This is a genomic window from Caballeronia sp. dw_19 (genome assembly GCF_018449515.1).
Lineage (GTDB): Bacteria > Pseudomonadota > Gammaproteobacteria > Burkholderiales > Burkholderiaceae > Caballeronia.
This window is the reverse complement of record NZ_JAAVUQ010000016.1, coordinates 57672-115342: the sequence shown is the minus strand read 5'-3', so window position 1 is coordinate 115342 and position 57671 is coordinate 57672. Positions and strand designations below refer to the sequence as shown.

Here is a 57671-nt window from a genome sequence, read left to right as displayed (position 1 = left end):
CCGGAAGAACGCAGTCAGGATTGCGATCAGGTACAGCTCGTGATAGTTGCCGTAGTAACCCACGGCTCCGGAGAGCGCCGCGATCAGCCACGACTCGGCCATGAACGCGAGCAGGTAGTCTTTCAACCAGCGCGAACCCAGCATCACGAACGCAAGCAGGAGGCTGCCGATCGCCAGCAGGCTGAACAGGGATGCGGCAAGCGGACTCAGATGGGCGAGCAGCATGATGTGTCACCTAAGGGGGTCACCTAAGCTGGTTGGCGGCGATCGCAAGCACCGCCAGCATGAACGATGCAGCAAGCGGCTCCTGATAACGGAAGAAGCGCAAGCGGGATTGCGCCGTCTCGACCAGCACCACGACGAGTGCAATCATCAGCATGCGCAGGAAAAGCCCGATCGCGGCACCCAGTACACCTAAGGCCGTACCCCGTTGCGAAAGTCCCCACGGCAACGTCAACACATTGCAAAAGATGGTGTAAAGAATGAACTGCTTCATCATCGACGCCCACTTGAGCAGCGCGAGAAGTGAACCCGAATACTCGAGGATGCGCGCCTCTTCGATCATGTACACCTCGATGTGCGTGCTCGAATGGATCGGCAGACGGTCTGTTTCCACGAGCAGCAAAACAAAGAAGGCGAACACGAGAAAAAGATGTGCCGGACTCCAGTACACGGAAGGTTGTGCCACCAGCAGATGATTCACGACGAACGGCAGCATGGCTTTGGCGAGGAGCGTAATACCGACCAGCACGAGGATGAGCGTCGGCTCCGCGAGGATGCCAAGCATCACCGAGCGGCTCGAGCCAATGCCGCCATAAGCGCTACCTGAATCAAGCCCCGCGAGTACAACAACAAATGACCCGAGCGTCAGGATGAGGCCTCCGCCCAGGATGTCGCCCATATCGGATAGCGGCAGTGGAAAGTCGGTAAGCACCGGGATGAGGATCGGTACCGTGAGCATGCAGGTGAACGCCACGACGGGCGCAGCCCAGTAGATCCACGAGGCGGTTTCGGGTACCACGAGTTGCTTGTGGAAGAGCTTCCACAGATCCCGATACGGTTGGAAGATGCCAGGGCCCCGTGCGCGTTGCACACGCTCTTCCCATTGCAGGATGACGCCCTGCAGCAGCGGGGACACTGCGATGACGGTTACGACCTGGGCCACCTGGAGAGCGATGTCGCGCGTGCTCATGCGCCCTCCGCTGAAACGAAGGGCTCGCTTGCACTGCGATGTGGACGCGTCTCAACGCACGCGCGGATCGCCAGACAATGACGCGACCAGACGCGGTGGCGAAGGCAGGAACGACTGCAACACGGCGACTCGCTGATACATCCCATATTCTTGTGTTCTTGTAGGCAACAATATGCCCGGGATGCTCAAACAAGAAGAGCCGGCGTAAAAATGCCTACCGGCCCCGAAGCGCCCGGGGACCATGTAGGCATCATTAGCCGCTAAGCTGCTAGCGGCGGTTAGGGAGGAATGCCATCTCCGCCAGATTCAAACTTGAGTATAGGTGACGCGCCGATGTGTGCAAGGTCGGCGTCCAACTATCTAGGCGAGCGGCCGTAGAGCGAAAAATGCTTCGACGGCTTAGGCGGTAAATCATCGCCGATGATTCCGAACTCGATGGGAAAGCGCGTATAGAACACGTGCACGTTTTCGGCACGCACGACATTCAGAATGTGCTCGGCCTCGTCCTCCGTCACAGCAAGAATGATCTGCAGCGGCTGATCGGTGAGTTTCAGCATGTGCGCCGCGTGATGCGCACCCGCGTGGCCGATGCCTTCTGCGCAGCTGATGACGGTCGCACCGCGGATCCCAAGTTGGCGAACCTCATGTAACAACCACTCGCATACGGTCTGGTGGCCGTGCTTGCGGTTCTGCTCGGTATAGAACGTCAGTTGATAGCCGTTCATCACCCACCTCCCGTGGCGCAATGGGCGCCTCCCGCCGCGAGAGGTCCGCTGTGCGGTGCTACGACACGCTACCAGACTGACAAGGGCCCCTGCCACTATTCATTCTAGTTCATAGGTCCGGTGACGCACGATTGTGCAGTGCGATATTGGGCGTACAGCGCGAGCAATACCGCGCGAGCAATAACGAGAGGTATCGCAGCTTCGGCGAAATCCGGTGCGTGTCAGCGTCGACACGTATCGGAAATGTGTTGAACAAAAGCAATATTGAAAGCGCTGGCCTCTGGTGATCGGGGTGATCGTTGTGCCATGCTGATTCATCCTGCAACAACTCCATTCCCGGTTTGGGGTTGAGCGGCCACAAGTGAACTTCGGCTCAGGCAAAACGACCGTCTCAACGCTTGGGGGCACCGGACATTGTTATGCCGCTGCCGCTCACGTTAGCTCGCCGATTAGCGCTCCATATTCATATGTACGCTTCATGGCCTTCCACCTTCAACTGCCATTCCTGCATTCACGGACACCCGACATTGCTGCCAGCCGTGTACGGATCGTCTCGAACTCACTGGCTGCCGCTCGCGATAGCCCAATCTGTACGTGGTCGAGTTCAGGGTCGTCTTCAGATTGCTGGACGATGAACTGCTTGACTCGAACGCTTCCCTTACCCAGAGCGTTGTGAACACTGTCGAGTGATACGCTGCCGCGCTCGACCAGGAGGGTTATGTTGCGCTCCTGTTTGACCGCAATGAATCGACGCTCCAGCGGCTTCACTCCGGCAAGAATGATAAAGATGATGACCGTCGCGCCGACGGCTGCGGTGTACATGCCGCCACCGACCGCCAGACCGATTCCTGCGACCGACCAGAGGCTGGCGGCGGTGGTCAACCCGCGCACGATTTCGCCACGCAGCAGGATCGACCCCGCTCCCAGGAACCCAATGCCCGATACCACCTGGGCGGCGACCCGGGAAGGATCGAGCACGACGTTCTTCGCTCCCAGCACATCGGCAAATCCGAACGCAGAAACCAGCATCATCAACGCCGCACCGACACATACAAGCATGTGCGTGCGCAAACCTGCCGCCCAGTTCATTCTTTCGCGCTCAAAGCCGATGACGCTGCCGAGTAGAGCCGCCAGGAGGAGGCGAGATAGAAGCTCGATATTGCCGATCACGAATTACCCCTTGATAGCTTGGCTTTAGACCCGTTGTGAAGCCGTGTCGGCGACATCAACGGTGGTTGGCCCGTTCCGTTTGTCGGTGACCGCTGACAGCGTTTCACCGTGAGTCTCGTGCGTGCAAAAAAGATCGACGATTTCCCGGGTCGGTATGCTGGTGATGAGCGTCGATATTTTTATCGGGCTGAACCATCTACACCTCGAAATTTCGTTACGCGGTTCGGGGGACGCGTCCTGAGGAAGATCGACGAAGAAAACGAGATGTCGTTTGCTGAGACCGCCAAACTGGAACAGGTACGTGAACGCTGTACCAACGAGCGAAGTCTCTTCTTCCAGTTCGCGCCGGGCGGCGTCCAGCGGCGACTCGGAACACTTTATGGTGCCACCGGGCAACGACCACCGTGACCGCGTGCGCGCGACCAAAAGTACCTTGCCGTCCCGACTGCATATGATGGTCGCCCTGGCTTTCATTCTCTCCCCTCCCCTATAGGCCGCGCGGCTGCTGTGTTTTAAAGGCGGATTATGGACCATGCGCGTGCGGCCGATCAGCGGCAGGCAGAGGCCGGCCCATGTCCGGTCGTCGGACCGGTCGTCGGACCGGTTGTCGAACGCGTTCGTTGACAGAGGTACAGCGGGCATTGGGCGGCTTGGCGAGTCGTTCAACTCGCCTTCAGCTTTCGTCATAATAAACAATCCAGAAATGGGAAGAACGGTCCTCGCATCGACCTTCATAATTGCTGTCATTTATTTTATGAAGAAGAACATGCAGCAATTGTCGTTAGCTCCAGGCGATCAATTCTCCACCGTCCAATTCGTACTCACCGACATGGACGAGACATTGACCTATAAGGGACGCCTGGCCGCAACCACATACATGGCTCTCGAACGGTTGCAAGCTCAGGGCATTCGGGTGGTACCTGTTACCGCCGCTCCCGCTGGTTGGTGCGATCAGATGGCGCGGATGTGGCCAGTCGATGGCGTTATTGCAGAGAATGGCGGCCTTTTTCTCAGACGAAGCGGCAACGGACACAGCGTCGAGCGGAAATACTGGCATGCGCATGAGAGTTTTGCAGACATGCGCAAGCAGCTCCAAACCATCTCCGGAATTGTCGAAAAGGCAGTGCCTCAGGCACGACAGGCGGACGACCAGGCCTTTCGGTTGACCAGTCTTGCATACAGGCGTTCCGGGACCGATTTGGATGACCGCATCGTCGAAGCGCTCATTGACGCGGGGGCTAATGCAACCCTGAACAACCTTTGGGTGCTGGGCTGGATTGGTGGCTACGACAAGTTGTCGATGTCGCTACGGGTGCTTGCTGAGACATTTGGGATTGGCGCAGAAGTCGCAACTGAGTTGGTCGCTTACTCCGGCGACTCAACTAATGATGCGCCGATGTTCAGCTTCTTCAAACATACGGTCGGAGTGAGCACCGTAGTTGATTACCTACCGCAACTGCCAACGCCGCCCGCATGGATCACCCGCGGTCCGGGCGGCGCCGGATTCGTCGAGTTCGCGGACGCGATCCTTGGGGCACGCCTGAACGTGCCCAGCGGAACCTCCGCGTGAAGCATTTGTTCGTTTTCGTCACCGTAGCGGACAGATCACGACCGTTTGATGTGGCTGAGTCCTTCATCGGGATCTCGATGATGGCGTTGACCTCATGGGGTACCTACCTCATGGGGTACATTCTCGCCAGTCGGAATAGCATTGAAGCCCATTACGCGCCTCCCTTTGCACCAAGCACTTCGTACTCGATAGGACACCGGGTATAGAAAAGTGGAACACCGCCCTGCTTGAGGCGGTCGAGCAACGCATCGACGTTCGCGTCCTCGGCCGCCACAGTGACCGCCACCGGCTGGTCGACCAGTTCGAAGAAACGCGCTGCATGATATTTGCCATGTGCGTCGATAGCTTCGGTCACTTCGATCACAGAAGCACCATGAATATTGGCCTTCTTCGCTTCGTCCAGGATCCAATCGACCATCGTCATATGATTCTTGCGATGGCTCTGGTTAGCTGCGAACACCGTTAGCTGACTGCCTTTCATGGGTAACTCCGATTGGCTCAAGGGAGAAATAAGAACCAACGCTGCGCGCAGGCACGCCGCAGCGAAATGCGTAGGGACAGCGGTATAGGCGGGACATCTTTCGCGCTGCACACAGAGCGCGCCATGTGCTGGGCCGCAACGGAGGCGAGGCGTGCCCGCGCGCCGCTTGCGGGAAGTGGCCAAGGTCGCGCCGGCTGCATCCCGGACGAACCGGCCGTGCGCGATTGGCGTCGGACAATGCGTTGCAATCCGATACGGCGGACTGTGGACGCGCGAACTTGTGAAACTATAGGGATATGCATATGAACCCGATTCGAGCGATGTCAAATCTGGGCAGCAGGACCGCGCGAACACACGCCTACAGCTTCCTGACCCGGGAACTTGTAGGCATCATCAGCCGGCCTGGCCGGCGGTTCGCGGAGGAATGCCATCTCCGTCAATCGAGTGTAGCACTCGTAATTGACCACTGCGCGTGGGATACGCGTCCTTACGAGTCCGATTCTTCAACTTTCGACAGACTGACGGAGATGGGCTCAGCATGTGCTTCCGATTCGTCTTTCGAGAGGAATATTCGCCTGTACAGATCTTCCCCATAGCTGGTTTGCAAGGGTTCAGCCTCCGTCAACTTGAATGTACGCTCGCCGTCCGCACGCCGCTCCGCTCTCAGGAACATCATGCTCTGCGCCTTCTGCTCATGCAGCCCGTGAGCCAGCGCGTACAGATGCGTCACCAGTACAATTTTTACGCGCTTTCGCAACAACGCCGCGATGATCTGGCGCGCGATCTCGGAACCTTCGCGCTCGTTGGTTGCCGCGAATGACTCGTTGCACAGCAGCAGCGAGTGTTCGCGAATGTGATCGACGATTTCGCTCATCCGCTTGAGTTCCTCATCGAGCTTTCCGCTCTTCATCGACGCGTCTTCCTCGCGCTTGTAATGCGTAAAGATCCCGTCGCATACGTTCGCCGAAAACGATGCCGCCGCTACGAACATTCCGCATTGCATCATGACCTGCGCCTGCCCGACGCCGCGTAAGAACGTCGACTTGCCGCCTTGATTTGCACCGGTGATGACAACGAGGCCGCGGCCATCCCCAGTTACGTCGTTGCCGACAGGGGCATGCGCGGTGCGCAGTGCCAGGCTGGCGTCGTACAGCCCATCAAAGGCGAGCCTCCTGTCAGTGCGTTCGCGTGGCACGGGAACGCACACGGCCAGGCGCAGGCGCGTCAGTTGGTGATGCAGATTGACGCATCCGATGTAGAAAGCCAGTTCAGTGCGCAGCATCGTGAAAAAGCTGAGTATGTGTTCCGCTGACTGGGCAAGTGCATTCGCGACGAGATTGATGCCGCGTGCCTCCAGGTCCGACACTGCTCTGGCGCCGGCCTCATCCCGGTCCGCGATGTGAAACGTCAACGAGCGCGGCCGTTTTGCGAATAACCGCCTCAGAAGATTGGGATCCTTCTCGTGAGGTTTCCGAAGCACGTAGTGGATTCCCTTGTTGCCCTGGCCCAGCCCCGCACTGATCAGCACGCCGTGGCTGAACCTGAGCTCCTTGAGGCAACGCTGAATTGTCACGAAATACTCGTCCGTTAACTCCCGCTGGATCATTGAAAAAAATTGAGTGAACCCTTCCGATCGAAACTGCGCCGCCTGCGTGTCGGCGAGATCTCGTATCTTCTTCAACACGCCCACGAATTGCTGAATCAGGTCACGTGCGCCGTGCAGCACCGAACCGGGTGACCCCGAAAACACCCCGTAATAGCACTTTCGCTTCGTTTCAATCCCCTCGATCGCGATAGCGTATATCTGCCTCACTACCGCTTCGAAGATGATGCAATCGCTAACGATTGCCTGACGATAAGTAATTTCGTCCAGATTGATGGAACTCGCTGGGACCACTCGTTTGGTCACGTCGCAGACAAACGCATCGCCCTGCGCCATGGCCTGATAGAGCGCGTTCAACTCTAGGTCCTGTACGAGCGCCGCCTCATTCCACACTGCCTCCTGGCACATATCCAGGTCCCGGTCCCGGTATAAAAGATGGGCCTTCATAGTCCGAGCCGCTCCGTCAGATGATCATAGGTCAGGCCATAAAGCGCTGCGACCGACACTGCATACGCCCGGCCATCGGCGGGCCTTCTTCTCACCCGGAAGGTGCGGGAAGCCGGGTCTTCGGGCTTGACTTCGCTCACCATGCTCACTGCCCGTTCGTCGAGATGAGCGAGCTCTTCGATAAAGGTCACGCAAACGCACAAGGCATCGCGTTCCAGTATCTCGCCGATGATTTTCTTGCTCAGGAACAGCGCGTCGGTCAGCGTTGTAGAACTGAATATTTCGTTCATGATGATGACGCTTCGTGACGTGGCATGCGCCAGGATTTGATGGACACGCATCAGGTCGTCCTGGAGCTTGCCGCGCAGATCTTTCGTATTCTCTTCGCGCTCGAAGTGCGTAAACAACTGGTCGCACAGAAAAAGCGCAGCGTTCCGGCCTGGTACCGGACAACCTATCTTCGCCAGGTAGTGCAGTTGGCCGAAGGTGCGGGCAAAGGTCGTTTTTCCACCGTTGTTGGGACCCGATACGACAATCAGGCGTTCTTCGCCATCGAGATGGCAATCGTTACAGACCACGTGTGATTTTTCGATCATGAGCTTGTACGCGAGCGCCAGATCGAACGTCTCGTCGCAATGCATCGCTTTGCTGGTTGACGACATCCGTGGATAGCAAAAGCTCAAACCCGCTGATTTGCAGATGCTGACGTAGTCGCGGTACGCCAGATAAAACTGAACTTCACGATCGAACGTCTGGATCGTGGCGTCGAGATAGTCCGCGTTGTTCGCGCAATACGTAGCGAGTTCGACGAACACCTGAGGGTGCAACTGCGCGACGAAATCCAGTACACGGGCTTCCACATGGTTCATGTCCAGCCAGTCGCGCAGCTCTGCGCTGTGATCCTTAACCGTGCCTTGCTTGAACTTTCCGAAGATACTCAGGACGTCGGCACTCTGATCGATCTCTGCATCATAGTGAAGCACCGTGACCGAGCTCCCCTTGACGCGAATGCAATATCGGATCGCCGCCAGACTCTCCTTGATATGGACCGCATCATGCATGAGCGACCGAAAGCGAGCTGATGCAACATACCCGCTCAGCGTTCGATGGAACTCTCGCAGACCTTTCGATCCGGGCGCCGCCAGCGGCAAATCATGGGCAAAAGTCTCGAGTGTCTTGCAATACACCGCGATCGCTTCGAGGCGCCACCACTCACTTTGCATCGGGTAGTGAAGCTTCTCCGCCTGCGCCAGATGCTGGCGCATCTGGCGCATGCCCGCAGCGAAGGCGTTGATGCTGTCGAGCACGGCTGCATTGTCGAGATCCTGCATGACCTCATGCCGGTAGGTGATCGCCTCCTCGCGCGTCAGCTCGGTGTGGAAGAATGGTTTTAGGTTGTAATCGTCCCGTCCCAGCGTGACTGCCGAGACGATCTGATCGAGATTGAGGTCGCCGAAAAACGGCGGCTCCGGCGTATCGTCGTGCCTTGGGCCGTCTTCCGGCTTTTCGAACAGGATGCTGTGAAAGACCACGCGTATCCCCTTCTTGTTTGAAGACTACATCCCCCCCGCAGATCAACGCGGCCTATACTCCGGGCAACGCGCACCCTTGCGCCCGTATCGAGCGGAATGTCCTAAGAGAGGCCCGTAGGCCGATAGTCGAGAGATAGCCAACCCATCATGCTTCCTTTCGACGAGCAGCCTGCGCAATCAAATCGGATTGCGAAGAGACCGGACGGACGGTGATGGAACTGGGATCGTGCGCCGAGCTAACGACGGAGCATGTTTTAAGGCAAGTGAAGCCGTTGGACGCGCGCCCACAGTGCCATACCCAGGCCTGTAGGCATCATCAGCCCGTTGCGGGCGGTTACGGAGGAATGCCATCTCCGACGTCAATTCAAAGTCTACGCCTCGCAAGATGCAGGGGCAACCCCTTGCCAAGCAGTGGTCGGACACCTGTTTATTCCGTGAGGGGTGTCCCGGGTCGCCGTATCCATTCCATGTGGTTTTTCCGCGCAACCGGCATCTCAGTCAGCGTTTGCGCATCTTCATCGATTGGCTCGCGGAGATGTTCGGCGAACTGGATTTTGCCGGACAGGTTTCGTAGCGAGAGAAACGAGCGCTTGTCACACTGCTCTTACCTCGAGGGTTTGCGATCTCACCACTCGCTCAAGCTCGATGCGTTGTTTGCTGCTCGATTCTATCGGTCTCGCCGTCTTCATGACTCGCTCCATCGTCGGTACAAAGAGCATGACAATGGCAAGACACATTGGCTCCCTTGATTCAGAGGCACTACACCAGGTGCAGTTCGCAGCGTATGCTCTTGAGCCCACCAGTAATGGCATAGAGACCAATGCCGCAACATACTTATGGGAGCGGGCGCCAGATATAAAAAAATGTATTTTTTGCCGTCTTTTATTGAACCGACTAACTTCCATTCGGAAGTTTTATGATTACCGCTACAGCGTCGATTGAGAGAGTCTGATCGCCTTGACTGGCGGAAAGCAGCAGGAGTCGAACCTACCAGAGAACGTCTGACGCCCTCTACTGGGTTTGAAACCCAGCCGCACCACCGGATACGTATGCCTTCCTTCGATAAAACTTCGATAAAACATTAACCACCTACCACTGTCGATCGGTCAGAGCAGATCCAGCCAGCGGCTGTCCGTGCGCATGACATGCAGGTCACGGTGAAAGCGAGTATACCCAACCCGATCGAAGAATTCCAAAACCTGGATCGCGCGTTTGCGGCCTAGCGCCGTGATATCGCGGAAAGGCGCGGCCGCGAGTTGGCCATCGCTCCTGCTCGCTTCAAGCGCCGCCATGGTTGCCAGCTCGCGAATCGCCTCCCGATGATAGAAAAGATCGCGTACGACCTGGAACACTTCGCCCTGACGCGCAAGCTTGCGCATCAACTGGCGCACGCGCTCCTCAGGCAAACCGTGCGCGGCCGCAAGATCGCGGACCCACGGCGGATTGAAGCGGCCGGCCTGCACCGCCGGCAACAACTTGCCGGCAAGCGCCTGCTCTGCATCGTCCAGCGTGACTGCATGGCCCGGCAGATGCAGCCATGGCCCGCTCTTCACAATGTCGCCGCGCGAAGAAGTGTCGTCGATCAACGCGCGCCACAACGCATCGTCTGCCAGCGGTGCGACCATCCTCCGTAAGCGCGATGAATCCGGACCTTGTTCATCGGGCGAACGCGCATGGAATTGCTCCAGCACAGCAACCACGCGAGCCGTCAACGCGCGCCATGCCGCGTCTGCGACCAGCAGGGCGTCGTCGCCGGATAAAGCGACCGCATGCGTCCCGGCGGGAAGTCGCAGTGCCGCTGCCGGCATGCCGGTCAGATGCTCCAGCAACGAGCGCGAAAGACCATGCGGCGCCCGGTCCAGCAATGCGTCGAGCGCGCCCGTGTCGAGCATCGCCTGCATTGCACCGAGCCAGGCCAGCCGCTCAGGCGTTCGACGTTTGCGCGCGGGACCAAACGGATCGAGCACATGGCCCCCGCCTATCGTCCGGTTCGCCTGCGCGTTTCTCACGATAAACCGGTCCCCCGGCACCGAACACATCGGCCGCTCGAACACGAGTTGTACGCGCGCGGTATGCCCCGGAGCCAGCGACTCGCCATCAAGCAACGCCACGTGCGCGACCTGATGCTGCGTTCCCAGATGCACATGCAGCGGCGCCCAATGCTGCAACGTGACAGCGGCGTCGGATAACAGGTTCAGCGTGACATCAATACGCTCCGACGCCCGCGCCAAACGCGGGTCGACGATCCAGTCACCGCGATCGATTGCAGCCTTCTCGATGCCCGCGAGATTCAGCGCGCAGCGCTCGCCCGCGCGCCCCGCGGAAGCCGCGCGATTCTGTGCGTGGATGCTGCGCACGCGCACGGGTTCGCCTTCGGGCGCAAGCAACATGGTGTCGCCGGCATTCACGCGTCCCGAGACCACCGTGCCCGTCACAATCGTGCCTTGCCCGGTCAGCGTGAATACGCGATCGATGGCCAGCCGGAACAGCCCGTCATCGCGACGCAGCCGCCAGACCGCAGCCGCTGCTCGCAAGTGCGCGTTCAATGCGGCCACGCCGGGGTCATCGACGAGCGTCGCGTTGGTGTCGAAGACAGGTGCATCCTGCAGCGTGCTGCCGCTCAGGAATGCCTGTATTTCCTCATGCACCTCAAGCAAGCGCTGCGCTTCAACACGATCGATCTTGGTCAGCGCAATGGCGCCCTGCTTCACGCCGAGCAACTGCAGGATCGCCAGATGCTCGCGTGTTTGCGGCATCACGCCGTCGTCGGCGGCAATCACGAGCAACGCGTAGTCGATACCGCTCGCCCCCGCCGTCATCGTGTGGACAAGTTTCTCGTGTCCCGGTACGTCGATCAGGCCGAGCACATCGCCGTTATCAAGCGGTACATACGCATAACCCAGTTCGATCGAAATGCCACGCGCTTTCTCTTCTTTCAGCCGGTCAGTGTCCACCCCGGAAAGCGCGCGTACGAGCGTGGTCTTGCCATGATCGATATGTCCCGCCGTCCCTACGATCATTGCGCACCGCCCCGACCCGACAACTGCGCGACGAGTTCCGCCTCATCGGCCGCTTCGAGGCAACGCAGATCAAGACACAGGGCATGGTCCGCTATACGCCCGATGACCGGTCGTGACATTCCCCGCAGGACTTTTTCAAGCGCAAGCAACTGCCGGCCACCGCGTTTGCCATCCGCCATCCTGACAACGAGGCCGTAGCTCGGCAGCACGTCGACGGGCAACGCGCCGCTGCCGATCTGGCTGAACATCGGTTCGACGGCGACCTCGTAGCGCTCACCCGTCATTCGCTGCAAGACAGGTTGCAGACGTTCGGCCGCGGCGCGCATGACGTCGGCGGGACGCGTGAGCAAGCGCAAGGTGGTCAAGCGCTCCGCCAGCATTTCCGGCGCGCGATACAACTGCAGGACGGGCTCGAGCGCGGCGAGCGTGAGTTTGCCCACGCGCAGCGCCCGCTTGAGCGGATGTTTCTTGATCTTCGCAATCAGGTCCCGGCGGCCGACGATCAAGCCCGCTTGCGGGCCGCCAAGCAGCTTGTCGCCGCTGAACGTGACGAGATCCGCGCCCGCGAGAATGGTTTCAAGCACGGTGGCTTCACGCGGCAAGCCCCATTGCGTGAGATCGACCAGCGTACCGCTGCCCAGATCGACCGCTACGGGCACGCCGCGCGCCCGGGAGAGCGGCGCCAGCTCCGCGACGCTGACCTCCTTGGTGAAGCCGCTAATGGCGTAGTTGCTCGTATGCACTTTCATCATCAGCGCCGTTCGCGGGCCGATCGCTTCGTCGTAATCCTTCAGATGCGTACGATTCGTGGTACCGACCTCGCGCAGCTTCGCGCCGGCGCGGCTCATGATGTCGGGAATACGGAACGCACCGCCGATTTCCACCAGCTCGCCGCGCGACACGATCACTTCTTTCCTGGGAGCCAACGCAGACAATGTCAGCAGCACCGCCGCCGCGTTGTTGTTGACCACGGTCGCCGCTTCAGCGCCGGTCAGTTCGCAGATGATTTCATCGATCAGGTCGTCGCGGTCGCCGCGCTTGCCGGTGTCGAGATCGAATTCAAGGTTCGACGGCTGCGTGAGCGCCTTGACCACCGCGCTGATGGCCTCGTCAGGCAACAACGCGCGGCCGAGATTGGTATGCAGCACCGTGCCGGTCAGGTTGAACACGCTGCGGAACTTCGCCCGCGCGCGTTCCCGCAGGCCTTGGCCGACAGAGAGCGCAAGTTGCGGCACCTCGAGTGAAGCAACCAGCGCCTGACCCGCCTGCGCCGCCACGCGCCAGTTGTCCAAAGCGCCGCGCAATCCCGCCAGCACCTGCGAGCGGCCGAACGCTTCAGTCAGCGCCAGGAAATCCGCCGACGTCATGACCTGCTCCACCGAAGGCACACGTGCCATCAGCGCCCGTAATTCGACGCTCGTTACATCGCTCACAAGCCGATCCTTTTTAATTGGACTTGTTGGGTTGGTCCGTTTTTTCGTCGACTTGTTCCGGCCAGAGCCACGGATGTGGCGAAGCACGCCGATACCCCTCCTCGCCCATCAGCAAGTCCAGCGTCAGGCTGGCCAGGTCGTCGGCGAAAGGTTCGAAATCGTAGTCCTTGTCCTGATAGCCGATCTTGCGATACGTATGGCATTCGTCGCACGATTCAGCCTTCAACGGAGCCTTCTTCGATTCGGCTTCCTTCGTCGGCGTATCAGCGTCCGGGCTTCCCAGCGCGTGATAGGCGATGCCTTTCGTCGAATCGCAATTCGAGCATTTCGAGCGGACCATATGCCACTCGGTCGCGCACAAACCGCATTGCAAAAAGCGGTAATTGTCATACGCGCCACCCACTCGCACGGTGCTCGCCACGGGATGCGACCCGCAGACCGGGCATAGTCCAAGCGTTTCCAGATACGGCACATCGCGCTTGTCGATGTCGGCGGCTAGATCGGTCCAGACCACTTGCAGCGCGGCCGATATGAACGGCGCACTTGCCGGATCGACTTCGGCGAAGCGTTGCGCGAAGATCGCATCGGCTTGCGCTTCGAGCGCTGCCGCGTCGAGCGATCTCAGTTTTTTAATCAATTGCTCAAGCGCGGGCGTAAGCGGGCCGGCAGCTTGCAGTTTATCGAGCAGGCTAAGTAAAACGTCTTGCCAGGCGGGATCACGCACGCCCGAGAGCGCGGGAATCAAGGGCATGGAATGCGCTTGCGCGCTTGCAATCAACTCGGCGCTCGGAGGCTTCGCCTTGAAGCTCGCGATAGTCTCCTGCTGCGCGTCCGCCAGCGCGGCCATCAGGCGCAGATAACCTGCTATGGGATTGCTGCGTTCGGCGAGTTGCCTTAGCCGCGCCGCGCGTGCGAGAAACACGCTCGCACGCTCAGGCGTGCGGATGCGTGGAATAGCCGACTGATCGAGCGACTCTATTTCGCCCGCTTCCAGGATGCGTTGGACCACGATTTTCGACCTCTTGAAACTGAAGGGCCGCCGCGTTTTTCTCGGGCGAAGAACGCCGGCGGCCCGCATACGTCGGACTCACTTTCCGATCGTTTCCTTGAACCATCGCGGATGATGCTTTTTCGCCCAGCCGTACGTCACGGTGCCACGCGTCATGGCGCCGATCGACCCTTTGATCCACAGCGCAGCATAAATATGCACCACGATTCCGACGATCAGCACGAACGCGGCAGCGGCATGAACTACGGCCGCGAGGCGAATGATCTCGATCGGAAAATAGATCGAGAAATAGCGTCGCCAGATCACTATGCCGCTTGCAAGCAACGCCAGCAGACAGATGACCATTGTGAAAAACAGCAGCTTCTGTCCTGCATTGTACTTACCAATGGCGGGCAGTTTTTCTTCACGATTGTTAAGCACGTCGTCAATCTGGCGCATCCACTGAAGATCGCTCTTGTCCAGATAGTTGTGATGCCAGAAACGCAGCGCAAGAATCAGGAACGAGAGAAACATCACGCAGCCAATAAACGGATGCAGGATACGCGTCCATTGCCCGCCCCCTAAAAGCGCATACAACCACGACATGGCCGGATGAAACATGGCCAGCCCCGACAACGCCAGCAGGATGAACGTGATGGCGGTAATCCAGTGGTTCGTGCGCTCGTTCGGCGTATAGCGGACGATCAGCCCATTACCCCTTACGTCGCGGGGGATAGCGTCATTATCGTGTTTCATCGGATGGCTCCCGTGAACGGCGTGCTTCCTCGGCCTCATGTTGCGCTTCGGCTTCCTCCGCCTCTGACACCTCGTTCGGACCGACCCGCGTGTAGTGGAAGAATCCCGCCAGCGCCGCGACCACAATCCCGGCAAGCGCCAGCGGTTTCGCCAGCCCCTTCCACAGATAAACCATCGCACTGATCTTCGGATTCTGCGGCAAGCCGTGATAAAGATTGGCTTTATCGGCGTGATGAAGCACGTACATCACGTGCGTGCCGCCCACGCCGGCCGGGTCATACAGCCCGGCATTCTCGAAGCCGCGTTCCTTCAGATCCACAATGCGGTCGGCCGCCTGCTGCTTCATGTCTTCCTTGGTGCCGAACATGATCGCGCCGGTCGGGCAGGTCTTCACGCAAGCCGGTTCCTGTCCAACCGCGACCCGGTCTGAACAGAGCGTGCATTTATACGCGCGATTGTCCTGCTTAGAGATTCGCGGCACGTTGAACGGGCAACCCGTCACGCAGTAGCCGCACCCAATGCAGTTCTCCTCGTGAAAATCCACGATCCCATTCGTATATTGCACGATCGCGCCCGGCGACGGACACGCCTTGAGACACCCCGGGTCCTCGCAATGCATGCAGCCGTCCTTGCGGATCAGCCACTCGAGATCGCCTTCAGTGTTCTCGTATTCCGAGAACCGCATGACCGTCCACGAGTGTTCGCTCAGGTCGCGCGGATTGTCGTAGACGCCGATTGAATCCCCTACTTCATCGCGCAAGTCATTCCATTCCATGCAAGCCGTCTGACATGCCTTGCAGCCGATGCACTTCGATACATCGATCAGCTTCGCGACCGTCCCCGTGACCGGTACGCGAACCTGTGGTTCAGGCAGCGTCGTGGCGGAGAGACGTTTGATATCCAGTGATTGCAGTGCCATCTCTTCTCCTTATGCCTTTTCGACCTTGACGAGGAACGACTTGAATTCCGGTGTCTGCGAATTCCCGTCGCCCACGGAAGGCGTCAGCGTATTGACGAGATAGCCTGGCTTCGTCAGTCCCTTGAAGCCCCAATGCAACGGCAGTCCGACTGTCTGTACCTTTTTCCCCTCGATCATCAAAGGTTTGATCCGCTTCGTCACCACCGCCACCGCCACGATGTATCCGCGATTGGACGACACTTTCACGCGATCCCCCGCGACCACGCCCACCTCCTTCGCCAGATCCTCGCCAATCTCCACGAACTGCTGCGGCTGAATGATCGCGTTGAGGCGCGCGTGCTTGGTCCAGTAATGGAAATGCTCGGTCAGCCGATACGTGGTCGCCGTATGCGGGAAATTCTCGTGCGTGCCGAATGCGGCCCGGTCGTCCGGGAACACACGCGCCGCCGGATTGCTGACAACCGCCTTGTTGTGCGGATGCATCGGGTTGTAGCCCAGCGGATTTTCGAACGGCTCGTAGTGTTCCGGGAAAGGCCCTTCCACCAGACCGTCGCGCGAGAAAAATCGCGCCACGCCTTCCGGATTCATGATGAACGGATTCATGCCGTTCTCTGGCGGTTCGTCCACCTTGAAGTCGGGAATATCCGCACCTGTCCACGCTTTTCCGTTCCAGGCAATCAGCTTGCGGGTGGGATCGAACGGCTTGCCGCTGACGTCGCATGACGCGCGGTTGTACAAGATCCGCCGATTCGCCGGCCACGCCCACGCCCAGTTCAACGTGTTGCCGATACCGGTCGGGTCCGAGTTGTCGCGGCGGCCCATTTGATTGCCCGCTTCCGTCCACGCTCCGCAGAAAATCCAGCATCCGCTGGCCGTGCTGCCGTCGTCGCGAAGTTGCGCGAAGCTCGACAACTGCTCGCCTTGCCTGGCGAGGACCTTGGTTTTGTCGGTGACATCGGTCACGTCCGCCAGCGCCTTGCCGTTGAACTCCATCGCGATTTCTTCGGGCGTCGGGCTCTCCGGGTCGGCGTACGGCCAGCTCATGTTGAGAATAGGATCGGGATATTTTCCGCCCTGCTCCTTATAAGCGGTCCGTATGCGCAGCCACAGCCCGGACATGATCTCAAGATCGCTCTTCGATTCCCCCGGGCCTTCCGCGCCTTGCCAGTGCCACTGCAGCACGCGGCTGGAACTCACCAGCGAGCCGCGTTCTTCCGCAAAACACGTGGTCGGCAAGCGGAATACTTCCGTCTGGATCTTCGATGCATCGACGTCATTGAACTCGCCGAAATTCTTCCAGAACTCCGACGTTTCGGTCGCGAGCGGGTCCATGATGACGAGCCACTTCAGCTTGGCGAGACTCGCGCCAATCTTCGACTTGTTCGGCGCCGCCGCGAGCGGGTTGAAGCCCTGCGCGATGTAGCCGTTCATCTTGCCCTGGTTCATCAGCTCGAACACTTGCAGCATGTCGTAGGACTTGTCGAGCTTGGGCAGATAGTCGTATCCGAAGTTGTTATCGGCGGTTGCGTTGGCGCCCCACCACGACTTCATGAAACTCACATGGAACGCGCGGTAATTGCGCCAGTAGCTCAACTGGTTCGGACGCAGCGGCTGCGTCGCGCGCTCCTTGATGTAGTTCTCGAAGTCCTGCTCACCTTCCATGGGCAGCGTCATGTAGCCCGGCAGAAGATTCGACATCAAGCCAAGATCGGTCAGCCCCTGGATGTTCGAGTGGCCGCGCAACGCATTCATGCCGCCCCCCGCAATGCCGATATTGCCCAGCAGCAATTGCACCATCGCGCCCGTGCGGATGATCTGCGAACCCACCGAGTGATGCGTCCAGCCGAGCGCGTACAGGATCGTGCCGGCGCGTCCCGGTACGGCGGTCGATGCCAGCATCTCGCAGACCTTCAGGAATTTCTCCTTGGGCGTGCCGCAAATCTTCTCCACTTGCTCGGGCGTATAACGCGAGTAGTGCTGCTTCATCAGGTTGTACACGCAGCGCGGATGCTGCAGCGTGGGATCGATCCTGGCGTAACCGTCGTCGCCGCGTTCGTAGTCCCAGGTCGCTTTGTCGTAGCTGTGTTTTTCCGCGTCATAGCCGGAATACAAACCGTCGGTGAACGCGAAATCCTCGCGGACAATAAACGGAAAGTCCGTGTAGTTCCTGACGTACTCGTGCTGGATCTTGTCGTTGGTCAGCAGGTAATTGATCACGCCGCCCAGGAACACAATGTCCGAGCCAGTCCGGATCTGCGCGTAATAATCCGCGACCGAAGCTGTCCGCGTAAAGCGCGGATCGACAACAATCAACCTTGCCTTGCGGTGTGCCTTGGCTTCCGTGACCCACTTGAAACCGCACGGGTGCGCCTCGGCTGCATTGCCGCCCATGACCAGAATCACATCCGCGTTCTTGATGTCGACCCAATGGTTCGTCATCGCTCCACGGCCAAACGTCGGGGCAAGACCTGCCACCGTCGGGCCGTGTCAGACACGTGCTTGATTATCGAATGCGAGCATGCCAAGACTGCGGACAGTCTTGTGCGTCAGGTAACCCACTTCATTGCTACCGGCCGATGCTGCGAGCATGCCGGTGGTCAGCCATCGGTTGACCTTCTTGCCGTCTTCCGTCGTCTCGACAAAATTGGCGTCGCGGTCCTCCTTCATCAGTTTGGCGATGCGATCGAGCGCATCTTCCCACGACATGCGTTTCCATTCATTCGATCCGGCCGCGCGATATTCCGGGTACTTCAGGCGGCTTGAGCTATGAATGAAGTCGATCAGGCTTGCGCCCTTGGGGCAGAGCGTGCCGCGATTAACCGGGTGATCCGGATCGCCCTCAATATGGATAATGCTGGACTTGGCATTTTTGGCGTTGTCGCCCAGACCGTACATCAGGATGCCGCAACCTACCGAGCAGTAAGGGCAGGTATTGCGGGTTTCAGTGGTGCGCGACAGCTTGTATTGACGGACTTCTGCTAACGCTGGCGCCGGTGAGAAACCCATGAGGGCCAAACTCGATCCGGCAAGCGTACTTGCTGAAACCTTCAGGAACTGTCGCCGGGACATTTGTAACATCGTGCGCCTCGGCGTTTTTAGGGACCGACATAATTATAAGGTCGGGCCAGGAATTACGCAGCGCAGAGCGTACGGCCGTTCGCATCGGCTAATTACGCCGGAAATAAGGGCCTAAGACCTTGGCGTGGAGGCAGGGCGGGCATTATTCCTGCGCAGGAGCGTGATCCCTCATCTTTATTACGCGCCATGATTCGATTATTTTTTACCGGCTCCGCTAACAATACCTGCAAAAAATCCGCTAAGCGGCGCTTGCCGCGCTCGGGCGCGTTAGCGTTAGTCTTAGTGGCCGGCACCACGCTAATGGCCATGACGACTTCCGCAATGGCCCAGATTCCGCAGAACAACGGCAGCTCTCAGCAGGAAAACCGGACCTCTTCGATGGGGTCGAGCCCTGACCCCTCCGCCTCCGCCGTTCATGAATCGAACAAGCCGCAATCGAAGGACGCGGCGGCCCAGGTGCGCGGCGCAACCGCCGGCAAAGGACACAAGGCAGAAGGCGCCGGCGGGTTCAATAACGGCTTATATGGAACCGGTGCGGGCAGCAATAAGTAGCTTGAGTAGCTTGGCCGCCCGCACTTGATCACCGGCGTCCGATGTCCTCAAGGAAGCTGGAAACCTTGACCAACCCTTCTTGAAGGACATTGAGCGGGTTGGCGAAACCGACCCGGACATACCCTTCCATATCGAACGCGCTGCCCGGCGTGAACATCACACCCGTTGCTTCGATCAGCGCAGTACAAAATTCGGTTGACGACATGTCGACATCGACCTTGAGCAGGCAAACCGTCGCGGCCTTGGGCTTGATATACGACACCAGCGGCTCCTTGCCGATCCAGTCGTCGAGAACCGCAAGATTAGTGCGTGTAATTGCGTGGTTGCGCGCAAGGATCTTGTTCCTGGCCTCAAGCGCAATGGACGCAAGATAATCGTCAATCATCCCCACGCTGATGGTGTTGTAGTCACGGTGAATACACACCGCGCGAATCAGTTCGACCGGCCCCGCAATCCATCCCAGCCGCAATCCGGCCAGCGACCACGTCTTCGACATGCTGCCGGTACTGATACCCCGTTCGTAAAGATCGGCGACAGACGCGGTGAATCCTGAGCCTTCCTGGTCCGTGCCCCGATAAACCTCGTCGCACAAGAGGTAAGCGCCGCACGATTGGGCGATGGTGACCACCTCCTTGAGAAAGGTTTCATCCATCAACGAGCCCGTCGGGTTGTTCGGGTTGTTGATGGCGATGAGCTTTGTCTTCTGGTTTGCCAGTTTTCGAAGCTCGTCGAGATCAGGCAGGAAACCGTTCTCTTCGCGCAGCTTCATGGTCTGCACGTCGGCACCATAACTTTCGGGAATCGAATAGTGCTGCTGGTACGTCGGCAACACCGCGATCACCCGGTCGCCGGGCTCGATCAGGGTTTCGTACACCAGCGCATTGCCGCCTATGGCGCCGTGCGTCACGACAATATTCTTCGGCGTCTGCCGCTCATACAACGCCGAGATGTTGGCCCGCAACCGGTCCGACCCTTCGATCGCGCCATAGGTCAGCTTCATGGGAAGGAGCTCGTCAAGCAGGCTGTCACGCTTGCCGGTCAGTTCGAGTAATTGCGCCACCGTCAGCGATTCGACGCAGGTCTCAGCCAGGTTATAGCGCGCCTCGTGCTCGTACCGGTCCATCCAGCGTTCGACAAGAAAGTCCTTGATCTTCATTGAAATCTCCGTGAATCGGCTACCCGCAACAATAGCCGACATGATGGGCGAAAAAATACAACCGGGCCAGGTCATCCCTGCTGAACCAGCCAACATCGATGCCGTTCTTTTTTCGTTTGACCGATTATATTTTACAGTCTATCTTAGACTAATAAGTACATTTTGGAAAACGACATGACGCTATCGACTGAACATTCCGAGTTGCCCGCCTTGTCGCCGGGTGCCTCGCATCGCCTGTTGAAACACACCTTCAAGGGCGTTGGGTCGGTTGGGTCAGTTGGGTCGGAACTCAGCGCTTATATCCAGGCGGGTCTGCATGCCGACGAGTTGCCCGGGATGCTGGTGATCCAGCATCTGCTCGACGCACTGGTCAAGCTGGATAACGCGGGCCGCATCCGCGGACGGATCGTCGTGCGGCCGTTCGCCAACCCCATTGGTTTGGGTCAACGCGTTTTCGGCGCGCATACAGGACGCTTCAATCTCGACAACGGCGAAAACTTCAACCGCCGTTTTCCCGATCTCACCAGCCGAGTGGAAACAGCATTGGCTACCCGCGATATCGGCCATAACGACGTCAAGAGCGCGAAGGCTTTGTTCGCCGATGTGGCGGCAGAACTAACGCCGCTCGACCCCGTTGCCGCCATGAAAGCGGCACTGCTGACCGAAGCGTTGCAACACGACATCGTGCTGGACCTGCATTGCGACACGGACGGCATCCTGCATCTGTACAGCAATCGCAGCCAGCACACGCAAGCCGTCGCGCTGGCTCGCTGCATGCAGATCAAGGCGGTTTTTCTGGAAGACCGCGCAGGCGGAACGCCCTTCGATGAAGCCATCACGCAATGCTGGTCGGTGCTTCAACAAGCGGGCGTAGTAGACGAAGAACACACCGCGTTTTGCACGTCGGTCGAACTTCGCGGGCAGGCTGACGTGTCGGATGCTTTTGCGCATGCCGATGCCCAAGGCATTCTGCATTACCTCGCTTTGCGGGGCCTGGTGGAGCTGGATCCAAACAATGACGACGGTTTTCATCCGCTCGCCGAACACGATGTCATGGTGTTCCCGCTCGAAGGCGTGTCGCATGTGCCGGCACCGGCCGGAGGTCTCGTCGCTTATAAGAAGCGTCCCGGCGATACGGTAAAAGCCGGCGAGCTTATCGCCGAGATTATTCCGCTGCTTGGTGCAATCGGCGCGGCGCGTCATCCGGTATTCAGCGATGTCGATGGCCTGCTGATCGTGCAGCAATACATGAAGCTCGTGCGCCCCGGCCAGAGGGTTGCTCTGCTCGCAGGCAAAGAAGCGCTGCCTCATCGCAAGACCGGTCAACTGCTTAACGACTTTTAGTTGCGTCCAGGCGCGGGTTTCAACCAAGTCGCGCCAAACACGTTTTCCCTAGCCTTTTTCATTCTTTAAAACGCGGAAGTGAGGATAGCCATGAGGCAAAATGCGTTAAGTGCCATGCTCGCGGTTGCGCTATGCGCGGCGGTGTCCATGTCGGTAGCGGTGCAGGTTCAGGCGAAGGAGATTTCGACCATCCGCTTCGGTGTGGAAGCGGCTTACCCGCCGTTCGAATCGAAGGCGGCGGACGGCCAGTTGCAAGGCTTCGACATCGACCTCGGCAATGCGCTTTGCGCCCAATTGAAAGCGAAATGCGTGTGGGTGGAGAATGCATTCGACGGGCTGATCCCCGCGTTGCAAGCACGCAAGTTCGACGCGATAGACTCCGCGATGAACATCAACGCGAAACGCAGCGAGCAAATCGACTTTACCCAGCCGCTGTACCGGACGCCCGCTCAACTTGTGGCACGTTCGGGGAGTACCTTGCAGCCCACGGCGGCGTCGCTGGCATCGCATAAGGTGGGCGTACTGCAAGGATCGATTCAGGAGCAATACGCCAAGCAAACGTGGGCCACGAAAGGCGTGGACGTGGTCAGCTATCAAACCCAGGACCTTGTCTATGCCGACCTGGCCGCGGGACGTCTGGATGCCACCTTCGTCGACGCGACCGCCGCGAGTCTTGGCTTCCTGAATCAACCCGTGGGTAAAGGGTTTGCTTTTGCCGGGCCAGCGGTCAAGGATGCAACAGTCATTGGCACAGGGGTAGGTATTGGGGTAGGTATTGGTGTGCGCAAGGGTGACAAGGAACTCGTTGACGCGCTCAACAGCGCGTTTCTGGAACTGAAGCGCAACGGCACTTACCAGAAGTTGTTGAAGAAATACTTTACGGTCGATCTGGCGGTCGACTAAGCCGCACGTGCGGAACATCGCACGACTGTTCCGCACGAATCGACATTGAATCATGACTAAAGCACGTAATTTGAAGATCATCTCCGGAAAAGCCGCTGAGCTCGAGGTGAATCCGTCGTCCAAGCCGCCGTCCAGGCGGGCGGTCAAGCGCAGCGAACCCCGACCGTCAGCCGAGCTGCTGGCGCGCTATAGCGCAATCGCCGACGGCATCGTCTTGCTGTTTCCGCCGTATACGGAAGTCGTCATCCACGATCTCAACACGCAAACCGTGGTGCACGTGGCGAACAATCAGTCCAAACGCGAACTGGGCGACGAATCTTCGCTCGACGACATCGAATTCGATCCGGACGAAAGCGTGATCGGTCCGTATGAAAAACTGGGCTGGGACGGCCGCAAGATCCGCTCGGTGAGTATTGTCGTGCGCAGCGATGCAGGTCACGCGATTGGCGTCATGTGCATCAATTTTCATATTGCGGCGCTGGAGCAAGCCAGGCAGGCGCTTGACCTGCTCCTCTCCACCACTGCTCTGCAACCGCAGCCCGAGAAGCTGTTCCAGGACGACTGGCAGGAGCGCGTCAATATCTTTCTCAACCACTGGCTGCAGGAACGCAAGCTCGCGCTGTCCATGCTCACGCGCGAGCACAAGCGCGCGCTCATAGAAGCTCTACATGAGGAAGGCGCGTTCAAGGGCAAGAGCGCGGCTAACTACGTGGCGAAGGTGCTGTCGATCGGCCGCGCCACGGTGTTCAATTATCTGAAGGAACTGAGGGGCAACGAGTGATGAATGATCTGTTTCAACGCATTGAGGAAGCGCATCGCGCCATTCGACCGCAAGTGAGCGTAACGCCGCTTGCGTTCAGTCCGATGTTGTCGAAGGTGACTGGATGCGACGTCTACCTGAAGTGCGAGCATCTGCAGCATACCGGCTCGTTCAAGTTTCGCGGCGCGACCAACAAGCTGCGCCTGTTGGACGCTGATGCCCGCCGCAACGGCGTGCTCACGGTGTCGAGCGGCAATCATGGTCAGGGCGTGGCGCTCGCCGGCAAGCTTGCGGGCGTGCCCGTCACGGTCTACGCGTCCGCATCTGCAGCGGCGATCAAGCTCGACGCTATTCGTGCGCTGGGCGCCGAGGTGGTGACGCTGAACGACACAACGCTGGCCGTCGAACTTGAAGCCGCCCGGCAGGCAAAGATCCGCGGCATGGCGTTCGTATCGCCTTATAACGATCTCGACGTCATAGCCGGTCAAGGCACGATCGGCATGGAACTGCATGAGCAGTCTACCGATCTGGCCGCGGTGTTCGCCTCAGTCGGTGGCGGTGGCCTAATTTCCGGTATCGGCACAGCGGTCAAAACGCTGCTTCCACAAACCGACGTGATCGGCTGCTGGCCCGCGAATTCGACCGCCTTGTACAGCTCGTTCCAGGCTGGAAAAATAATAGACGTTGAGGAAAGCGAAACAATTTCAGACGGAACCGCGGGCGGTGTGGAACCCGGCTCCGTGACCTTCGATATTGGCCGGGAAGTCATTACCGGCACGGCGCTGGTGACAGAAGAAGAGATCAGGGCTGCCATGAAACTGCTCGCGCAAACCGACCGCTGGATGGTGGAAGGCGCCGCCGGTGTCGCGCTGGCATCCATGCTGAAACTTAGCGCGCAGTATCAGGGCCGGGCGGTGGCCGTGGTGCTTTGCGGACGCAACATCATGCTGAATAAATTCATCGAGGCCGTTAAGTGAAAATCTGGACGAAAGACGAGATCATCGCGCGCTTCAATATGGAACGCGCGGTGCGGATGATAGAGGAAGGTTTCATCGCTTATTCCCGCAAGACCGTCCAGGTGCCGCCGGTCCAGAACTTCCAGTTCGATGCGGCCAATGGCGATTGTTGTGTGAAGTCCGCTTATGTCGATGGTGCAGCGGCTTTCGCGGTCAAGGTGTCTACCGGCTTCTACGATAACCCCAAGCAAGGCTTGCCAAGCAACAACGGCCTGATCGTGCTTTTTTCCGCCACGACAGGCGAACCTGTCGCCCTGTTGCAGGATGAAGGCTGGCTCACCTGCGTGCGTACCGCGCTCGCCGGGCAACTCGCCGCACGATTGCTCGCACCGCGCGAGGTGCAGGGGATTGGCATTATCGGCAGCGGCGAGCAAGCGCGGTTGCAGCTTGAATATTTGCAACCGGTGACCGGTTGCCGGGACGTATTCGTATGGGGGCCGAGCGCGAAAAACCGCAAACAATACGTCGAGGAAATGTCGGCACTGGGCTTCAACGTGCGCGCGATGGACTCCGCGGAAGCCGTCGCGGCGAACGCTAACCTGATAGTGACCACAACACCATCGCGCGAACCGCTGCTGCGCTCAGACTGGATCCGCAACGGTACGCATATCACGGCGGTCGGTGCAGACAGCACGGGCAAGCAGGAACTCGATCCGGTAATCGTTGGGCGGGCCGGGGTGATTGTGGTGGATTCGATCGATCAGTGCAGCAAATACGGTGAAATCTCGCATGCGTTATCCGCCGGGCTGATTCATGCGAAGCAGTTGCTTGAGCTCGGCACGTTGCTGGACGCGGGCAAGCGTGCTCGCGATGATACCGACCCTGCCCAGATCACTGTAGCTGACCTGACCGGCGTTGCGGTGCAAGACGTGCAGATTGCGGCTAGCGTGAGTCAACGTCAACGCATTGACCTATCGCGAATTCAGCACGGCCACGCCTCTTGCCACGATCAACCCACCGCGCTGAAACCCGTTCCGTAATAGGGCTGCGATAAGGTCTTCGCCGACCGTATAAGGTCCTCAAGCATGGCCGCTCGCTTGTTCTGATCAGTGTCGCGGCTGGTCATGAAACACAGTGCGGCAACGGCTTGCCCGTTCTTGTCTCGCACGGGCGCCGCCATGCAATATCGAAACGTGTGGGACAGGCCTTCCGTGCAGAAAAACCCTTGTTGCGCGGCACGCTCGACATCGCCCAGGAATTCCGGCACTTCGATTCGCTTGCCGTTGTCGAGCACGAAGTCTTCTTCTGGAATCAGCGCGAGAATCTCATCCGCGCTCAAGTGACCGAGTAGCAAGCGACCAGAAGCAGTCCACGGAATGGGGACCTTCACGCCTATATCCGAACTGATGTTGAACGGGCGCGAGCTGTTTTCCGACAGCACCACGGTGTACTTGTTGCCCTCCAGCATGCAGAGCTGCGCGGTCTCGTCGTGGCTCCGGACAAGGCCAAGGATAGCCAGGTGCGCCCGGCTGATCAGGTCATTGTGCACCGCATAGTCCGACCCGTAATAGTGCATCTCCCGGCCGAAGAACACGCTGCCGTCCGCACCTGCTTCCAGCCAGCCTGCCTCGGTCAGGATCGTCACGAGTTCGTAGATGCTGGAACGCGGCGCACCGGTTGCTTCAATCAGCTCGCGCATGGTCATGGGACGTCGCACGCTGTGCAATTGCTTGAGGATGGAGACGACCCGGTCTACTCCCCTCGCCCTTGAAGATTCCTGTACAGACATGACTCGAACTCCGTCGGCAATATGATTCGCTCTTTCGATCTTCGACCGACGCGAGCTTAGCGCGTGGACGGCGGCAGATCGGTCGCACTCAATGGTCGAGTACCCGATGCAGGAACTGCTGCGTGCGTTCGTTCTGCGGATTCACGAAGATCTGCTCGGGCGCGCCCTGCTCGGCAATCACGCCCTTGTCCATGAACACCACGCGATCCGCCGTCTTGCGCGCGAAACCCATTTCATGCGTGACGACCACCATGGTCATGCCGTCCCGTGCCAAGCCTCGCATGACCTCGGTGACCTCGCCGACCAGTTCCGGATCGAGCGCAGAGGTGGCTTCATCGAAGAACATGATGCCCGGCTCCACGGCCAGCGCGCGTGCAATGGCTACCCGTTGCTGCTGGCCGCCCGACAACTGGCTCGGATAGTGATCAGCGCGGTCGGCGAGACCTACGCGGTCCAGTGCGTCCATTGCACGCTTGCGGGCGTCCGCCGGATTCATCTTGCGTGCCTTGATCAAGGCCAGCGAGACATTTCCCAATGCATTCTTGTGCGGGAACAAATTGAACTGCTGAAACACCATGCCTACGTGACCACGAATTTCGCGTGCGCGGCGCGCGTCGTGAAGTGGTACTTCGTTGACCCAGACCTCGCCGGCGTCGGCGGTTTCAAGACCGCTCATGATTCGCAGGACGGTGCTCTTGCCCGAACCGGAAGCGCCAATGAGGACAAGCACTTCGCCCTGGCGCACCTCGAGGTTGATTTGCTTGAGCACCTGTGTCGCACCGAACGACTTGGTGACGCCGCTCAGGTTGATGATGGGCTTGACGATAGGTTCAGACGCGTTGGCAGTGTTCACGACAACAGGCTCCTTCTTCGATCATGGCGGCGCACCCACCGCGACAGGGGAAAGCACACAATGAAATACAGCGCGGCAACCAGACCATAGATTTCCACCGGCTTGCCGATCCGGTCGACAATCGCCTGACCCTGATGCATCAACTCCGACATGCCGATCATGCTGACAATCGACGTGTCCTTGATGAGGGACAGATACTGGCCGATCAACGGCGGCAGCACGATCTTTCCGGTCTGCGGCAGGATCACCGAAAAGAACGCCTGCGTCTTGCTCAGTCCGAGGATCTGCGAGACTTCCCATTGTCCCTTCTGGACCGATTCAATGCCCGAGCGAAAAACCTCTGCAATGTAAGCGCCTTGATAGACGCTCAGCCCGATCACGCCGGCTGCGAATACGTCGATGGCATAACCAAAGTACGACACGCCAAAATAGATGAACATCAGCGTGATCAGGACCGGCGTGCCGCGAAACAGCTCGGTGTAGAGCCGGGCAAGCCGTGGCGTACCCCAAGGCCCGAAGGTCCGCAACACGGCCGCCAGCAGCCCGACAAGCGTGCCGCCCACAATGGCCGCGACAGAAAGAATGAGCGTTGTCAGCAGGCCCTGAAGCAGGATGGGTAGACTGGACATCAACAGGTCGATTGTCATGGTCACTCTCCTGTTCCAGCGCTCACACGGCGCCTGAAAAGCAATGGCCGGCGTGCACGTTTTGCCAGCATGAGCGGCGGGTGAAACAGCCGCGCCCCGACCACCCCGGCTACCCACGACAGGAAGTTGCTCAGCACCAGATATGCAATCAGCGTAATCGTGAACGTCTGGATGTACAGCAACGTACGCGCGTTGATCACCGTCGCCATGCCGGTCAGTTCCGGCAATGCGATAGCCGACAGCAGCGAAGTCCCGAGCAGGAGCTGGATCAGGTTGTTGACGATCGCGGGATAAACGGCGCGCGCGGCCTGCGGCATGACCACCTCAATGAAGATCTGCGAACGCTCCAGCCCGAGAATGGATGCGGCCTCCAACTGCCCGCGCGGCACGGACTGAATGCCCGCCCTGAACACTTCGGCAAGGTACGCACCCACGTTCACGCCGAGCGCGATCACACCAGCGGAATACGCATTGAGCGTGATGCCCATTGACGGCAGGCCGAAGAAAACAATGAAGATCTGCAGCAGCACCGGCGTGTTGCGAATCACCTCGATATAACAACTCGATATCGCCCGCAGCACCGCGACGCGCGACGTGCTGGCCAGCGCGGCCAGCAGGCCGAGCAGCATCGCAACGACGAAGGCCAGCAACGTGACCTGAAGCGTCAGCCACGCCGCCCGGACAAAATCGTTCAGATAGCCCGACAGGGTCACCCATTGATAGCTCATTGCTCCTCCATCTTCTGCCTTGCGCGATGCATGCGGCGTTAGCGCTTCAGTACTGCGGCATCAGTACTGCGGATTCAGCGGGAAACGCGGATCGGCGCCGAACCACTTCTTGTAGAGCTGGGCGTTCAGTTTCGACGCGTTGACCTGGAACAGGAACAGGTTCAGGTAATCGAGCCAGACCTGATCGCCCGCCTTCACACCGAATGCGTTGTATTCAAGCGGAACCAGCGCTTCGTCGGTCACGGTCAACTCGGGGTCGAGCGAAGCCTGATACGCAAGGAAGTTGTTGTCTTCGATCATCGCGTCGGCCTGGCCTTGCTTGACCGCGAGAATGGCCGCTTGCGAACTGTCGAATTCCTGGATCTTCACCTGCATGTTCAGCGCCCGTACTTCGTCGCCGTTCGTCGATCCCTTGACGGTGGCGATCGTGCGGTTGGACATGTCATTGATCGACTTGATGCCGCTGCTCTTCTTGACGAGGAGCGCCTCGCTGGCCACAACGTAGGGATTGGTGAAGCCGATCTCCTTGGCCCGCTCCAGATTGCGTGTGAAATTGCAGAAGACCACGTCGACCTTGCTGGTTTGCAGGTTCGGAATACGGTTGGCGCTCGTCGTATTGACCACTTCCAGCTTCACGCCCATTTGCTTGGCCAGCTCTTTCGCGAGGTCAACGTCGTAGCCGTCGGGTGCGCCATCCTTGTTATAAAAACCGAAGGGCGCAAAGCTCAGGCAGTCGCCGACGCGCAGCGTGCCGCGCTGCAAGACCGCCTTCAGCGTGGACTCTGCCGCATCATCCTGAGTTGGGGTGGCAACCTTCGTGCAACCGGCCAGCGTCAATAGACCAGCCACCGCAAATAAACAGGCGATACGTGCGCTTTCTTTGACAAGTCTCATTTGGGTCTCAGCCTTGAAAGTGAAAATGTCAGTTCAGGGACAGACGGCGGCGCCCAGAGAAGATCCTGGATTCAACGCCCTCACCATGCCAGCGCATGGGCCTGCATAAAACGAGGTTGTGTACGGCCCTGCCCCGCGTGAAAGCGCGGCCGGGCCGGATAGAACGGGTTAAACGGAATGTCTGATATATCGGAATCATGTCCGGCACAGCAGATGACCGAAGTCTTTCACAGAAAAAAACACGTGGCAATGGGGAATGCCGCTGATCCGAAGCAGCGGTTTTGAGCATCTGGATTCCGTCTTGCATTTTGCTTACCGGCGCGAGCGGTGCGGATAATTCGCAGCGCGGTATGTGCGCGGAACTTGAGTGGCGCGATCTAGGCGATGCTCGTCGTTTCGGTTGGCCGCAGTTAAAGGCCGCAACACAATAATCACGCGTGTGATCGACGGATGCAGGCGTTACGTCGCCGATGCGATAGCTGGCGGTGTCCTCAAGAAGGTCCGTTTTATCTCGGCGGGTGCCGGTACAGGAAGACTGCATCCCAGCCAATATGCTTGGCACTTCTACCTTTTTGAATTGCGGATCGGCTCGGGCTGATGGCGCGGCTCACGGCCAGGTCGGAATGGGCTGGTCTATCGACATTGGCATCTAACCGGCGTTGTCGATACGCCTGCTACATCGGCGCAGGCAGCGAACCCAGCACCTGCTCGAACGCCACGCCGATTGCAAGCAAACGACGATCGCTACCGGTGGGCCCGTCGAGCTCAATGCCTACGGGCAAACCTTCGTGCGTCATCCCGGCCGGCAGCGACAAGCCCGGAATTCCCGCGACGCTGGCCGGATCAGTATTGCGCAGGAATGCAGCCATTTCATCCATCGGCTCACCGCCGTTGATCGAGACTTGCGAAGATCCGTTCAAAGCGTCGATCGGCACAGCCGGCAGAAGCGTGGTCGGGAACAGCAGCGCATCAAGCGTGTGCGTGGAGAACGTTGTTGCATACAGGTGTTGAAGTTGTGGCCGCAATGTACTCATAGCCACGTCGTATTGCGGGCCGAACGTATCGGCGAGAATAGCTTCATACGCGGCGCGTACGTCGGGGCTGGCAATTCGCGCGGCCACTTCAGCGACGGTCTTGACCGGCGCATTATTGGCCATGAGCCACGCGGGAAGGTCCTCAAGCGGTTCGTGCAATGCCACGGCAAAGCTGATCTGCTCACTCAACACGAACAGATCCGGCATGTCGATATGAACGAGTGTCACGCCCGCCGCTTTCAGCCGGTCGAGGGCACCGCGTGCGATGATTTCCAGCCCGTGATCCAGTCCGGCCCAGCAGCATGCAGGAAGGCCGATGCGCAAGTCTCCCAGCACCACGCCAGGAAGCGGACCGTCGCCGGCCACGACGCCATCCAGCAGCGCGATATCGGCGACGGTGCGTGCCATCGGGCCAACGGTATCGCGTGTGTGGCTGATCGGCACAACCGCGTTTGTATCGTGATAACGGCGCTGATCGCCGCCATTGCCCACCGAAGGACGGAAGCCCGCGATACCGGTCAACGCGGCCGGAATGCGGGTCGAACCGCCCGTATCCGTGCCGAGCCCCGCCGGCACGATACGCGCGGCCACCGCCGCCGCTGTGCCACCGGACGAGCCGCCGGGAATCATCCTGGGGTTATAAGGATTCCGAACGGGTCCTGCGTGGGTGCTCAGATTCGTGCTGGTGATGCCGAGCGCCAGTTCGTGCATATTGGCCTTGCCGAGCAGGATCGCACCGGCGTCGAGCAGTTTTTGCACGGAGGGCGCATGGGTCGACGGGATGAAATTTTCCAGCGCCGGCGTGCCCGCCGACGTCTGCATGCCCGCCGTGTTGATGTTGTCCTTCACCACGACGGGCAGACCAGCGAGAGGAAGCCGGCGTTTCTCATCGGCTGAAAGAGCATCGATACGCTGTGCCGCTACCAGTGCGCCCTCCGTATTGAGCGCGGTCAGCGCATTGAGCGTGGACACTGCCGCCGCGCGAGCCAGCAAGGTGGCGACGTAGTCGGTGGCCTTGAGGCGCCCCGACTGGATCGCGCTGACGGCTTGAGTCGCCGTGAGCGCGAGTTGTTCATCGACCGTCCATGACATGCTTTCAGTCTCCTGGGGTATGGCGTCAAGACGCCTTTACGCGTCCGATAATTTTTCTTGCAGGCCCTGGAACGAGACCGGCATTCGTGACTTTATAGTCAATAAGCCAGCAAGAAACTCCGATCAACGCACGCAGGGCAACATCGACGGCCGCGGTCAGCCGGTCCTCTTCATGCACGAGCTTATGAGCGCGTGGTCAATAACTCAAGCGCCTATTTTTTGCTTTGCGCCGTTCGGTGCGTTGACGCGAAACCGGATGGAACCGCGTGGTTTTGATAACCTCTGCCGGTCCGTGACGCCTGATACTGCTTTCATCACGCGTGGCATTCGCCATCAGCGCTCTTTCAATCACACAAATGAACCTCCGACACTTGCAGGCCTTTGTCGTCCTCGCGGAAGAACTCAACTTCAGCCGCGCGGCGGAGCGGCTGCATGTCGCGCAGCCGGCGCTAAGCCAGCAGATCCGCGCGCTTGAGGCACGTATGGGGACGCAGTTGGTAGACCGTGGCAGCCGGCCGCTGCGGCTCACGGAGGCCGGCAGTTATCTGTGTATCGAGGCGCGCCAGATCCTCGCTTCCTTCGATCAGGCCGCGCTTGGTACCCGCGAGATCGGCCTGGGCATGCGTGGCTGGCTCGGCATCGGCTTCACCCGCTCAGCGATGTACAGCGTGTTGCCGCCCGCACTGAAGTCGTTTCATCGGGATTACCCCAAGGTCGAACTGAAGCTCTTCGAAATGCTCACTGAAGAGCAAGCCGATGCGCTGCATGAGACGCGCATTCACATTGGCATCGGCCGGCAGGTTCCGCCCATAGCGGGATGTACTACGTTGCCGCTGCTGCGCGAACGCCTGATGGCCGTGCTCCCGCCGGACCATCCGCTTGCGGGAGAAAAGAAAGTACGGATCACGCAGCTTGCCAACACGCCCCTCGTGCTTTATCCAAAGCACCCGAATGCGCAGTTCTCGCGCTTTGTCGAATCGCTTTATCGCAATGCCGGCATTACGCCGCACATCGCGCACCAGGCTTACGAGATCCAGACGGCCATTGCACTGGTGGCGGCGGGACTCGGTGTGACATTCGTGGGTGAATCGGTCGCGCGGCATGGACGCTCGGATGTGGTGTACCGGCGCCTGACCGGGCCGCTGGCGTCGCAGACCACGACGCTTGCGGCGAGCTTTCGTAGCGACGACAGCTCACCTCATCTGCAAGCGTTTCTTACCTGTTTGTCGCCGGTGGGGAAAGACTTGCCGCAAGATCTGCCGGAACTATAAGAAAATTATTATAAAAGGATAAAAACACGGTCTTGGACGTGCGGCACGGCGGTTCGTACCATGACTTGTCGAATCGTGGGTTCGCGGGAACACGGTCATCCCGGACGTGCTTGCGCTGATGTCCGCCGTTTGTTGGCAGCCGCTATCGCTATGTAATTCAACCGTAAGTACACGCATCGTGCCAGATCGTCCGGCGTTGGAATAATGGTTTTCGGATAGCGCCGTCTACCACCGATGTCCGGTTCTCTGCCGGGACCTCGCTTTCTCGCTCCTTTACTTTTTACTTATAAGGTCCTGTCGCTCTTTAGTCGACATCGGCCGAGGCCGTTAGCAATGCTCAACGACCGTCGAGTAATGCCGTCGCCGTTCGATCGGCGTTGGGGTGTTGTGCCCGTTGCATAGGCTGCCGCCTGAAAGGGATTCACCGCTGGGCGAACACGTGAGCACCGGCCGCTGATCGGACACTCGGATCAGCGCGGAATCACGGTAGCAAAAGCAAACCACAACGACGCCCGATCCAACGGGCGCTCTACAGCAGGAGACATTGATGACCGATCCGATCGAAAGCGCAACCATGCGGCGAGTCTACGGCCGCCTCATGCCGTTGCTCTTCGCCATGATGTTCTTCAACTATCTTGACCGGATAAACATCGGCTTTGCCGCACTCGACATGAACAAGCAGCTCGGCTTCAGCCCAGCCGTGTTCGGCTTCGCCGGAAGCATTTTCTTCTTCGGCTACATGCTTCTCGAAGTGCCCAGCAACCTGCTGCTCCATCGCGTTGGCGCCCGGCGCTGGATCGCCCGCATCCTGCTGACGTGGGGAGCGGTTGCCGCCGCGACCGCCTTCGTGTCCAACGAGTACAGCTTCTATGTACTGCGTTTCTTGCTGGGCGTCATGGAGGCCGGGTTTCTTCCCGGCGTGGCCGTCTACCTGACGAAGTGGTTCCCGCAGCGTTACCGCGCGCGTGCGGTGGGGGGATACATCATCGCCGGCTCGTTCTCTGCTGTGCTCGGCGGCCCGATTTCGACGGCGCTCATGACCTATGCGAATGGACCGCTCGGTCTGCAGGGGTGGCAATGGATGTTCATCATGGAAGGTGTCCCTGCCATGCTCCTTGGTCTCCTGACGCTGCGCCTGATGACCGAGCGCCCTGCCGATGCCGCGTGGCTGAGCGACGCGCAAAAGCAGTGGCTCGAGTCCACGCTGACGAAAGAACGCGAGGCCCTGGGCGCAGACAAGCATTTTTCGATGTTGCGCGTAGCCAGCGATATCCGCGTGTGGAGCCTCGCGTGTTTGTTCGGCTGCGCCCTCGTGGGTGTTTATGGCCTGTTCCTGTGGTTACCGCAGATCGTCAAGAGCCTCGGCAACCTGAGCAACCTCGAGGTGGGCTTCTTGTCCGCCGCCCCGCCGCTTCTCGGTGTCCTCGGCACGCTGCTGATCAGCCGCAGTTCCGACCGGACCGGCGACCGGAAGAAGCATCTCGCGTTCGTATACGGAATGAGCGCGCTCGCTATTGCGGGCAGTGCCTACGCACCGAATCCGGTGATTGCCTATGCGCTCCTGTGCGTAACCGGGCTATTCATCTACGCCGGCAACCCGCTGTTCTGGAGCCTCGCCTCTTCGTTCAGGACCGGCGCTGCCGGCGCCGCGACGATTGCGCTCATCAACACCGTCGCTCAGTTCGGCGGGCTTGTCGGCCCCTGGAGCATCGGGCTCGTCCGCAGTGCCACGGGCAACTTCAAGCTGGCGCTCCTGACGATCGCGGCCTTCCTGGTGGTGGCAACCATCATTGCGCTGGTCATGCGGGTCACGCCTGCAGAAGACGAGACCGACGCACTGCCGGCAGGCGACTCCCGCGCCGGACACCTTCACTGAACCTTGATCTGGAAACCCGCAATGATCATCGACTGTCACGGTCACTATACGACCTCCCCGCGCGAACATGAAGCCTGGCGCGCCGCCCAGATAGCGGCGCTCAAAGACGGTACATCCCCCCCGCCGCGTCCCGTCATCACTGATGAGCAGATTCGCGACAGCATTGAATCAGGGCAGTTGCGCATTCAACGGGAGCGCGGCACGGATCTGACAATCTTTTCGCCACGGGCGGCCGGCATGGGTCATCACCTGGCCGGCTCCGATGCCAACGCGCACTGGTCGCAGGAAAGCAATGACCTGATTCATCGCGTTTGCCAGATGTTTCCGCGCAACTTCGTGGGTGTCTGCCAGTTGCCGCAAGCGCCCGGGGTATCGCCCGAGAACTGCATTCCCGAGTTGCGCCGCTGCGTCGAGCAGCTTGGTTTTATAGGCTGCAATCTCAACCCGGACCCGTCCGGCGGTTACTGGACCGGACCACCGCTCACGGATCGCTCGTGGTATCCGCTCTACGAAACAATGGTGGAACTCGACGTGCCTGCCATGATCCACGTGTCGTCGTCGTGCAACCCTAACTTCCATGCGACCGGCGCGCATTACATCAACGGCGACACGTCGGCGTTCATGCAATTGCTCACGGCGGACCTGTTCGCCGATTTTCCGGCCTTGCGCTTCATCATTCCCCACGGCGGCGGTGCCGTGCCTTATCACTGGGGGCGTTATCGCGGGCTCGCTCAGGACATGAAGCGTCCGTTGCTCAAGGATTACCTGCTCAAGAACGTATTCTTCGATACCTGCGTGTACCACCAGCCCGGCACCGACCTGCTGGCGAAAGTGATTCCCGTCGAGAACATCCTGTTTGCGTCGGAGACGATCGGCGCGGTTCAAGGCATCGACCCCGAGACCGGCCACTACTACGACGATACCCGCCGTTATATTGACGCGATCCCGTGGCTCACGCCGGCCGATCGCCAGCGCATCTATGAAGACAACGCGCGAGCTGTGTACGGGCGTTTGTCAAACCAGCTTAATCATCAGTTTTCCTAAAGGAGATGATCGTGACCAATCCACCCGGATGGCGCCGTAACGAGTCGGCCACGCAAGCCAGCCCCGAGATACTGGAGACACTGCGCGGCCTTGCTGTCTCGCTACTCAGTGACAACATGGCGCGTGTCAGCGGGACGGTCGGGCTCGTGCCGTATCACCGTGCCAGGCCCATGGCCGGGACGGCGGTGACCGTGCGCACCCGTCCCGGCGACAACCTCGCCATTCATCGCGCATTCGATTTTTGCCGGCCCGGCGACGTGCTGGTGATCGACGGCGGCGGGGATATTACGCAAGCGCTGATGGGTGAAATCATGGCTACCTATGCCGAAAGCCTCGGCGTGCAGGGTCTGGTAATCGACGGCGCAATCCGCGATGTGGGCGCCATTCGCGAACACGACTTCCCGGTCTATGCGCGTGCCGCGACACATCGTGGCCCTTATAAGAACGGTCCTGGCGAAGTCAATGTGACGGTCACTGTCGGCGGCATGGTGGTGCAGCCCGGCGACATCATCGTAGGCGATGAAGACGGTGTCCTTGCGATAGCACCCGGGGACGTGGCGGCGGTCATCGAAGGGGCGAAGCGGCAGGCGAACAAGGAAGCGGCTGCGTTACGTTCCATCGCCGAGGGTCATTTCGATCGCGAGTGGATCGGTCCGCAGGAGACGAAGATGATGGGGGGCTAGTGTCGGGGTGGTCGGTTCTGGGGTTAGTGGTCAGGGGTCAGGGGTCAATGCCGGGTTGGTGCTTTCGGCGTTAGTGGTCGGGGTCAGTGCCGGGTTGCTGCTTTCGGCGTTAGTGGTCGGGGTCAGTGCCGGGTTGCTGCTTTCAGTGTTAGTGGTCGGGGTCAGTGCCGGGTTGGTGCTTTCGGCCTTAGTGGTCTGCGTGAGTCGGATTTTCTCTTTATCACTATTAGCCACTGTGCGTGGCGGCACGTCATTTCTTTGTCCAAAGCGACAAAGAAACGAAGCAAAGAAAACGCTTTCAACCACGCTACCCTAAGTGTCCACAGCGTGCAGTTTTGATTCATAGGTGCCCCAAAAGCACGGTGCTCGCCAGAACCACCGATGTGTGAGACCCTCCTTCTCGCGAATCCTGACACGAACACGCTTCGCCCCGTACGCTCTCGGGCAAGCACAATTGCTATGGAACCCGCACGGCCTTACGCGTTTTTTGGGGTGGCTGCTTGGTCGGCTCGCTTTTTTTGTGGTCACAGCTTGATCCACAGCAGCTCGACGTGACGCGTATTTACTGCCTCAATCTTTGATGAGTTGGCTACGCGGCCTACACCGTTATTTTCGTCGGTTACGGCCTTACATACTTTGGGGCTTTATTACTTGGTAGGTTGGCGGCGTGGTTCGAGACGCGTACACATTTGGAGGTTGGTCGTCCGCGGATAGCGCGGGGTGCCCCTTGGGCAGGTTCAATCACTGGTGGCGAAGCGTGTGGGTATCGGTGTTCGGAGAAGGAGGGGTTCACACATCCGTGGCTCTGGCGAGCACCGTGCTTTTGGGGCACCTATGAATAGAAACTGCACGCTGTGGACACTTAGGGTAGCGTGTTTGAAAGCGTTTTCTTTGCTTCGTTTCTTTGTCGCTTTGGACAAAGAAATGACGTGCCGCCACGCACAGTGGCTAATAGTGATAAAGAGAATATCCGACTCTCGCAGACCACTAACACTGAAAGCAGCAACCCGGCACTGACCCCGACCGCTAACCTCAGAACCGACCAACCCGGCATAGACCCCGACCGCTAACCCCGGAACCGACCAACCCAGCATCAACCCCTGACCACTAGCCCCAGAACCGACCAACCCAGCATCAACCCCGCCCCACCCCGCCCCGCAACCTCCTCAACGTCTCCGACGGCAACTCACCAAACTGCTCACGATAATCATTCGAGAAATGGCCGAAGTGCCAGAAGCCCCAACGAGTTGCCGCGTCAGTGACCGACCCGGCACGCAGCAAGTCCTTCCGAACACGATCAAGCCTGATGGCACGCAGATACGACGCCGGATTGGTACCAAGAATTTCATCGAATGCATACTGAACCGTGCGCCGGCTGACACCCAGCCGCAAACACAGGTCAGCAACCGACAGCGGGCAATCCGCCGATGCCTCCACCAGTTCGCGCACGGCGCCAACCAGCTTCCAGTTGCGCAACGGTCCCGTACGCATGTCGACCTCGCCAACATCGAGCAGCAAATCAGATAGCCCCACAATCACCGACCGTTCAAAACTCGCGCACACGCTCGCGTCGGCGAGTGACGACGGTGAGGACGTGACCGTGTCCAGCAGACCCGCCAGCGTGCTCCTGAACGCCTGCAACCGGACAGGATCGGCATTGAGCACCCCCGGTTGATTGCCAAGCGCTTGTTGGACGTTGTCCATGGCAAGCCGAAGCAGCGGGTCAGAGAGCTCCAGCGGCGCTATCTCCAGATTCACGACCACATGTTTGTCGGGCGATAAAAACTCGAATCCTCCAGGCCCGGAGAAAACATGCAGCCCGTCAAGATGACTCACCTGACCGCACAGCAACGCGTGGCCTTCGAGCTGGAACGGAATGCCCACGGCGATCCGGGAAACATCCACGCAACCGCGCTGGTACACCGTCCGGTTCATGCGTTCGACGAGAATACGCACCGCGCCCGCATGCACGGAACTGACCGAGCCGTCGAAAGCGCCCCGCGAGATCTGGCAGTAAGTCTGGTTCCAGCTTTCGAGCAGCCGGGCCTGCTCGTCAATGCTCCGGCAGCAATGGATATCGACGGCCGGACGCACCGGTTGGACCGCTTGCATAAAATCTCCTTGGCGGACGGTACGCGTCAAAAAAGTGTAAACGACCAAAAAACCACCAAAATTCCTTGCCGGTCATTCTGACCATTCTGGCCCACGCCGAGCGCCACGGTAAGCGCCGCGCGCGTGCGCGCCCATCGCTGAAAACCCTGCCCGGAACGCCTTTGAGTCTCGGCACGACACCGTTTGCGATTTTTTCGCGGTCTATCTCGCTCCATTGCCAATTTCGGATAGTGCGTAAATTGTGTCGAGCCTAGCCTAAATAAAGGATAAACAACGAGAGGTCAGGAATGGGCAAATCCGAGTCTGTTGGCGGAAAACTCGCGGGCAAGATCGCGATCGTATCGGGCGGGGCCACCGGCTGCGGCGGCGCGGCCTCCGTGCTGTTCGCCAAGGAGGGCGCGCAGGTCGCGGTCGTCGATATCAACGCGGACGCCGGCACGCAGGTCGTGGCGCAAATTCGCGAGAACGGCGGCGTAGCGGAGTTCTTCAAGGCGGATGTCGCGAAGACCGATCAGGTAGAAACCGCCGTAGCGCGGATCGCCAAGCGCTTCGGCACGATCGATGTGCTGTTCAATCACGCGGGCAGCATCGTCGTCAAACCGTTCCTCGATACCACCGACGAAGACTACCAGTGGCTCATGGACGTCAACGTCAAGAGCATGTTCACGATGACCCGCGCCGTACTGCCGCATATGCTTGAGGCGGGCGGCGGCTCGATTGTCTGCACGGCGTCGATCTCGTCGACAGCGGCCACGCCGCTCGAAGTGCTCTATTGCACGACCAAGGGCGCGTGCGCGATGTTCGCGCGGGCGATTGCCGTGGAGTATCGCGAGCGTGGAATTCGTTGCAATGCGGTGTGCCCTGGGTTCATCGATACCCCGCACGGGCAGCGTGAAATTGCCGCGCTCGCGCAATACGGTTTCGATGCAAGCGAAGCGGCGCTCTCGCTTCAGCAGGGCCGTCTTTGTGCGCCCGAGGAAGTCGCCAAGGCGGCGCTCTTTCTCGCCAGCGACGACGCCAGTTTCATCAACGGAGCGCATCTCTACGTCGATAACTGCTTTACCGCCGCGTGAGTTAGCGGCTTCATCCACGTCTACCCAGCAGCCTCAGCCATAAGGATCGACCATCATGGACATCAATACGGCAGTTCCGCCACCAGAGAGCGCGGATAGCGACGTTTCATTGCTGCACAAAATGGGGTATGCGCAAGAACTCTCCCGCCGCATGGGTGCGTTCTCGAACTTCGCCGTATCGTTCTCGCTTATCTGCATCCTGTCTGGCGGGATCACCTCGTTCCAGCTTGGACTCAGCGCGGCTGGCGGTGCCTCGATCGGGCTGGGCTGGCCGCTCGGCTCCGTCTTCGCGCTGGTCGTTGCGGCCGCGATGGCGCAGATCGCCTCGTCTTATCCGACGGCCGGCGGCCTGTATCACTGGAGCTCAATCCTGGGCGGCAAGACCTGGGGCTGGCTCACCGCCTGGTTCAATTTGCTGGGCCTCGTGTTCGTGGTTGCCGCCATTAACTTCGGTACGTGGGACCCGTTCTTTCGCACCCTCATCGCACCGATGTTCGGCGTCAAGCCCGAGTCACTCGGCTGGTGGCATCAGACCATATTTCTGACGTTGATCACCGCGTCGCAGGCTTTCCTGAATCACCGTGGGATCCGGATCGCCAGCAAGATCACCGATGTGTCGGGCTACCTGATCTTTGTCGTCACAGTGATCCTGGTCGCGTCGCTGGTGATCTATTCACCGGTCAAGGTGGACTTTTCGCGGCTCGTGACCTTCAAGAATTTCACCGGCGTGGATGGCGGACAATGGCCCGCGCAAACCATGGCAATGGCCTTCCTCTCGGGGCTGCTGCTGACCGCCTATACGATCACCGGTTTCGATGCGTCCGCGCACACGTCCGAGGAAACTCACGATGCCGCGCGCAACGTGCCGCGTGGGATCGTCAAGTCGGTTCTGTGGTCAACTTTGTTCGGGTATGTGCTGGTCTGCTCGTTCGTGCTCGTGATGCCGGACATTGGCGCGGCGATCAAGCAGGGCACCGGATTCTTTGAAGCGATCCTCGCGCCGATTCCAGGACCGCTGCGGATCGTGATCGAGTTGCTGCTGTTTTTTATCAACTACGTGTGCGGACTGGCCGCGGTGACATCGACATCGCGAATGATGTTTGCGTTCGCACGTGACGGTGGCCTGCCTGGGTCGAAGTTCCTGCGCAAGGTCAATGCGCACCGCACGCCGGGTACTGCGATCTGGGTGTCGGCAGTGCTCGCCATTGTCATCACTTTATACGGCGATGCCTTCTCGGTATTGAGCGCAGGCAGCGCGGTGTTTCTGTTCATCTCGTACGCCATGCCGGTCGCGGCAGGGATCTTTGCCGAAGGCAAGACGTGGACCGAGAAAGGCCCCTTCCAGCTGGGAATGTGGTCGAAGCCGTTTGCTGTTGCGGCGGTTATCGGTGCGTTGATTCTTGCTTACGTGGGCATACAACCGCCGAATGAAAAAGTGATTTATGTGATTGTCGGCTTGCTCGCGGTGCTGATGCTGATCTGGTACGGCGCAGGTGTGCGCAAGAGTTTTGCCGGGCCGCCAGTAGGCAATCTGTCAAAGGAACGGCGGGAGAAGATTGTCGGGCTTGAAGCGCAGCTGGAAGAGAACGTGGAGTAAGTTTTCGCTCGCGCCGGTGAACGGATTAACGTTCCACCGGCGCGAAGCCATCACACCGTCCGACGCCTGTCGAACGACCTGATAAACAAGGCGTTATCCGCAGCGTTCCCAACGCTGACTCGCATGCAGTTTTCATAACCCGGTTCGCGCCAGGGCTTCACAATCACCCCATCCTCCAGCATCTTTCCAGCAAGCTCGGCGGCATCTTCACCGCAATCAAAGAACAGGAAATTCGCGCGTGAACGTGCCGGATTTACACCCAGCCCGACCAACGCAGCGCTCATCCAGTCACGACCGGCGCGGGCATCAGCAACACTGGCCGCAACATGCGCCTGATCGCCAAACGCCACGGTTGCCGCCTGCTGTGCAATCTGGTTGATATTGAATGGCGTACGCACGCGGTCCATCAGTCCGGCGAGTTCAGGCGCCGACGCCACGCCGTATCCCACCCGCAACCCCGCCAGTCCATAAGCCTTCGAAAAGGTGCGCAGCAAAAGCCACGGCAAACCTGATTCACGCAACACAGCGAGACTGTCCGGGTAACCGTGTTCGTCGGAGGCGTATTCGAAATAAGCCTCGTCCCACAGCACCAGCGTCTCCGGCGACACCGCGCTCAATAACCGACGCATTTCAGCACCATCCATCGCGCAGCCGACCGGATTACTAGGATTGCTAATAATCAACATGCGCGTACGCGGCGAAATGGCAGCGATCAGCGCATCGACATCGAATTCGAAGTCCGACCGCATCGGTACTGTGACCACCTTCGCCCCAACACTCTGCGGATAGATGATGTGCAAGCCAAACGACGGGATCACGGTGATCACTTCGTCACCGGGCGCGAGGAACGTGTGGGCTGCAATGGCGAGCAAATCCTCGGAGCCGTTGCCGAACAACAAGTGCTCTGGATCGACTGCAAGCCGCTCGGCAATCAGCGCACGCAACGCGCTGCACGAAGGATCGGGATAAAGCGCGAGCGTGCTGGTCGTAGTGAACTCGGCAAGATGTGCAAGCACAGCCGCGCTCGCGCCACGTGGATTTTCATTGCTGCCGAGCTTGGCGACATGCGAGACGCCATAACGCTCACGCACGAATTCCGCCGACAACCCCGCGTTGTAAGCAGGCAGGCCGCGCACTTCAGCACGCAGGTTTTCTATAAAAGCGGTCACGCTCATTGAGTTCCTTGTTCGTTTCGAGCGTCTTAATCGCCCGCGGCAGGCAGCACCTTGCCGGGATTGAGAATGCCGTGCGGATCAAGGGCATGCTTGATCGCCTGCATGCAAGCAAGTTCGGCGGCACTGCGCGAGTAGCCCAGGAACGGCCGCTTGAGCACACCAATGCCGTGTTCCGCCGATATTGACCCGCTATAGTCGCGAACCATGCCGTACAGCGCGTGGTCGACCTCTTCCACCGTCACACCGGGAATCGAACGGGCATCGAGCGTGACATGCAGGTTCGAGTCGCCGATGTGACCGAAATACAAACCGTAGTGCGTCGGCCAGCGCGCAGTAAAGTCCTTGCGGCAGGCATCGACGAAATGACCGATCTCGCCTATGGGCAGGCTCACATCGAAATTGATCGGCTCGATCTGCACCGGCAACTCGGCCGTCGCCTCGCGAATCGCCCACAACGCCTGAGTCTCCGCCTGCGACTGTGCGACAACCGCATCCATCACGACGCCCGCTTCGAGCTGTGCGTTGAGTGCCGCGGCGAATCGTTCGCCATGGTCATCGGAGAACCCGGCCTGTTCGATCAATGCGTAAAGCGGATACGCCTGACCAAGCGGCGATTGCTGGGAGCGTGTCAGCGCAACACCAAAGTCATAGAATTCCGGCCACATGATTTCAAACGCGCCGATTTCATCGCCGAAGGTGGCTTGCAGTGAGCGCAGCAACGCAACTGCGCCGTCGTAGTCCTTCAGTGCGCACAGCGCGGTATTGCGCGCGGCGCGGCGTGGTTTCAAACGTAATACTGCTCGCGTGATCACTCCGAGCGTTCCCTCCGAACCGATGAACAGGTTGCGCAGGTCATAGCCCGTATTGTTCTTGACCATCTTGTTCATGGAACTGAGTACGCTGCCGTCGGCCAGCACGGCTTCAAGTCCGAGCACCTGGTCGCGGGCCGTGCCGGACTGCAGCACGCGCACGCCGCCCGCGTTCGTAGCGAGGTTGCCACCGATCTGACACGAGCCGCGCGCGCCGAGGTCGAGCGCAAATTCAAAACCCGCTTCCTGCGCGGCGTCCTGCACGGTTTGCAAGGTGGTGCCGGCAAGCACCGTCATGGTCGCCGCCGCACGATCAACCTCTTCGATACCCACCAGCCGTTCGAGCGACAGGCAGATATCGCCGCCGGAAGGAATGGCGCCGCCCGCCAGTCCAGTCATGCCGCCCTGGGGCACGACGCTCTGACGCGCGTCGTTGCACAGGCGCAGCACGGTGGCGACTTCGTCAGTCGAACGCGGCAGCACGACCGCTAGCGGCGGCACCGGCGAGCGGCCACTCCAGTCGCCGAGATAGCGTGGCTCGATGGCATCGCCGAACCGCACGGACCCGGCGCCAAGTGCATCAATCAGCGTTTGTACTATTGCTTTCATGGTTTGCTCAGTCATTCGCGCGCTTCTTTCTGCTTCTTTCTATAACCCATGGAATCGTTGATCCGCCCCAGGATGTAATCGCCCGCAGCCACCGGCTCATACAGCGGCTGCACGCCCTCAAGACCAAGATCGCGCGGGTCCACGCTTGCGCCATAAGTCGGATCGTAGAAGGTCGCGATCGAATATCGCTCCTGCCCGGAGCGATTGATTACGCGATGCAGCGTCGAACGAAAGCGATCGTTCGACCAGCGCGCAAGCAGGTCGCCGACGTTCACCACCAGCGTTCCCGGAATCGGCGGTGCGTCAATCCAGCTATCGGTTGCAAGCTCCTTCACCTGCAAGCCGCCCACGTTGTCCTGCCACAGCAACGTGATGCACCCGTAGTCCGTATGCGGCGCCACACCGAACTGATCGGCATCAGACTTGGGCGCTTGCGGCGGGTAATAGACCATCTGCGTGCGCTGCATGCGCTTCGTGTATTTACTCACGAAAAACATTTCGTCGATATCCAGGCTCACCGCGACCGCGCGCAACAAATCTGCGCCGCACGCACCGATCGCTTCGTAGTACGCATAAAGTGCCGGTTGCAGCGAAGGCATGAAGTCAGGCCAATTGTTCGGGCCACGCAGCGCTTCACCGGCAAGCACGCTCGGATCGTCTTCCGGCAACTCCAGGCCGATGCTGAAAAACTCCTTGTAGTCAGGTTTGGTGGCCTGATACATGACGGCGTCGCCAAGCGCATTGAAGCCGCGATGCCGATGATTCACCGCGGCGCGCCGCTTCACTTCCGGCGGATACGCAAAGAATTCGCGCGCCGCTTTCACCGCGCCTTCGAGCACATCGGTCGGCACGCCGTGATTGCTGACGTAGAAGAAACCGATGCTCCTGCATGCGTCGCGGATCGCGGCGGCGGCGGCGCGCAAGCCGGCGGGATCCAACGCACGAACGGCCGCCAGATCGACGACGGGGATGTGAGAAGTCGAGGTCATCCAGGTTGCTCCGAAGTTTCATCGCCGTCTATACCGTGCAGGCCTCCGCACGTTGCGACGGGCATCACGTCAAACCAGCGCAAGATGCGCCGCCAACTCAAAAACCGTGCTGCCGCGCGCCACCATGCAATGTCTGCGCGCGACCCGTCATGACCGGCGCCGCGCTGCCCCGACTTGGCCGCAAGCGTCTGCGGGTAAGCCATGAGTGCCTGCGGGAAACCAGATCAAGTGTCTGTATATACCGCCAATTAGCCAAATGCAACCCGGCGTTTTCGCGAAGTCCGTAAGCCTTGAAATGGTGCGGTGAGAAGTATTTTTGACGCGCTTGGCAATGCCAATTGACGGTATATACTGACTCGCACTACATGCAGGCCGACGCACCGGTTCGCACCTTTGCCCAAGCCGGGTGCACTTTTAATCAGGGGAGTTCAACAATGAATTTTTTCTCGAAGTGGAAGGGTCGTCTGCTCGTGGCCGCACTGGTCGCGACAGCGGTTTCGGCGCATGCGGAAGACCAGTTGGCGAAGGTCAAGAAGGCCGGCGAACTGGTAGTCGGAACCGAAATGCAGTTCGCACCGTTCGACTTCCTGGAAAACGGTCAGCAACAAGGCTTTAATAAGGACTTCTTCGCCGAGTTGTCGAAGGAACTGGGTGTGAAAGTACGCTCCATCGACCTGCCGTGGCCAAGCGTGCTGCCGGGCCTCGAAGCCGGCAAATTCGATATTGTCAGCGGCCCGGTGACGATCACCAAGGCGCGCATGGAGCGTTATGAGTTCACCCTGCCGATTGCCGACGGCACGGTTGCGTTGCTCAAACGCGCCAGCGACACCAGCATCAAGACGAACGCAGACGTCGCCGGCAAGGCAGTCGGCGGCGGCAAGGGTTCGGCGCAGCTCGATCAGTTGAAGCAGTACGTTGCCACGCTGCCGGGCAAGACGAGCGTGCGTGAATACATCGACAACAACCAGGCCTATGCGGACCTCGCCGCCGGCCGGATTGTCGCCGTGGGTAATTCGCTGCCGAACATCGCTTATGTGGCGCGTCAGCGTCCGGACACCTTCGCGGTCGTTCAACCTCCGTTCGGCACGAAGGTGTATTTCGCTTATCTCGGCCGCAAGGACGCGGACAGCAAGCCGCTTCTCGACGCGATCAATCAGGCGATCGTCAAGATGCACGGTGATGGCCGTCTTGCGGCGCTGCAGGAGAAGTGGTTCGGCGTAGTCATGGACACGCCCACCACCATGCCTTCGCCTAATTATTGAATTGCTGAATCAGCAATCCATTGATGCCCTGCAAGGCGCTTTAGCGCCTTGCTCCTTGCCGGACAGCCCATGTTCAGCCTTCACGCGTTGCTCGATGCCCTTCCCTATCTGATCAAGGCCGCGCAAGCCACGGTCCTGATTTCGCTCGTCGGGCTGGTGGTCGGCTTCGTTGTCGCTATCGCCGTGTGCAGCGCCCGGCTCTCGAAGAACCGCTTCGTCTCGAAGCTGGGCGGCGCGTATGTCGGCTTTTTCCGCGGCGTGCCGCTGCTCGTGCAGCTTCTGCTGACCTACTATTTCCTGCCCTTCATCGGCATCAACGTGCCGCCGCTCGTGGCCGCCGCTGCCGCCGTGTCGCTGTGCGAAGCCGCTTATCTCGCCGAGATCCTGCGGGGGGGATTCATCGGCATTCCGCATGGGCAACTCGAAGCGGCGCAGTTGCTCGGTTTATCGCGGCTGCATGCCGTGCTGCGTATCCAGGTGCCTCAGGCGCTGCGCACGACAATGCCCTCGCTCGTCAATGAGATGGTCATGCTGGTGAAATCGTCGTCGCTGATTTCAGTCGTAGGTGTCGCCGATATCACGCGCACCGCGCAGAACATTGCCGCAAGCACGTACCGGCCGCTGGAGGCGTATGTTGCCGCCGGGCTGGTGTACCTGGTCATCAACGGGACGTTGTCGCTGGCCGGACATCGCGCAGAACGCCGCATGGAACGGGCATAAGCACATGGCCATTCAATTCGATTCCGCGGTCCTGACCGACTCCCTTCCCGCCCTCGCCGAAGGGTTCGCGACGACCATCGCCGTGTGGATTGGCGGCGTGATGATCGGCATGGCGATCGGTTTCGCCATCGCCTTGCTGCAGATCTTCTGCGGCAAATGGGTGCGCGGATTCTTGCGTGCTTACATAGAGGTGTTCCGGGGAACGCCGTTTCTCGTGCAGCTTTTCGTGCTGTATTACGGCGGGCCTTCGCTTGGGCTTTCGCTTGAACCGCTGACAGCCGGTATTGTCGGACTCGGACTTTATGGCAGTGCGTATTTCGCGGAAGCATTCCGCTCCGGTTTTACGTCGGTGCCGCGCGGTCACATAGAAGCCGCCGAATGCCTGGGTTTTACGCGGCTGCAAGTCATCATGCGCGTACAGTTGCCGCAGATGCTGGTCATCATCGTGCCGGCGCTGACCAACCTGATCATTGTGCTGAGCAAGGAAACCGCGGTGCTGTCGGTCGTCACCGTGCCGGAGCTGACATTCGTGCTGACCGGTATCGGCTCGGAACGGTTTGCGTTCGTCGAAACCTTGCTCGCACTGTGCGTGTGTTATCTCGTGCTCGTGGAAGTGGCGTCGCGAGCCGGACAGTGGGTCGAGATCCGCGTAGGCCGCTTCCTTACGCGGTGAACGCGCGTTGGCCCCCATCAAACTGAGCGCTGAATCATGAAGAAACCGTCATGAAGAAACCGAATTCTGGCAACACGCTACCGCCCGCCGAATATCTTGTCGATGCACGGCATGTCGGCAAGCATTTCGGTGCACTGAAAGTGCTCGACGACGTCTCGCTCGCCGTGCGCAAGTCGGAGGTGACCTGCATCATCGGACCGTCGGGTTCGGGGAAAAGCACCCTGCTGCGTTCGCTTGCGTTCCTCGAGGAATACAGCGAAGGCGAGATCTATATCGAAGGCGAATTGATCGGTTATGTCACCGATCGAAACGGCCAGCGCGTGCGGGCGCCGCAAGCCGAGATCAACCGCGTGCGGCGCAACGTGGGCATGGTGTTCCAGCAGTTCAACCTATGGCCTCATATGACGGCCGTTGAAAACGTGGCCGAGGCGCTGGTGCGCGTACGCAAGCTGCCCAAGGCCGAGGCTCGCAAGCGGGCACTGGCCATGCTCGACAAGGTCGGTCTCGCCGACCGCGCGGACAATCATCCGGCACGGCTCTCCGGCGGGCAGCAGCAACGTGTGGCGATTGCCCGCGCGCTGGCAATGGAGCCGCACATCATGCTGTTCGACGAACCCACCTCCGCACTTGATCCCGAGCTGGTCGGCGAAGTGCTGCAAGTGATGAAGAACCTCGCGAACGACGGTATGACGATGGTGATCGTCACGCATGAAATGGGCTTCGCCGCGCAGGTCGCCGATACCGTCGTCTTCATCGATCATGGCAAAATCGAGGCGCAAGGATCGCCCGAGGACGTGTTTCACAACGCGCGGCAACCGAGGCTTAAACAGTTTCTGCAGAACTATCTCGACCGGAACGCGTTCTGGGCGCGACGTGAAGAACCATCGGCGAGTGCGGTTCACGTGAGTACCGAACCAGCGGGATATAACGAAACCTGAGCGAAACCTGAGCGAAAACTGAGCCATATAAAACTGAGCCATACCTGAGCGAGACATGAATACAACCAGCCTTTCAAATCCGGCATCCGCCACCGCACCGCTCGCGCGCTACGAGCGTGTGAAGGAACATATCCGCACGCGCATCCTCTCCGGCGAATGGCGGCCCGGCGACCGGATTCCGTCGGAGATGACGCTGGTCGGCGAGCTGGGCGTGTCGCGCATGACGATCAACCGCGCGTTGCGCGAACTCACGGAGCAAGGCGTGCTGACGCGCTTCTCAGGCGTGGGGACGTTTATAGCGGAAGAAAAACCGCAGTCGACGCTGCTGATGATCGCGCACATAGGCGATGAAATTCGCGCTCGCGGACACGAGTACGGTTATACGATCGTGCACGCCGCACGCGAGGCGGCGGCCAGTGATGTATCGGCGGCACTCGGACTCGCGCCGGGCGCGTCGGTATTTCATGTGGTGTGCGTGCATCGCGAGAACGGCGTGCCGGTTCAACTTGAAGATCGGTACGTGAACCCAGACGTCGCGCCGCTTTTTCTCGAACAGGATTTCGCGACGGTACGGCCCTCGGAGTATCTGTTCAATACCGTGCCGGCGCACGAGGTCGAGCACGTGGTTGACGCAGTGCTGCCCTCACGCGCAGATGCGAAACTGCTTGAGATCGGTCCGGACCAGCCGTGCCTCACACTCGTGCGGCGGACCTGGGCGAACAACATAGCGGTGACGTTCGCGCGCTTCGTGCATCCGGGCACGCGGTATCGGCTGGGGTGCAGGTTCAGCGCCGACAACATGCAGCGGCAGAGTTGATCGCCGCTGCCGTCGCACGCGCTTAAGCTTTTAAGTTCAAGCCACCCCTTCCGATGCAAAATGCAGCGGGCAGAATGCGGCAATCGTTCCGCTCGTTACCTGCTTCGCCACGGCCACTATGTCCGGTGCAAAGTAGTGATCGAGCGCATAATGTTCGACCTCCGAACGAATCGATTTCATGACCGGCTGCAGGCGCGGGCTGGTTTGATGCGGCGCGCGCAGATCCACGCCTTGCGCCGCCGCGAGCAACTCGATGGCGAGGATATGCGCCACGTTCTCCGCAATATATCCAAGCTTGCGGGCGGCAAACGTCGCCATGGAGACGTGATCTTCCTGATTTGCCGATGTCGGCAATGAGTCAACCGATGCCGGATGCGCGTAGGTCTTGTTCTCCGACGCCAGCGCCGCCGCCGTCACATGCGCGATCATAAAACCCGAATTCACGCCGCCATCGCGCACGAGAAACGGCGGCAAACCGGAGAGCGTCGCATCGATCAGCAACGCGATCCGGCGCTCCGCCAACGCACCAATTTCCGCAGCGGCAATGGCGAGGTTATCGGCGGCGAACGCAACGGGTTCCGCGTGGAAATTGCCGCCCGACAGTACTTCACCAGTGTCCGGGAAGATCAGCGGATTGTCCGATACAGCATTCGCTTCGATCAACAATACATCGGCTGCATGGCGCAACTGGTCGAGGCACGCGCCCATGACTTGAGGCTGGCAACGCAGGCTATACGGGTCTTGCACCTTGTCGCAATCCGCATGTGAAATGTTGATACCGGAGCCTTCGAGCAACACACGATACGCCGCCGCCGCATCGATCTGTCCGGCGTGACCGCGCAGTGAATGAATGCGTGCATCGAAGGGTTTCACCGAACCTTCAGCGGCATCGACCGCTAACGCGCCCGACACCAGCCCCGTGCGGTACAGGTCTTCGATCGCGAACATGTTGTACAACGCGAGCGCCGTGGAAGCCTGCGTGCCGTTAAGCAGCGCGAGCCCTTCCTTAGCCTGCAGAGTGAGCGGTTCAAGACCGGCGGCTTTCAGTCCATCGAGTGCAGGAGCCTGCTTGCCCTCGATAAACACCTCGCCAATACCCAGCAAAACGCCCGACATATGCGCGAGCGGTGCGAGGTCGCCCGATGCGCCGACAGAACCTTTCACCGGAATAACCGGCAGGATATCCGCATTGAATAACGTGATCATGGCGTCCATCACAACACGCCTGATCCCCGAGTGACCGCGTCCAAGGCTCGACAGTTTGAGCGCCATCAGCAGGCGAACGACAGGCGGCGCCATTGGTTCACCCACACCTACGGCATGCGACAACACGAGATTGCGTTGCAGCAGTGCAAGCTGATCGGCGGGAATGTGGGTGTTCGCCAACCGCCCGAAACCCGTGTTGATCCCGTAGGCCGGCAGACCCTTCGCAGCGATGTCTTCCACCGCTTTCGCGCATGCGTCGATGGCAGCGTGACTTGCCGGATCCAGTGTCAACTGGACGCGTTCCCGCGCGATGCGGCGAAGTTGGGGCAGTGTCAGTTTGCCGGGGGTGAGCTTGATCATCGGTCGTCCTTTTGGCTTTGGCTTTCGTCTTGTCTATACAAGAGAATAGCCTCGAGTCTAGGACAACAAAATCGGTATATACAAGCGTTTTTTTAGGGTCCGGATGAGAGAAGATGCTTTTTTCAGCAGGCGGAGGTATTGCTGGATAACGGTGAAAACCTGCGGAGAATCCAGCTTACAGGTCAATTATATTGGTGTTATCCGCGATTTTTTGATAGCTTTTGATAGCGCTTGGTAGCAACGGACCGGTAATAAACCACAGCCGTCGATCTGTCTATACCGCCGAGCCGACTTAGCTCAGGTCTCGCTGATATCGCTATTCGTCTCCAGCGGCTGATCATCCAGACTCGGCCCGCTTAACGAGAGCCCGCCAGCAGCTGTTGCTGCATAGCCGTCAGATGCCCGCTTTATGCGCGGTGAAAATCAATCGGAGGCCTAGCGCAGTAATTGCGCCCGCAGCAAAATGATCGATCCATTTTTTGGCGCGCAAGTAAAGCTCGCGCGGACGGCGGCTGGAGAAACACAAGGCGACGACGGTGTACCACCCTGCTTCTATAGCGAAGATCATGGGAGGCAGGATGAGATAACACCAGAGCGGCGGATGTTGCGGCAACAAGGCTGCGAAGATACTGCCGTACCAGATCGCGGTCTTCGGGTTGCTGAGTTGCGTAGTGAGACCGATCCAGAATGATTTACGCGGATCATGGTTCTGCATGCCACGCCCATCGTCCACGACCAACGGACTGGACGCCCCACGCCAGATCTTCGAGGCGATATAGATCAGGTAGAGTCCCCCGGCAACCTTCAAGCCGACATACAGCCATTCAACCGCCGACAGGAGCGTATAAAGCCCGGCGAGTGCAATGCCGCTGAAGAAAACGCCGCCCACGCCCATGCCGAGTGCGGTCGCCAGTCCGTCCGTGCGAGATAAGCCGATCGCGTTGCGCGCGACCAGCACGAAGCTCGGACCCGGGCTCATTGCGCCCATTAATAGCGCGGCAAGTATGGCGGCAACGGCGGCTAAGGCGGTCATCGGTGTTCTCCTGGAGGTAGGGTTATGGAATGCGTTTTCCAGAAAAATAACACGCGTGAACCGGCTCCGCATTTGCAAATTAAGAGGATTGTTAAACACCGGCCGTAACTTGCGTGCAGGTTGCACAAAGCGCGGATGAAGTGGTGCGAGCGATCATCGCGAGGGATAGGTAGTCGAAGGTCTGCACAATGACCACGCTTAAGCGAATTACAGCGTGACTACCAAGGCGTCGACTTCGCCAGATGCGTCCGGTACCGGCTCAACAGCACCGCCCTTGCCCCTGGATACTGCTCGCCGGTTTCATCGGCTGACGTGATCCTGTCCGTGCGAAAACTACGGAAATCCTGGCGCTTTTCGCACCATGCGCCAAGAATTCGGACATTGTCGAGGAAGCCCAGCGCGACGGGCCAGACGATACGATCCGACGGCTCGCCCTGCCCATCCAGATAAGCGATCCGCAGTTTGCACTGGCCACGAATGGCCGCGCGCAGGCGAGTGAGCGGCACGGCATTGACGGGAAAGTCCGGCACCGGAGGACCGGACAAAACAGTCGGGGCGCGCATTGCATCCTTGCCCGACGCGTTCAATACGGCATCAATCTTGGCCAGCGCCTGAGCGGCGGCCTTACGCAAAACATCATCGCCGCGCTGGTCCACATACCGCAGGCCCAGCACCACGGCGTCGATCTCGTCTTCGCTCAACATCAGCGGCGGCAGGAACAACCCCGGTCTGAGCACGTACCCTATGCCGGCTTCGCCATGTATCGGCGCGCCCTGTTCAATCAGCGTCGCGATATCGCGATACAGCGTGCGCTCGGACACGGCCAGGTCCGACGCGAGTTCGGACGCAGTCACCGGCACACGCTTCGCGCGAAGCCTCTCCAGCAAGGTCAATAAACGAGCGGTTCGGGACACCCTGTCTCCTGACAGTATCTGACAGGAGCTAAACGTACCATGACTTCACCCGGCCATCCCGCGCCGCCAACGATTTCCCCTGGGACCCTATGCCCGCCTACGTCATTTTCATCCGCGAGAAAACACGCGACGCCGATCAGTTGGTGCGTTACAAAGAAAAAGCGCAAGCCGTCTTCGCGAATCATCCCGTGACGTTTCGCGCTTACAACGGCCGTCATGAAGTGCTCGAAGGTCCAGACGCGGAAGGCGTTTTGATCCTCGAATTCCCCTCATTCGATGCCGCCCGCGCGTGGTACCAGGACCCGGTGTACCAGGATGCGTCGATGCACCGGTTCGTGGGTTCGGATTATCGATGCATCCTGGTCGAAGGCATGTGATCACCGTGCCGGGACTGCGTTCAGCGTCACCTGCCTGACCGCGCTCGATTGCAGATCCCATTTGGCGACAATCGCCGCATAGGTCCCGTTCGCGATGAATTTATTCAGTGCCAGGCACGGCATCGCGTAACGTCGGATTCGACTTCGCAAACGCGATGCCTTCGGGCGACGTCGCTGTCGCTAACGGACATGCAGACTCGGAGTCCATCCACATTTTCGATGACATTCACGCGATCGCGTGGACTACGGTAAACTTATTGGATGGTCCGCGCGAGAATTCGCCCATACGGGTCTACATCGACTTCATTTCATAAAACGTACCCATGTAGCTTTCCGAGAACCTCCTGACCGTTCATAACGGCTTTCCACTTGGGGGTTCCCGGGCACAGGTGCGCTCGCTTGTTCGATATTCGAACAACACGCTTTATCTTTCGACTTTTATCGACGCTACGCCTTTGAAGCGTGGCGCTGTCATCTTGTCGCACTTTGAGCCCGAGGGCTTCCAGCGCCACATTCAGCACTTCGCGCCGTTCACAGGCGCAGTGTATTTTTTATCTGACTGCGAACACAATTGATGAAGATTCAATCACTCCGAGCGCAGTGGACATCGAACCTCCCGGGTAACGTGCTTGCGGGCCTCACCTCGTCGTTTGCCCTCGTCCCCGAATGCATTGCCTTTGCGTTGGTCGCGCAAGTGAATCCTCTTATGGGGCTTTACGGCGCTTTCATCATTTGTACACTGACCGCCATCTTTGGTGGCCGGCCTGGAATGATCTCGGGCGCCGCTGGCTCGATGGCTGTCGTTATCGTCGCGCTTGTCGTAGAGCACGGCGTCCAATACCTCCTAGCCACCGTCGTCCTGAGCGGCGCGCTGATGATGCTTTTCGGGCTATTGCGTCTGGGCAAGCTGATTCGAATGGTGCCGCATCCGGTGATGATCGGATTTGTGAACGGCTTGGCCATTATCATCGCCATGGCGCAACTGGAACATTTCAAGCGCGCGACTCCTCAAGGTCAGGTATGGCTGCAAGGGACATCGTTGGTGGTCATGTGTGCATTGGTTGCACTGACGATGTTGATCGTCTATCTCCTACCCCGAATCACCAGGGCCGTACCGCCGGCTCTGGTCGCCATCGTAAGCGTCGGGTTGCTCAGTCAGATCATGCATTTGCCCACGCGAGCATTAGGCGACATGGCCCATATTGCAGGCGCCGTCCCGAGCTTTCATCTGCCGCAAATACCGGTCGACTTCGAGACTTTCCGGATTGTCTTTCCCTACGCGCTGCTCATGGCGATAGTGGGTTTGCTGGAAACGCTGCTCACTTTCAATCTCACCGATGAGATCACCGAGACCAGTGGGCGGCCAAATCGCGAGTGCCTCGCACTCGGCGTTTCAAATGTCGTTTCGGGCCTGTTCGGCGGCATGGGCGGTTGCGCGATGATCGGTCAAACCATGATTAACCTGAGTTCGGGAGGACGCAGCCGCCTGTCAGGAGCGACGAGCGGCATCATGATCCTTCTGTTCATTCTCTTCTTATCTCCGCTCATCGAACGGATCCCCTTGGCCGCACTGGTCGGGGTGATGTTCGTTGTCGCACAACAGACCTTTGCATGGGGATCGCTTCGGGTGCTGGGTAAGGTTCCCCGCAACGATGCGCTCGTGATCATCGCCGTGACGGTCATTACCGTTTTCACCGATCTGGCAATTGCCGTATTGTGCGGGATCGTCATAGCCGCGTTGAACTTCGCCTGGCAGCATGCACGCGAAATACGCGCCGAGCTGAAAAACAGCAATGATGGTGCGCGGACATATGTCTTGCACGGCACATTGTTCTTCGCATCTACCGCAAATTTCCAGGACCTTTTCCATCCTCAAACCGATGCGGAAGAAGTCATAGTTGATTGCCAGCATTTGCACGTGGCTGACCACTCTGCGGTAGTTGCTTTCGAAACGCTGAAGGACCGCTATCAAAAGGCAGGAAGGCGTTTGCGATTCGCGAACCTGTCGACGCGCAATCAACATATTCTCGAACGTGCGGGTGTTTCCCTTATCAACGTCTGACGCCGATTGAATCGCAAACTGTGCGGCCGATGAACGGCGACCGACTCCGCTCAATCAGGGGCAGACCGGGTTCGGCCAGCAGCCGTCACGCACCGTCTGTTCGCTGGCCCCGCAGCCGGAATGCCCGGTGCGCCAGTACCCGCCTCGCTTTGTGGCCGGTGGCCGCCGCAAAGCGCAAGCGGCTCTTCACTCGTGCGGCCAGAAAAGAGACAGCCCTGTACGTCCGGTCGGCTATCATGCGTATCCTCTTCGAAGTAGCTCCTTATGATTTCCGTCCGTAATGTCACGCTGCGCCGCGGCGTCAATGTCGTACTCGACAGCGCATCCGTCACCTTCACCCCCGGCGAAAAGATTGGCCTTGTCGGCCGCAATGGCGCCGGCAAGTCGTCCTTCTTCGGCCTTCTCAACGGCACGCTGCACGAAGATGGCGGCGAGTTCTCGATTCCCGCTGCATGGAAGATGGGCCAGGTCGCGCAGGACATGCCGGAGACCGAGCAGAGCGCGACCGATTTCGTAGTCGACGGTGACACGGTGCTGCTGGCCGCGCAGGCCGAAGTAGCGGCCGCTGAGGCCGGCGACGATGGCATGCGCATGGCGCACGCCTACATGGAGCTGCACGACGCTGGTGCACACGACGCCCCCGCACGCGCCGAAGCGCTGATCCAGGGCCTTGGCTTCAGTGCTGAGCAGCTTAGCCAGCCGGTCAACAGTTTCTCCGGCGGCTGGCGCATGCGACTGCAACTGGCGCGCGCGCTCATGTGTCCGTCCGACTTGCTGTTGCTCGACGAACCAACCAATCACCTCGACCTCGACGCGCTGGTCTGGCTGGAAGCGTGGCTCAAGCGCTATCAGGGAACCATGGTCGTGATCAGCCACGATCGCGAATTCCTCGACGCGGTGACGCAGGTGACGGTGCACGTCGACAACGCCAAGCTTGTGCGTTACGGCGGCAACTACAGCAAGTTCGAAGACATGCGCGCTGAGCAGATGCTGTTGCAGCAGGCATCGATGGCCAAGCAGGCGGACAAGATCGCCCACCTGCAGAAATTCATCGACCGATTCAAGGCCACGGCCTCGAAGGCGAAGCAGGCGCAGAGCCGGGTCAAGGCACTCGAGCGCATGGAGAGAATCGCACCGGTGCTTGCCGACGCAGACTTTACCTTCGAGTTCAAGGAACCGCTCAACGTCCCGAACCCGCTGTTGTCGATGCTGGACGCGAGCTTCGGCTACCCGGCGCCGGACGAGGCGCCAACAGGCACGCCGCCCACGGTCATCGTGCGGGGCATCAACCGATCCGTGCTGGCCGGGCAGCGCATTGGCATTCTCGGTGCCAACGGCCAAGGCAAGTCCACGCTGGTGAAGACGATCGCGCACGAGCTGGCGCCAATTGCCGGCGAAATCAGCGAAGGCAAGGGTCTGAATATCGGCTACTTCGCCCAGCAGGAACTTGACGTGCTGCGTCCTCTCGACACGCCGTTGGAACACATGATCCGCCTTGCCAAGGACACGCCGGCGAACATGCGTGGTCCCGGCCAGAGTGGCACCGAACAATCGCTTCGCACCTTCCTCGGCACCTTCAACTTCAGTGGTGACATGGTCCATCAGAAGGTCGGCACGATGAGCGGCGGCGAAAAGGCGCGGCTCGTGTTGTGCATGATCGTGTGGCAGCGTCCCAACCTGCTGCTGCTCGACGAGCCGACCAACCACCTCGACCTGGCCACACGCGAAGCGCTAGGCATGGCGCTCAACGAATTCGAAGGCACAGTGTTGCTGGTCAGTCACGACCGGTCCCTGCTGCGCGCGGTATGTGACGAGTTCTGGCTCGTCACCAAGGGCGGCGTCGAGCCCTTCGACGGCGATCTGGACGATTACCAGCAGTTCCTGCGCGACGAAGCCCGTCGCATGCGCGAGCAGGCTGTTGGGGAGCAGAAGGCCATCGCCTGAGTTATACCCCCCCGGCAGGTCCAGTTATTAAGTGAGCACGGCGAGCCGGACCGCGTCGCCACGTTCGCCCGTGGCTCACTCACCTCTCGCGCTCACCGTCCCACTACCCCATCCACCGCTTTCAACACTAGCCCGAAAAACTCATCGGCGTGAGCGGAATTCAGCCAGCGGACCACCACCGCCATCTTTCGCTCCGGTTCAATCCACGTAAACGAACTACCCGCGCCAATTGCGAAGTAGCTCGACGCCGGCACGCTCGGAAACACGCGGCGTTCGTGATTGAGCCAGACCAGATAACCGTAGTACGGCGCAAGCGCACAAGGCGTTTTCATGCGCGCGAGCCATTCACTCGAGATGATCCGGTGCCCATCGACTATCCCGTCATCGACAAAAAGACGCGCCACCTTGAGCTGATCATTCGCGCTGATCGATAGCCCGCCGCCCCAGTGCGTGCCACCCGGAACCGACTGCATGCGCCGCCCGTTGAGTTCAATCCAGGCATTGT

Annotated in this window: 51 protein-coding genes, 1 tRNA gene and 3 riboswitches (2 of these 55 cut by a window edge); of the genes, 21 read left to right on the top strand and 31 right to left on the bottom strand. The window is 59.5% G+C overall.

The features are described from left to right. From HB376_RS21595 to HB376_RS21575, 5 genes are all read right to left on the bottom strand, one after another. Window positions 1–225 carry the start of a hydrogenase gene (locus HB376_RS21595; protein ID WP_213765706.1) on the bottom strand. Its footprint begins 456 nt before the window's first position, so the window shows 225 of its 681 coding nt (coding positions 1–225); its start codon is at window positions 223–225; the stop codon falls past the left edge of the window. Between the two features lie 19 nt (window positions 226–244). Further along, window positions 245–1192 (bottom strand): NADH-quinone oxidoreductase subunit H, encoded by a 948-nt coding sequence (locus tag HB376_RS21590; protein WP_213765705.1) that lies wholly within the window; start codon window positions 1190–1192, stop codon window positions 245–247. A 237-nt stretch (window positions 1193–1429) separates the two neighbouring features. After that, window positions 1430–1500, bottom strand: a riboswitch (Fluoride riboswitch). 48 nt (window positions 1501–1548) lie between these two features. Further along, on the bottom strand, window positions 1549–1917 hold the full coding sequence (locus tag HB376_RS21585; protein ID WP_213765704.1) for a DUF190 domain-containing protein: 369 nt from the start codon (window positions 1915–1917) through the stop codon (window positions 1549–1551). Between the two features lie 492 nt (window positions 1918–2409). Further along, window positions 2410–3087 carry an MgtC/SapB family protein gene (locus HB376_RS21580; RefSeq protein WP_213765703.1) on the bottom strand — a complete coding sequence of 226 codons (678 nt, stop codon included), beginning with the start codon at window positions 3085–3087 and terminating at the stop codon, window positions 2410–2412. Between the two features lie 24 nt (window positions 3088–3111). Beyond that, window positions 3112–3561 carry an NUDIX hydrolase gene (locus HB376_RS21575; RefSeq protein ID WP_213765765.1) on the bottom strand — a complete coding sequence of 150 codons (450 nt, stop codon included), beginning with the start codon at window positions 3559–3561 and terminating at the stop codon, window positions 3112–3114. A 292-nt stretch (window positions 3562–3853) separates the two neighbouring features. Between HB376_RS21575 and HB376_RS21570 the strand changes: the two genes are divergently transcribed. Next, window positions 3854–4657, top strand: a complete 804-nt coding sequence (locus HB376_RS21570; protein WP_213765702.1) for an HAD-IIB family hydrolase — start codon at window positions 3854–3856, stop codon at window positions 4655–4657. A gap of 151 nt (window positions 4658–4808) precedes the next feature. Here the strand turns inward: HB376_RS21570 and HB376_RS21565 are convergent, their stop codons facing one another. From HB376_RS21565 to fdnG, 10 genes are all read right to left on the bottom strand, one after another. Next, window positions 4809–5138, bottom strand: coding sequence for a DUF190 domain-containing protein (locus tag HB376_RS21565; protein WP_213765701.1), 330 nt, complete (start codon window positions 5136–5138; stop codon window positions 4809–4811). A 377-nt stretch (window positions 5139–5515) separates the two neighbouring features. Then, window positions 5516–5582: riboswitch (Fluoride riboswitch) on the bottom strand. Window positions 5583–5625: 43 nt separating this feature from the next. Further along, entirely contained in the window at window positions 5626–7188 is a 1563-nt protein-coding gene (locus tag HB376_RS21560) for a DNA mismatch repair protein MutS (protein ID WP_213765700.1), read from the bottom strand. After that, window positions 7185–8720, bottom strand: a complete 1536-nt coding sequence (locus tag HB376_RS41750) for a hypothetical protein (protein ID WP_213765699.1) — start codon at window positions 8718–8720, stop codon at window positions 7185–7187. Before HB376_RS41750 ends, HB376_RS21560 begins: the two co-directional genes overlap by 4 nt. 300 nt (window positions 8721–9020) lie before the next feature. Then, a riboswitch (Fluoride riboswitch) is annotated at window positions 9021–9084 on the bottom strand. Window positions 9085–9682: 598 nt separating this feature from the next. After that, window positions 9683–9778, bottom strand: a tRNA-Sec gene (locus HB376_RS21550). A 48-nt stretch (window positions 9779–9826) separates the two neighbouring features. Then, window positions 9827–11740 (bottom strand): selenocysteine-specific translation elongation factor, encoded by a 1914-nt coding sequence (gene selB, locus HB376_RS21545; RefSeq protein WP_213765698.1) that lies wholly within the window; start codon window positions 11738–11740, stop codon window positions 9827–9829. After that, the gene (gene selA, locus HB376_RS21540; protein WP_213765697.1) at window positions 11737–13173 is read right to left on the bottom strand and encodes an L-seryl-tRNA(Sec) selenium transferase; all 1437 of its coding nucleotides are present in this window, start codon (window positions 13171–13173) and stop codon (window positions 11737–11739) included. The genes selB and selA overlap by 4 nt, the downstream gene beginning before the upstream one ends. 13 nt (window positions 13174–13186) lie before the next feature. Next, window positions 13187–14182: a formate dehydrogenase accessory protein FdhE gene (gene fdhE, locus HB376_RS21535; RefSeq protein WP_346730545.1), complete on the bottom strand. Its 996-nt coding sequence runs from the start codon at window positions 14180–14182 to the stop codon at window positions 13187–13189. A 78-nt stretch (window positions 14183–14260) separates the two neighbouring features. Next, on the bottom strand, window positions 14261–14917 hold the full coding sequence (locus tag HB376_RS21530; RefSeq protein ID WP_213765695.1) for a formate dehydrogenase subunit gamma: 657 nt from the start codon (window positions 14915–14917) through the stop codon (window positions 14261–14263). Beyond that, window positions 14904–15836 (bottom strand): formate dehydrogenase subunit beta, encoded by a 933-nt coding sequence (gene fdxH, locus HB376_RS21525; RefSeq protein ID WP_213765694.1) that lies wholly within the window; start codon window positions 15834–15836, stop codon window positions 14904–14906. The genes HB376_RS21530 and fdxH overlap by 14 nt, the downstream gene beginning before the upstream one ends. Before the next feature lie 9 nt (window positions 15837–15845). Next, a complete protein-coding gene (gene fdnG, locus HB376_RS21520) occupies window positions 15846–18914 on the bottom strand; it encodes a formate dehydrogenase-N subunit alpha (RefSeq protein ID WP_213765693.1) in 3069 nt (1022 codons plus the stop codon). Between the two features lie 306 nt (window positions 18915–19220). Here fdnG and HB376_RS21515 point away from each other — a divergent pair, with 306 nt between their 5' ends. Continuing rightward, window positions 19221–19466 carry a beta-xylosidase gene (locus HB376_RS21515; protein WP_255631485.1) on the top strand — a complete coding sequence of 82 codons (246 nt, stop codon included), beginning with the start codon at window positions 19221–19223 and terminating at the stop codon, window positions 19464–19466. Window positions 19467–19494: 28 nt separating this feature from the next. On the opposite strand, the gene HB376_RS21510 is transcribed toward HB376_RS21515, so the two are convergent. Beyond that, complete coding sequence (locus tag HB376_RS21510; protein ID WP_213765692.1) at window positions 19495–20622, bottom strand: aminotransferase; 1128 nt, start codon at window positions 20620–20622, stop codon at window positions 19495–19497. Window positions 20623–20796: 174 nt separating this feature from the next. Between HB376_RS21510 and HB376_RS21505 the strand changes: the two genes are divergently transcribed. The 5 genes from HB376_RS21505 (at window position 20797) to HB376_RS21485 (ending at window position 25625) form a co-directional block, all read left to right on the top strand. Beyond that, window positions 20797–21966: a succinylglutamate desuccinylase/aspartoacylase family protein gene (locus tag HB376_RS21505; protein WP_213765691.1), complete on the top strand. Its 1170-nt coding sequence runs from the start codon at window positions 20797–20799 to the stop codon at window positions 21964–21966. 90 nt (window positions 21967–22056) lie between these two features. Further along, the gene (locus HB376_RS21500; protein ID WP_213765690.1) at window positions 22057–22869 is read left to right on the top strand and encodes an ABC transporter substrate-binding protein; all 813 of its coding nucleotides are present in this window, start codon (window positions 22057–22059) and stop codon (window positions 22867–22869) included. Between the two features lie 52 nt (window positions 22870–22921). Beyond that, a complete protein-coding gene (locus tag HB376_RS21495) occupies window positions 22922–23650 on the top strand; it encodes a PAS domain-containing protein (protein ID WP_213765689.1) in 729 nt (242 codons plus the stop codon). Further along, window positions 23650–24606 carry a threonine/serine dehydratase gene (locus HB376_RS21490; protein WP_213765688.1) on the top strand — a complete coding sequence of 319 codons (957 nt, stop codon included), beginning with the start codon at window positions 23650–23652 and terminating at the stop codon, window positions 24604–24606. The genes HB376_RS21495 and HB376_RS21490 overlap by 1 nt, the downstream gene beginning before the upstream one ends. Then, window positions 24603–25625, top strand: a complete 1023-nt coding sequence (locus HB376_RS21485; protein ID WP_213765687.1) for an ornithine cyclodeaminase family protein — start codon at window positions 24603–24605, stop codon at window positions 25623–25625. The genes HB376_RS21490 and HB376_RS21485 overlap by 4 nt, the downstream gene beginning before the upstream one ends. Here the strand turns inward: HB376_RS21485 and HB376_RS21480 are convergent. The 6 genes from HB376_RS21480 to iaaH all read right to left on the bottom strand — a co-directional run bounded on the left by HB376_RS21480 (window position 25595) and on the right by iaaH (window position 31622). Continuing rightward, window positions 25595–26374 (bottom strand): IclR family transcriptional regulator, encoded by a 780-nt coding sequence (locus HB376_RS21480; RefSeq protein ID WP_213765686.1) that lies wholly within the window; start codon window positions 26372–26374, stop codon window positions 25595–25597. The genes HB376_RS21485 and HB376_RS21480 overlap by 31 nt on opposite strands. 88 nt (window positions 26375–26462) lie before the next feature. Continuing rightward, a complete protein-coding gene (locus HB376_RS21475) occupies window positions 26463–27227 on the bottom strand; it encodes an amino acid ABC transporter ATP-binding protein (RefSeq protein WP_346730544.1) in 765 nt (254 codons plus the stop codon). After that, window positions 27224–27874 carry an amino acid ABC transporter permease gene (locus HB376_RS21470; protein WP_213765685.1) on the bottom strand — a complete coding sequence of 217 codons (651 nt, stop codon included), beginning with the start codon at window positions 27872–27874 and terminating at the stop codon, window positions 27224–27226. Before HB376_RS21470 ends, HB376_RS21475 begins: the two co-directional genes overlap by 4 nt. A 2-nt stretch (window positions 27875–27876) precedes the next feature. Beyond that, window positions 27877–28602 carry an amino acid ABC transporter permease gene (locus tag HB376_RS21465; protein ID WP_213765684.1) on the bottom strand — a complete coding sequence of 242 codons (726 nt, stop codon included), beginning with the start codon at window positions 28600–28602 and terminating at the stop codon, window positions 27877–27879. Between the two features lie 60 nt (window positions 28603–28662). Then, a complete protein-coding gene (locus tag HB376_RS21460; protein WP_213765683.1) occupies window positions 28663–29496 on the bottom strand; it encodes a transporter substrate-binding domain-containing protein in 834 nt (277 codons plus the stop codon). 674 nt (window positions 29497–30170) lie between these two features. Continuing rightward, window positions 30171–31622, bottom strand: coding sequence for an indoleacetamide hydrolase (gene iaaH / locus HB376_RS21455; RefSeq protein WP_213765682.1), 1452 nt, complete (start codon window positions 31620–31622; stop codon window positions 30171–30173). A 356-nt stretch (window positions 31623–31978) separates the two neighbouring features. Between iaaH and HB376_RS21450 the strand changes: the two genes are divergently transcribed. The 4 genes from HB376_RS21450 to HB376_RS21435 all read left to right on the top strand — a co-directional run bounded on the left by HB376_RS21450 (window position 31979) and on the right by HB376_RS21435 (window position 36496). After that, on the top strand, window positions 31979–32893 hold the full coding sequence (locus HB376_RS21450; protein WP_213765681.1) for a LysR family transcriptional regulator: 915 nt from the start codon (window positions 31979–31981) through the stop codon (window positions 32891–32893). Window positions 32894–33440: 547 nt separating this feature from the next. Then, the gene (locus HB376_RS21445) at window positions 33441–34769 is read left to right on the top strand and encodes an MFS transporter (protein ID WP_213765680.1); all 1329 of its coding nucleotides are present in this window, start codon (window positions 33441–33443) and stop codon (window positions 34767–34769) included. Between the two features lie 21 nt (window positions 34770–34790). Then, on the top strand, window positions 34791–35813 hold the full coding sequence (locus HB376_RS21440) for an amidohydrolase family protein (protein ID WP_213765679.1): 1023 nt from the start codon (window positions 34791–34793) through the stop codon (window positions 35811–35813). Window positions 35814–35824: 11 nt separating this feature from the next. Then, window positions 35825–36496 carry an RraA family protein gene (locus HB376_RS21435; protein WP_346730543.1) on the top strand — a complete coding sequence of 224 codons (672 nt, stop codon included), beginning with the start codon at window positions 35825–35827 and terminating at the stop codon, window positions 36494–36496. A gap of 30 nt (window positions 36497–36526) precedes the next feature. Here HB376_RS21435 and HB376_RS21430 read toward each other — a convergent pair whose 3' ends face one another. Together HB376_RS21430 and HB376_RS21425 are read right to left on the bottom strand one after the other, a co-directional pair. Next, the gene (locus HB376_RS21430) at window positions 36527–36802 is read right to left on the bottom strand and encodes a hypothetical protein (RefSeq protein ID WP_213765677.1); all 276 of its coding nucleotides are present in this window, start codon (window positions 36800–36802) and stop codon (window positions 36527–36529) included. Window positions 36803–37630: 828 nt separating this feature from the next. Next, the gene (locus tag HB376_RS21425) at window positions 37631–38608 is read right to left on the bottom strand and encodes a helix-turn-helix domain-containing protein (RefSeq protein WP_213765676.1); all 978 of its coding nucleotides are present in this window, start codon (window positions 38606–38608) and stop codon (window positions 37631–37633) included. A 287-nt stretch (window positions 38609–38895) separates the two neighbouring features. Between HB376_RS21425 and HB376_RS21420 the strand changes: the two genes are divergently transcribed. Both HB376_RS21420 and HB376_RS21415 read left to right on the top strand, forming a co-directional pair. Continuing rightward, the gene (locus HB376_RS21420; protein WP_213765675.1) at window positions 38896–39681 is read left to right on the top strand and encodes an SDR family oxidoreductase; all 786 of its coding nucleotides are present in this window, start codon (window positions 38896–38898) and stop codon (window positions 39679–39681) included. A gap of 55 nt (window positions 39682–39736) precedes the next feature. Further along, entirely contained in the window at window positions 39737–41278 is a 1542-nt protein-coding gene (locus HB376_RS21415; protein WP_213765674.1) for an amino acid permease, read from the top strand. A 50-nt stretch (window positions 41279–41328) separates the two neighbouring features. Here the strand turns inward: HB376_RS21415 and HB376_RS21410 are convergent, their stop codons facing one another. Genes HB376_RS21410 through HB376_RS21400 form a run of 3 tightly spaced genes read right to left on the bottom strand, consistent with a single transcriptional unit; the run spans window position 41329 to window position 44860 of the window. Next, window positions 41329–42453 (bottom strand): aminotransferase class I/II-fold pyridoxal phosphate-dependent enzyme, encoded by a 1125-nt coding sequence (locus HB376_RS21410; RefSeq protein ID WP_213765673.1) that lies wholly within the window; start codon window positions 42451–42453, stop codon window positions 41329–41331. 26 nt (window positions 42454–42479) lie between these two features. After that, entirely contained in the window at window positions 42480–43871 is a 1392-nt protein-coding gene (locus HB376_RS21405) for an FAD-binding oxidoreductase (RefSeq protein ID WP_255631484.1), read from the bottom strand. An 11-nt stretch (window positions 43872–43882) separates the two neighbouring features. Then, window positions 43883–44860, bottom strand: coding sequence for a 2-oxoglutarate and iron-dependent oxygenase domain-containing protein (locus HB376_RS21400; RefSeq protein ID WP_213765671.1), 978 nt, complete (start codon window positions 44858–44860; stop codon window positions 43883–43885). A 434-nt stretch (window positions 44861–45294) separates the two neighbouring features. Between HB376_RS21400 and HB376_RS21395 the strand changes: the two genes are divergently transcribed. The 5 genes from HB376_RS21395 (at window position 45295) to hutC (ending at window position 49270) form a co-directional block, all read left to right on the top strand. Continuing rightward, window positions 45295–46122 carry a transporter substrate-binding domain-containing protein gene (locus HB376_RS21395; RefSeq protein ID WP_213765670.1) on the top strand — a complete coding sequence of 276 codons (828 nt, stop codon included), beginning with the start codon at window positions 45295–45297 and terminating at the stop codon, window positions 46120–46122. Window positions 46123–46191: 69 nt separating this feature from the next. Next, a complete protein-coding gene (locus HB376_RS21390) occupies window positions 46192–46842 on the top strand; it encodes an amino acid ABC transporter permease (RefSeq protein WP_213765669.1) in 651 nt (216 codons plus the stop codon). Between the two features lie 4 nt (window positions 46843–46846). Next, window positions 46847–47515, top strand: coding sequence for an amino acid ABC transporter permease (locus HB376_RS21385; RefSeq protein WP_213765668.1), 669 nt, complete (start codon window positions 46847–46849; stop codon window positions 47513–47515). 50 nt (window positions 47516–47565) lie between these two features. After that, window positions 47566–48453 carry an amino acid ABC transporter ATP-binding protein gene (locus HB376_RS21380; protein ID WP_213765667.1) on the top strand — a complete coding sequence of 296 codons (888 nt, stop codon included), beginning with the start codon at window positions 47566–47568 and terminating at the stop codon, window positions 48451–48453. A gap of 55 nt (window positions 48454–48508) precedes the next feature. Beyond that, entirely contained in the window at window positions 48509–49270 is a 762-nt protein-coding gene (hutC, locus tag HB376_RS21375) for a histidine utilization repressor (RefSeq protein ID WP_213765666.1), read from the top strand. Between the two features lie 36 nt (window positions 49271–49306). Here hutC and hutH read toward each other — a convergent pair whose 3' ends face one another. The 3 genes from hutH to HB376_RS21360 all read right to left on the bottom strand — a co-directional run bounded on the left by hutH (window position 49307) and on the right by HB376_RS21360 (window position 52783). Continuing rightward, window positions 49307–50836, bottom strand: a complete 1530-nt coding sequence (hutH, locus tag HB376_RS21370) for a histidine ammonia-lyase (protein WP_213765665.1) — start codon at window positions 50834–50836, stop codon at window positions 49307–49309. 394 nt (window positions 50837–51230) lie between these two features. Beyond that, a complete protein-coding gene (locus tag HB376_RS21365) occupies window positions 51231–51869 on the bottom strand; it encodes a LysE family translocator (protein WP_213765664.1) in 639 nt (212 codons plus the stop codon). Between the two features lie 218 nt (window positions 51870–52087). After that, window positions 52088–52783, bottom strand: coding sequence for an HTH domain-containing protein (locus tag HB376_RS21360; RefSeq protein WP_213765663.1), 696 nt, complete (start codon window positions 52781–52783; stop codon window positions 52088–52090). A gap of 89 nt (window positions 52784–52872) precedes the next feature. On the opposite strand from HB376_RS21360, the gene HB376_RS21355 reads away from it, so the two are divergent. The 3 genes from HB376_RS21355 (at window position 52873) to HB376_RS21345 (ending at window position 57166) form a co-directional block, all read left to right on the top strand. Further along, on the top strand, window positions 52873–53160 hold the full coding sequence (locus tag HB376_RS21355) for a DUF1330 domain-containing protein (RefSeq protein WP_213765662.1): 288 nt from the start codon (window positions 52873–52875) through the stop codon (window positions 53158–53160). Window positions 53161–53734: 574 nt separating this feature from the next. After that, on the top strand, window positions 53735–55222 hold the full coding sequence (locus HB376_RS21350; protein ID WP_213765762.1) for a SulP family inorganic anion transporter: 1488 nt from the start codon (window positions 53735–53737) through the stop codon (window positions 55220–55222). Window positions 55223–55486: 264 nt separating this feature from the next. After that, window positions 55487–57166 carry an ATP-binding cassette domain-containing protein gene (locus tag HB376_RS21345; RefSeq protein WP_213765661.1) on the top strand — a complete coding sequence of 560 codons (1680 nt, stop codon included), beginning with the start codon at window positions 55487–55489 and terminating at the stop codon, window positions 57164–57166. A 92-nt stretch (window positions 57167–57258) separates the two neighbouring features. On the opposite strand, the gene HB376_RS21340 is transcribed toward HB376_RS21345, so the two are convergent. After that, a protein-coding gene (locus HB376_RS21340; protein WP_213765761.1) for a serine hydrolase crosses the window boundary here: on the bottom strand, window positions 57259–57671 show its 3' end. The gene runs 643 nt beyond the window's last position; 413 of the gene's 1056 nt are visible here — the last part of the coding sequence; its start codon lies beyond the right edge, outside the window; the stop codon is at window positions 57259–57261.

What these genes read in the sequence shown, in the direction of transcription:
- HB376_RS21575 (WP_213765765.1), bottom strand. Translation starts at nt 3,561, where the DNA reads ATGAAAGCCAGGGCGACCATCATATGCAGTCGGGACGGCAAGGTACTT.
- HB376_RS21400 (WP_213765671.1), bottom strand. Translation starts at nt 44,860, where the DNA reads ATGACCTCGACTTCTCACATCCCCGTCGTCGATCTGGCGGCCGTTCGT.
- HB376_RS21445 (WP_213765680.1), top strand. Translation starts at nt 33,441, where the DNA reads ATGACCGATCCGATCGAAAGCGCAACCATGCGGCGAGTCTACGGCCGC.
- HB376_RS21405 (WP_255631484.1), bottom strand. Translation starts at nt 43,871, where the DNA reads ATGAAAGCAATAGTACAAACGCTGATTGATGCACTTGGCGCCGGGTCC.
- HB376_RS21355 (WP_213765662.1), top strand. Translation starts at nt 52,873, where the DNA reads ATGCCCGCCTACGTCATTTTCATCCGCGAGAAAACACGCGACGCCGAT.
- fdxH (WP_213765694.1), bottom strand. Translation starts at nt 15,836, where the DNA reads ATGGCACTGCAATCACTGGATATCAAACGTCTCTCCGCCACGACGCTG.
- HB376_RS21450 (WP_213765681.1), top strand. Translation starts at nt 31,979, where the DNA reads ATGAACCTCCGACACTTGCAGGCCTTTGTCGTCCTCGCGGAAGAACTC.
- HB376_RS21515 (WP_255631485.1), top strand. Translation starts at nt 19,221, where the DNA reads ATGACGACTTCCGCAATGGCCCAGATTCCGCAGAACAACGGCAGCTCT.
- HB376_RS21505 (WP_213765691.1), top strand. Translation starts at nt 20,797, where the DNA reads ATGACGCTATCGACTGAACATTCCGAGTTGCCCGCCTTGTCGCCGGGT.
- HB376_RS21365 (WP_213765664.1), bottom strand. Translation starts at nt 51,869, where the DNA reads ATGACCGCCTTAGCCGCCGTTGCCGCCATACTTGCCGCGCTATTAATG.
- HB376_RS21440 (WP_213765679.1), top strand. Translation starts at nt 34,791, where the DNA reads ATGATCATCGACTGTCACGGTCACTATACGACCTCCCCGCGCGAACAT.
- HB376_RS21410 (WP_213765673.1), bottom strand. Translation starts at nt 42,453, where the DNA reads ATGAGCGTGACCGCTTTTATAGAAAACCTGCGTGCTGAAGTGCGCGGC.
- HB376_RS21495 (WP_213765689.1), top strand. Translation starts at nt 22,922, where the DNA reads ATGACTAAAGCACGTAATTTGAAGATCATCTCCGGAAAAGCCGCTGAG.
- selB (WP_213765698.1), bottom strand. Translation starts at nt 11,740, where the DNA reads ATGATCGTAGGGACGGCGGGACATATCGATCATGGCAAGACCACGCTC.
- HB376_RS21490 (WP_213765688.1), top strand. Translation starts at nt 23,650, where the DNA reads ATGAATGATCTGTTTCAACGCATTGAGGAAGCGCATCGCGCCATTCGA.
- HB376_RS21560 (WP_213765700.1), bottom strand. Translation starts at nt 7,188, where the DNA reads ATGAAGGCCCATCTTTTATACCGGGACCGGGACCTGGATATGTGCCAG.
- HB376_RS21480 (WP_213765686.1), bottom strand. Translation starts at nt 26,374, where the DNA reads ATGTCTGTACAGGAATCTTCAAGGGCGAGGGGAGTAGACCGGGTCGTC.
- HB376_RS21530 (WP_213765695.1), bottom strand. Translation starts at nt 14,917, where the DNA reads ATGAAACACGATAATGACGCTATCCCCCGCGACGTAAGGGGTAATGGG.
- HB376_RS21585 (WP_213765704.1), bottom strand. Translation starts at nt 1,917, where the DNA reads ATGAACGGCTATCAACTGACGTTCTATACCGAGCAGAACCGCAAGCAC.
- HB376_RS21390 (WP_213765669.1), top strand. Translation starts at nt 46,192, where the DNA reads ATGTTCAGCCTTCACGCGTTGCTCGATGCCCTTCCCTATCTGATCAAG.
- hutC (WP_213765666.1), top strand. Translation starts at nt 48,509, where the DNA reads ATGAATACAACCAGCCTTTCAAATCCGGCATCCGCCACCGCACCGCTC.
- HB376_RS21465 (WP_213765684.1), bottom strand. Translation starts at nt 28,602, where the DNA reads ATGAGCTATCAATGGGTGACCCTGTCGGGCTATCTGAACGATTTTGTC.
- HB376_RS21570 (WP_213765702.1), top strand. Translation starts at nt 3,854, where the DNA reads ATGCAGCAATTGTCGTTAGCTCCAGGCGATCAATTCTCCACCGTCCAA.
- HB376_RS21590 (WP_213765705.1), bottom strand. Translation starts at nt 1,192, where the DNA reads ATGAGCACGCGCGACATCGCTCTCCAGGTGGCCCAGGTCGTAACCGTC.
- HB376_RS21350 (WP_213765762.1), top strand. Translation starts at nt 53,735, where the DNA reads ATGAAGATTCAATCACTCCGAGCGCAGTGGACATCGAACCTCCCGGGT.
- HB376_RS21415 (WP_213765674.1), top strand. Translation starts at nt 39,737, where the DNA reads ATGGACATCAATACGGCAGTTCCGCCACCAGAGAGCGCGGATAGCGAC.
- HB376_RS21510 (WP_213765692.1), bottom strand. Translation starts at nt 20,622, where the DNA reads ATGAAGATCAAGGACTTTCTTGTCGAACGCTGGATGGACCGGTACGAG.
- HB376_RS21425 (WP_213765676.1), bottom strand. Translation starts at nt 38,608, where the DNA reads ATGCAAGCGGTCCAACCGGTGCGTCCGGCCGTCGATATCCATTGCTGC.
- HB376_RS21380 (WP_213765667.1), top strand. Translation starts at nt 47,566, where the DNA reads ATGAAGAAACCGAATTCTGGCAACACGCTACCGCCCGCCGAATATCTT.
- HB376_RS21345 (WP_213765661.1), top strand. Translation starts at nt 55,487, where the DNA reads ATGATTTCCGTCCGTAATGTCACGCTGCGCCGCGGCGTCAATGTCGTA.
- HB376_RS21385 (WP_213765668.1), top strand. Translation starts at nt 46,847, where the DNA reads ATGGCCATTCAATTCGATTCCGCGGTCCTGACCGACTCCCTTCCCGCC.
- HB376_RS21460 (WP_213765683.1), bottom strand. Translation starts at nt 29,496, where the DNA reads ATGAGACTTGTCAAAGAAAGCGCACGTATCGCCTGTTTATTTGCGGTG.
- HB376_RS21470 (WP_213765685.1), bottom strand. Translation starts at nt 27,874, where the DNA reads ATGACAATCGACCTGTTGATGTCCAGTCTACCCATCCTGCTTCAGGGC.
- HB376_RS21420 (WP_213765675.1), top strand. Translation starts at nt 38,896, where the DNA reads ATGGGCAAATCCGAGTCTGTTGGCGGAAAACTCGCGGGCAAGATCGCG.
- HB376_RS21565 (WP_213765701.1), bottom strand. Translation starts at nt 5,138, where the DNA reads ATGAAAGGCAGTCAGCTAACGGTGTTCGCAGCTAACCAGAGCCATCGC.
- HB376_RS21395 (WP_213765670.1), top strand. Translation starts at nt 45,295, where the DNA reads ATGAATTTTTTCTCGAAGTGGAAGGGTCGTCTGCTCGTGGCCGCACTG.
- HB376_RS21500 (WP_213765690.1), top strand. Translation starts at nt 22,057, where the DNA reads ATGAGGCAAAATGCGTTAAGTGCCATGCTCGCGGTTGCGCTATGCGCG.
- hutH (WP_213765665.1), bottom strand. Translation starts at nt 50,836, where the DNA reads ATGATCAAGCTCACCCCCGGCAAACTGACACTGCCCCAACTTCGCCGC.
- iaaH (WP_213765682.1), bottom strand. Translation starts at nt 31,622, where the DNA reads ATGTCATGGACGGTCGATGAACAACTCGCGCTCACGGCGACTCAAGCC.